The sequence below is a fragment of the Robertmurraya sp. FSL R5-0851 genome, from assembly GCF_038002965.1.
In the GTDB taxonomy this organism is placed as follows: Bacteria; Bacillota; Bacilli; order Bacillales; family Cytobacillaceae; genus Robertmurraya_A; species Robertmurraya_A beringensis.
In genome coordinates this window covers 589,026-646,696 of the sequence record NZ_JBBOOE010000001.1, presented here as the reverse complement: position 1 = coordinate 646,696, position 57,671 = coordinate 589,026, and the positions used below count along the sequence as shown (strand labels likewise).

Annotated in this window: 54 protein-coding genes, 2 pseudogenes, 2 riboswitches and 1 other annotated feature (2 of these 59 cut by a window edge); of the genes and pseudogenes, 24 read left to right on the top strand and 32 right to left on the bottom strand. The window is 38.2% G+C overall.

The genetic code is table 11. From position 1 onward, the window contains the following. From htpG to MKX65_RS03325, 5 genes are all read right to left on the bottom strand, one after another. Positions 1-851: the 5' end (the start) of a molecular chaperone HtpG gene (gene htpG / locus MKX65_RS03345; protein WP_340902318.1), read on the bottom strand. Its footprint begins 1,027 nt before the window's first position; 851 of the gene's 1,878 nt are visible here — the first part of the coding sequence; the start codon lies at positions 849-851; its stop codon lies off the left edge, out of view. Positions 852-1,080: 229 nt separating this feature from the next. Next, entirely contained in the window at positions 1,081-1,767 is a 687-nt protein-coding gene (locus MKX65_RS03340) for a hypothetical protein (protein ID WP_340902316.1), read from the bottom strand. Further along, a complete protein-coding gene (locus MKX65_RS03335; RefSeq protein WP_340902314.1) occupies positions 1,764-2,510 on the bottom strand; it encodes a hypothetical protein in 747 nt (248 codons plus the stop codon). Before MKX65_RS03335 ends, MKX65_RS03340 begins: the two co-directional genes overlap by 4 nt. After that, complete coding sequence (locus MKX65_RS03330; RefSeq protein WP_340902312.1) at positions 2,491-3,387, bottom strand: ABC transporter ATP-binding protein; 897 nt, start codon at positions 3,385-3,387, stop codon at positions 2,491-2,493. Before MKX65_RS03330 ends, MKX65_RS03335 begins: the two co-directional genes overlap by 20 nt. Beyond that, the gene (locus tag MKX65_RS03325; protein WP_340902311.1) at positions 3,387-3,755 is read right to left on the bottom strand and encodes a GntR family transcriptional regulator; all 369 of its coding nucleotides are present in this window, start codon (positions 3,753-3,755) and stop codon (positions 3,387-3,389) included. Before MKX65_RS03325 ends, MKX65_RS03330 begins: the two co-directional genes overlap by 1 nt. Before the next feature lie 199 nt (positions 3,756-3,954). Between MKX65_RS03325 and MKX65_RS03320 the strand changes: the two genes are divergently transcribed. Further along, entirely contained in the window at positions 3,955-4,443 is a 489-nt protein-coding gene (locus MKX65_RS03320; RefSeq protein WP_160547269.1) for a hypothetical protein, read from the top strand. Between the two features lie 41 nt (positions 4,444-4,484). Here the strand turns inward: MKX65_RS03320 and MKX65_RS03315 are convergent, their stop codons facing one another. Both MKX65_RS03315 and MKX65_RS03310 read right to left on the bottom strand, forming a co-directional pair. After that, on the bottom strand, positions 4,485-4,712 hold the full coding sequence (locus MKX65_RS03315; RefSeq protein ID WP_377058935.1) for a DUF2922 domain-containing protein: 228 nt from the start codon (positions 4,710-4,712) through the stop codon (positions 4,485-4,487). Between the two features lie 28 nt (positions 4,713-4,740). Next, positions 4,741-4,962 (bottom strand): DUF1659 domain-containing protein, encoded by a 222-nt coding sequence (locus tag MKX65_RS03310; RefSeq protein ID WP_160547271.1) that lies wholly within the window; start codon positions 4,960-4,962, stop codon positions 4,741-4,743. Between the two features lie 333 nt (positions 4,963-5,295). Between MKX65_RS03310 and MKX65_RS03305 the strand changes: the two genes are divergently transcribed. The 5 genes from MKX65_RS03305 to MKX65_RS03285 all read left to right on the top strand — a co-directional run bounded on the left by MKX65_RS03305 (position 5,296) and on the right by MKX65_RS03285 (position 10,481). Further along, positions 5,296-7,368 carry a penicillin-binding transpeptidase domain-containing protein gene (locus tag MKX65_RS03305; protein WP_160547272.1) on the top strand — a complete coding sequence of 691 codons (2,073 nt, stop codon included), beginning with the start codon at positions 5,296-5,298 and terminating at the stop codon, positions 7,366-7,368. 183 nt (positions 7,369-7,551) lie between these two features. Continuing rightward, positions 7,552-7,920 carry a VOC family protein gene (locus MKX65_RS03300; RefSeq protein WP_340902309.1) on the top strand — a complete coding sequence of 123 codons (369 nt, stop codon included), beginning with the start codon at positions 7,552-7,554 and terminating at the stop codon, positions 7,918-7,920. 86 nt (positions 7,921-8,006) lie between these two features. Beyond that, positions 8,007-8,249 (top strand) — a binding site (T-box leader). 50 nt (positions 8,250-8,299) lie between these two features. Continuing rightward, positions 8,300-9,634, top strand: coding sequence for a branched-chain amino acid transport system II carrier protein (brnQ, locus tag MKX65_RS03295; RefSeq protein ID WP_340902308.1), 1,335 nt, complete (start codon positions 8,300-8,302; stop codon positions 9,632-9,634). A gap of 125 nt (positions 9,635-9,759) precedes the next feature. Beyond that, the gene (locus MKX65_RS03290) at positions 9,760-10,206 is read left to right on the top strand and encodes a hypothetical protein (protein WP_160547274.1); all 447 of its coding nucleotides are present in this window, start codon (positions 9,760-9,762) and stop codon (positions 10,204-10,206) included. Next, on the top strand, positions 10,194-10,481 hold the full coding sequence (locus MKX65_RS03285; RefSeq protein WP_160547275.1) for a YxcD family protein: 288 nt from the start codon (positions 10,194-10,196) through the stop codon (positions 10,479-10,481). Before MKX65_RS03290 ends, MKX65_RS03285 begins: the two co-directional genes overlap by 13 nt. Before the next feature lie 34 nt (positions 10,482-10,515). Here MKX65_RS03285 and MKX65_RS03280 read toward each other — a convergent pair whose 3' ends face one another. From MKX65_RS03280 to MKX65_RS03260, 6 genes are all read right to left on the bottom strand, one after another. Next, positions 10,516-11,961 (bottom strand): PAS domain S-box protein, encoded by a 1,446-nt coding sequence (locus tag MKX65_RS03280; RefSeq protein ID WP_340902307.1) that lies wholly within the window; start codon positions 11,959-11,961, stop codon positions 10,516-10,518. Positions 11,962-12,113: 152 nt separating this feature from the next. Continuing rightward, a complete protein-coding gene (gene sda, locus MKX65_RS27015; RefSeq protein ID WP_445677902.1) occupies positions 12,114-12,236 on the bottom strand; it encodes a sporulation histidine kinase inhibitor Sda in 123 nt (40 codons plus the stop codon). 556 nt (positions 12,237-12,792) lie between these two features. Continuing rightward, positions 12,793-13,269, bottom strand: a complete 477-nt coding sequence (locus MKX65_RS03275; protein ID WP_340902306.1) for a flavodoxin domain-containing protein — start codon at positions 13,267-13,269, stop codon at positions 12,793-12,795. After that, positions 13,250-14,296, bottom strand: coding sequence for a ribonucleotide-diphosphate reductase subunit beta (locus MKX65_RS03270; protein ID WP_340902304.1), 1,047 nt, complete (start codon positions 14,294-14,296; stop codon positions 13,250-13,252). The genes MKX65_RS03275 and MKX65_RS03270 overlap by 20 nt, the downstream gene beginning before the upstream one ends. Before the next feature lie 20 nt (positions 14,297-14,316). Then, on the bottom strand, positions 14,317-16,602 hold the full coding sequence (locus MKX65_RS03265; RefSeq protein ID WP_340906150.1) for a ribonucleoside-diphosphate reductase subunit alpha: 2,286 nt from the start codon (positions 16,600-16,602) through the stop codon (positions 14,317-14,319). A gap of 139 nt (positions 16,603-16,741) precedes the next feature. Next, positions 16,742-16,939, bottom strand: a riboswitch (cobalamin riboswitch). 534 nt (positions 16,940-17,473) lie between these two features. Next, positions 17,474-19,015: a DHA2 family efflux MFS transporter permease subunit gene (locus MKX65_RS03260; RefSeq protein ID WP_340902302.1), complete on the bottom strand. Its 1,542-nt coding sequence runs from the start codon at positions 19,013-19,015 to the stop codon at positions 17,474-17,476. Positions 19,016-19,180: 165 nt separating this feature from the next. Here MKX65_RS03260 and MKX65_RS03255 point away from each other — a divergent pair, with 165 nt between their 5' ends. Then, entirely contained in the window at positions 19,181-20,059 is an 879-nt protein-coding gene (locus MKX65_RS03255; protein ID WP_340902301.1) for a TetR/AcrR family transcriptional regulator, read from the top strand. A 40-nt stretch (positions 20,060-20,099) separates the two neighbouring features. Here the strand turns inward: MKX65_RS03255 and MKX65_RS03250 are convergent, their stop codons facing one another. The 3 genes from MKX65_RS03250 to MKX65_RS03240 all read right to left on the bottom strand — a co-directional run bounded on the left by MKX65_RS03250 (position 20,100) and on the right by MKX65_RS03240 (position 23,666). Beyond that, entirely contained in the window at positions 20,100-20,969 is an 870-nt protein-coding gene (locus tag MKX65_RS03250) for an amidase (RefSeq protein ID WP_340902299.1), read from the bottom strand. Positions 20,970-21,012: 43 nt separating this feature from the next. After that, a riboswitch (cyclic di-GMP riboswitch) is annotated at positions 21,013-21,101 on the bottom strand. Positions 21,102-21,337: 236 nt separating this feature from the next. Next, positions 21,338-22,108 carry a YhfC family glutamic-type intramembrane protease gene (locus tag MKX65_RS03245; protein ID WP_160547283.1) on the bottom strand — a complete coding sequence of 257 codons (771 nt, stop codon included), beginning with the start codon at positions 22,106-22,108 and terminating at the stop codon, positions 21,338-21,340. Positions 22,109-22,229: 121 nt separating this feature from the next. Further along, a complete protein-coding gene (locus MKX65_RS03240) occupies positions 22,230-23,666 on the bottom strand; it encodes a DEAD/DEAH box helicase (protein WP_160547284.1) in 1,437 nt (478 codons plus the stop codon). Positions 23,667-24,148: 482 nt separating this feature from the next. Between MKX65_RS03240 and MKX65_RS03235 the strand changes: the two genes are divergently transcribed. The 4 genes from MKX65_RS03235 (at position 24,149) to MKX65_RS03220 (ending at position 28,637) form a co-directional block, all read left to right on the top strand. Beyond that, positions 24,149-24,841, top strand: a complete 693-nt coding sequence (locus tag MKX65_RS03235) for a response regulator transcription factor (protein ID WP_340902296.1) — start codon at positions 24,149-24,151, stop codon at positions 24,839-24,841. Further along, complete coding sequence (locus MKX65_RS03230) at positions 24,838-25,842, top strand: sensor histidine kinase (protein WP_340902295.1); 1,005 nt, start codon at positions 24,838-24,840, stop codon at positions 25,840-25,842. The genes MKX65_RS03235 and MKX65_RS03230 overlap by 4 nt, the downstream gene beginning before the upstream one ends. Before the next feature lie 100 nt (positions 25,843-25,942). After that, complete coding sequence (locus MKX65_RS03225; protein WP_340902294.1) at positions 25,943-26,704, top strand: ABC transporter ATP-binding protein; 762 nt, start codon at positions 25,943-25,945, stop codon at positions 26,702-26,704. Further along, positions 26,694-28,637: an ABC transporter permease gene (locus MKX65_RS03220; protein WP_340902293.1), complete on the top strand. Its 1,944-nt coding sequence runs from the start codon at positions 26,694-26,696 to the stop codon at positions 28,635-28,637. The genes MKX65_RS03225 and MKX65_RS03220 overlap by 11 nt, the downstream gene beginning before the upstream one ends. A gap of 105 nt (positions 28,638-28,742) precedes the next feature. On the opposite strand, the gene MKX65_RS03215 is transcribed toward MKX65_RS03220, so the two are convergent. Beyond that, positions 28,743-28,913 (bottom strand): Fe3+ hydroxamate ABC transporter substrate-binding protein, encoded by a 171-nt coding sequence (locus tag MKX65_RS03215; protein WP_377058970.1) that lies wholly within the window; start codon positions 28,911-28,913, stop codon positions 28,743-28,745. A 138-nt stretch (positions 28,914-29,051) separates the two neighbouring features. Here MKX65_RS03215 and MKX65_RS03210 point away from each other — a divergent pair, with 138 nt between their 5' ends. After that, positions 29,052-29,303: a hypothetical protein gene (locus tag MKX65_RS03210; RefSeq protein ID WP_340902290.1), complete on the top strand. Its 252-nt coding sequence runs from the start codon at positions 29,052-29,054 to the stop codon at positions 29,301-29,303. 134 nt (positions 29,304-29,437) lie between these two features. Here the strand turns inward: MKX65_RS03210 and MKX65_RS03205 are convergent, their stop codons facing one another. Next, positions 29,438-30,448 carry a phosphotransferase gene (locus tag MKX65_RS03205; RefSeq protein WP_340902288.1) on the bottom strand — a complete coding sequence of 337 codons (1,011 nt, stop codon included), beginning with the start codon at positions 30,446-30,448 and terminating at the stop codon, positions 29,438-29,440. A 208-nt stretch (positions 30,449-30,656) separates the two neighbouring features. On the opposite strand from MKX65_RS03205, the gene MKX65_RS03200 reads away from it, so the two are divergent. Beyond that, on the top strand, positions 30,657-31,637 hold the full coding sequence (locus tag MKX65_RS03200; protein WP_340902287.1) for an aldo/keto reductase: 981 nt from the start codon (positions 30,657-30,659) through the stop codon (positions 31,635-31,637). Positions 31,638-32,319: 682 nt separating this feature from the next. Here the strand turns inward: MKX65_RS03200 and MKX65_RS03195 are convergent. Continuing rightward, on the bottom strand, positions 32,320-33,324 hold the full coding sequence (locus tag MKX65_RS03195) for a DUF3231 family protein (protein ID WP_340902286.1): 1,005 nt from the start codon (positions 33,322-33,324) through the stop codon (positions 32,320-32,322). Between the two features lie 220 nt (positions 33,325-33,544). Here MKX65_RS03195 and MKX65_RS03190 point away from each other — a divergent pair, with 220 nt between their 5' ends. Next, positions 33,545-33,829: a hypothetical protein gene (locus MKX65_RS03190; RefSeq protein WP_340902283.1), complete on the top strand. Its 285-nt coding sequence runs from the start codon at positions 33,545-33,547 to the stop codon at positions 33,827-33,829. Positions 33,830-33,895: 66 nt separating this feature from the next. Here MKX65_RS03190 and MKX65_RS03185 read toward each other — a convergent pair whose 3' ends face one another. Next, complete coding sequence (locus MKX65_RS03185; RefSeq protein ID WP_340902282.1) at positions 33,896-34,453, bottom strand: DUF4256 domain-containing protein; 558 nt, start codon at positions 34,451-34,453, stop codon at positions 33,896-33,898. A gap of 168 nt (positions 34,454-34,621) precedes the next feature. Beyond that, positions 34,622-35,581, bottom strand: a complete 960-nt coding sequence (locus MKX65_RS03180; RefSeq protein ID WP_340906148.1) for a tRNA dihydrouridine synthase — start codon at positions 35,579-35,581, stop codon at positions 34,622-34,624. A gap of 804 nt (positions 35,582-36,385) precedes the next feature. Between MKX65_RS03180 and MKX65_RS03175 the strand changes: the two genes are divergently transcribed. The 3 genes from MKX65_RS03175 to MKX65_RS03165 all read left to right on the top strand — a co-directional run bounded on the left by MKX65_RS03175 (position 36,386) and on the right by MKX65_RS03165 (position 38,732). After that, on the top strand, positions 36,386-37,312 hold the full coding sequence (locus MKX65_RS03175) for an SGNH/GDSL hydrolase family protein (RefSeq protein ID WP_340902280.1): 927 nt from the start codon (positions 36,386-36,388) through the stop codon (positions 37,310-37,312). A 13-nt stretch (positions 37,313-37,325) separates the two neighbouring features. Then, entirely contained in the window at positions 37,326-37,937 is a 612-nt protein-coding gene (locus MKX65_RS03170; protein WP_340902279.1) for a YpmS family protein, read from the top strand. Positions 37,938-38,453: 516 nt separating this feature from the next. Continuing rightward, positions 38,454-38,732 carry a glycine zipper family protein gene (locus MKX65_RS03165; RefSeq protein ID WP_340902278.1) on the top strand — a complete coding sequence of 93 codons (279 nt, stop codon included), beginning with the start codon at positions 38,454-38,456 and terminating at the stop codon, positions 38,730-38,732. 907 nt (positions 38,733-39,639) lie between these two features. Here MKX65_RS03165 and MKX65_RS03160 read toward each other — a convergent pair. From MKX65_RS03160 to MKX65_RS03145, 4 genes are all read right to left on the bottom strand, one after another. Further along, on the bottom strand, positions 39,640-40,404 hold the full coding sequence (locus tag MKX65_RS03160) for a DeoR/GlpR family DNA-binding transcription regulator (protein ID WP_340902277.1): 765 nt from the start codon (positions 40,402-40,404) through the stop codon (positions 39,640-39,642). Positions 40,405-40,548: 144 nt separating this feature from the next. Then, positions 40,549-41,802: an L-rhamnose isomerase gene (rhaA, locus tag MKX65_RS03155; RefSeq protein ID WP_160547296.1), complete on the bottom strand. Its 1,254-nt coding sequence runs from the start codon at positions 41,800-41,802 to the stop codon at positions 40,549-40,551. A gap of 18 nt (positions 41,803-41,820) precedes the next feature. Next, positions 41,821-43,107 carry a rhamnulokinase gene (locus MKX65_RS03150; RefSeq protein WP_340902269.1) on the bottom strand — a complete coding sequence of 429 codons (1,287 nt, stop codon included), beginning with the start codon at positions 43,105-43,107 and terminating at the stop codon, positions 41,821-41,823. Between the two features lie 769 nt (positions 43,108-43,876). Then, complete coding sequence (locus tag MKX65_RS03145) at positions 43,877-45,010, bottom strand: IS110 family transposase (RefSeq protein ID WP_160549954.1); 1,134 nt, start codon at positions 45,008-45,010, stop codon at positions 43,877-43,879. Positions 45,011-45,386: 376 nt separating this feature from the next. Here MKX65_RS03145 and MKX65_RS03140 point away from each other — a divergent pair, with 376 nt between their 5' ends. Beyond that, on the top strand, positions 45,387-46,001 hold the full coding sequence (locus MKX65_RS03140) for a hypothetical protein (RefSeq protein ID WP_340902268.1): 615 nt from the start codon (positions 45,387-45,389) through the stop codon (positions 45,999-46,001). On the opposite strand, the gene MKX65_RS03135 is transcribed toward MKX65_RS03140, so the two are convergent. Next, a complete protein-coding gene (locus MKX65_RS03135; protein ID WP_340906146.1) occupies positions 45,931-46,176 on the bottom strand; it encodes a Ger(x)C family spore germination C-terminal domain-containing protein in 246 nt (81 codons plus the stop codon). The genes MKX65_RS03140 and MKX65_RS03135 overlap by 71 nt on opposite strands. A 4-nt stretch (positions 46,177-46,180) precedes the next feature. On the opposite strand from MKX65_RS03135, the gene MKX65_RS03130 reads away from it, so the two are divergent. Next, entirely contained in the window at positions 46,181-46,381 is a 201-nt protein-coding gene (locus MKX65_RS03130) for a hypothetical protein (protein ID WP_340906378.1), read from the top strand. A 513-nt stretch (positions 46,382-46,894) separates the two neighbouring features. Here the strand turns inward: MKX65_RS03130 and MKX65_RS03125 are convergent. The 3 genes from MKX65_RS03125 to MKX65_RS03115 all read right to left on the bottom strand — a co-directional run bounded on the left by MKX65_RS03125 (position 46,895) and on the right by MKX65_RS03115 (position 48,652). Continuing rightward, a complete protein-coding gene (locus tag MKX65_RS03125; protein WP_340902267.1) occupies positions 46,895-47,443 on the bottom strand; it encodes a cupin domain-containing protein in 549 nt (182 codons plus the stop codon). 204 nt (positions 47,444-47,647) lie between these two features. Continuing rightward, complete coding sequence (locus MKX65_RS03120) at positions 47,648-47,752, bottom strand: topoisomerase C-terminal repeat-containing protein (protein WP_340906145.1); 105 nt, start codon at positions 47,750-47,752, stop codon at positions 47,648-47,650. A 324-nt stretch (positions 47,753-48,076) separates the two neighbouring features. Then, positions 48,077-48,652, bottom strand: a complete 576-nt coding sequence (locus tag MKX65_RS03115; RefSeq protein WP_340902266.1) for a recombinase family protein — start codon at positions 48,650-48,652, stop codon at positions 48,077-48,079. A gap of 377 nt (positions 48,653-49,029) precedes the next feature. On the opposite strand from MKX65_RS03115, the gene MKX65_RS03110 reads away from it, so the two are divergent. Further along, positions 49,030-49,461: a hypothetical protein gene (locus MKX65_RS03110; RefSeq protein ID WP_083686585.1), complete on the top strand. Its 432-nt coding sequence runs from the start codon at positions 49,030-49,032 to the stop codon at positions 49,459-49,461. A gap of 174 nt (positions 49,462-49,635) precedes the next feature. Here the strand turns inward: MKX65_RS03110 and MKX65_RS03105 are convergent, their stop codons facing one another. Genes MKX65_RS03105 through MKX65_RS03095 form a run of 3 tightly spaced genes read right to left on the bottom strand, consistent with a single transcriptional unit; the run spans position 49,636 to position 52,463 of the window. After that, on the bottom strand, positions 49,636-50,448 hold the full coding sequence (locus tag MKX65_RS03105) for an AAA family ATPase (RefSeq protein ID WP_076513869.1): 813 nt from the start codon (positions 50,446-50,448) through the stop codon (positions 49,636-49,638). Next, positions 50,441-51,889, bottom strand: a complete 1,449-nt coding sequence (locus tag MKX65_RS03100; protein ID WP_076513870.1) for a Mu transposase C-terminal domain-containing protein — start codon at positions 51,887-51,889, stop codon at positions 50,441-50,443. The genes MKX65_RS03105 and MKX65_RS03100 overlap by 8 nt, the downstream gene beginning before the upstream one ends. Positions 51,890-51,908: 19 nt before the next feature. Continuing rightward, positions 51,909-52,463: a recombinase family protein gene (locus MKX65_RS03095; RefSeq protein ID WP_076513872.1), complete on the bottom strand. Its 555-nt coding sequence runs from the start codon at positions 52,461-52,463 to the stop codon at positions 51,909-51,911. Positions 52,464-52,873: 410 nt separating this feature from the next. Between MKX65_RS03095 and MKX65_RS27010 the strand changes: the two genes are divergently transcribed. The 4 genes and pseudogenes from MKX65_RS27010 to MKX65_RS03085 form a co-directional block, all read left to right on the top strand. Then, positions 52,874-53,515: an ABC transporter permease gene (locus tag MKX65_RS27010; RefSeq protein ID WP_445677901.1), complete on the top strand. Its 642-nt coding sequence runs from the start codon at positions 52,874-52,876 to the stop codon at positions 53,513-53,515. A gap of 122 nt (positions 53,516-53,637) precedes the next feature. Beyond that, a complete protein-coding gene (locus tag MKX65_RS03090; protein ID WP_160549960.1) occupies positions 53,638-54,753 on the top strand; it encodes an IS4 family transposase in 1,116 nt (371 codons plus the stop codon). Positions 54,754-54,895: 142 nt separating this feature from the next. Continuing rightward, positions 54,896-55,492: pseudogene (locus MKX65_RS27005) on the top strand (ABC transporter permease); the annotation flags it as partial. A gap of 304 nt (positions 55,493-55,796) precedes the next feature. After that, a pseudogene (locus MKX65_RS03085) lies at positions 55,797-57,671 on the top strand (Tn3 family transposase); it runs 934 nt beyond the window's last position.

Here is a 57,671-nt window from a genome sequence, read left to right as displayed (position 1 = left end):
TATAACACCGCTTGATAACGAACCGCACCATCCACGCTGATATGAATATGCTTTAAAGGCTTATCAAAGCCGTAATGTTTTTCCGCGTAAAAGTTTTCGTAGTCCTCTGTTGTTAATTCGTTTTTGTTCTTTCTCCAGATTGGCACCATGCTATTAATGGTTTGCTCTTCTGTAACCTCTTCGTATTCCGACTCACTGCCTTCTTTTAAACGACTGCTCGTAGTATCCATTTTAATAGGGTAACGAATGAAGTCGGAGTATTTTTTTACAATGGATTTGAGACGATATTCTTCTAAGAACTCATCGTAGTTATCGTCTTCTGTATTTGGCTTAATGGTAAGGATGATTTCCGTTCCCACTTCACTTTTTTCATACGGCTCGATCGTATAACCATCGGCACCTTCTGATTCCCACTTATAAGCCGTGTCGCTTCCTAGTGATTTGGTGATAACCGTAACCACGTCTGCCACCATGAATGCAGAATAAAATCCAACACCAAACTGCCCAATAATGTCGTGACCATCCTTTAGCTCATTTTCAGACTTAAAGGCAAGTGAGCCACTTTTAGCGATGACCCCTAGATTGTTTTCCAGCTCTTCCTTGGTCATACCAATACCTGTGTCGGTAATCGTTAACTTCCTGCTCTCTTTGTTAGCAGCAATCTTTATAAAATAGTTGTCTTTATCAAAAGTGATGTTATCGTCGGTTAAGGCACGATAATAAATTTTATCAATCGCATCACTTGCGTTTGATAACAATTCACGTAGAAAAATTTCTCTGTGTGTGTAAATGGAGTGAATCATCATGTCTAACAATCTCTTTGACTCTGCCTGGAATTGCTTCTTTTCCATTCTAAAATCCCCTCTCATCAATCAATATACGTAATTCCTTTAGCACTCTACCACTCCGAGTGCTAATCACTATTTAAATATCACAAAAAAGCCCCACCTGTCAACAGATTCGAAAGACCTCCCGGTGACAGACACCCTTCGTGGACAAAATGCCCCTTTTTGTCCACGAAGGGTGTCTGTCACCGTTCGTGGACACTTGGACCGTATTTGTACGCCTGGGGTGGACAGTTCAGTTGACGTAGAGGGCTTCGCCTTCTATTTTCAGCCCTTCAGGTGCTTTTATATACAGTACATCCATTCCAATGTTGCCGTAAGATCCGCCGGAGAACCATTCAACCTTCTCTGAGGAGAATTGTTGAAATGGAAATCCACTTGATATCTCGGCTAAATTTACTGCTACATGAGAGGGATTCATAATTTCAAGTTTATTCCCTTGCATCTCCATTTGAATGGCACCTTTTTTGTCAGTAAGATCCATTCCGTTCACAATGGTTTTTCCAGAATAATGAGTAACCTGAATTTCTTTTCCCATATCCGGGCTTTTCTCTATAAACACTTGAACATAATAATCATTAAGGGTTGTAATACCCAGCTCGTCACCGGTTATTGGAAAGTTCCACTTCTCTACAACATCTAATCCATTCTCTTCTTCAAAGGATCCTCGGAACGCCTCATTCATCACCTTATCCTGAAGCTCCATACTCTTTTCCACTTCCTCTTCTGACATCATTTCAAAAGAGGAACTATTCGTAGGTAGAAGCCAAGAAGCACCAGCAAACAGAATCAGCAAACCTACGTAACCAAGAAGTAGAAATCTTGTAGTTTTCATTCCGATCCGAGCCTTTTTCTTCGATTTGGACAGTTGAGAAACGACTGCAGCTATCACCAAGATTAGTAGAATAATGGCTACCATCATACCCCCACCTCCAAACGATTTCCTAACATATATGCGAGTAGAAAAAAGAAAAAGGTAGTGATGACACTTTTAACAGCGAAAAGGAAAAACGAAGCCTCAAGAACATAGAAACTCCCTATATCGACGATTAATGTAGCTTCTCCTCCTAAGTACGCTTGGATCGTAATGACAACAATAAGAAGCACAGGAAGTAAAAATGCGACTATCTTATTCATCTGAGCAAGCATTCCAATAAAATAACCAACGCTCGCAAACAATAAAATATAGAGAAAAAATCCTCCTAAACCCTTACATGCCTCTACCAAAGACAACTGATCTACCGCAATCGATGGTGTTCTCAAAAACTGTGAAACCACTAATCTTAATGCATACGTGGTTAGAAGCCCCATGATGGCAGCAATCACACTCGCTGTCGCTAGAAACAGTACATTCGCAAGATTGCTCACCTGTCGAGTCGTAATAAAATTGAAGTCATCATATCTATGCTGCTTGGTGGTCAGCGAGATTCCGTTTGAAAAAGCCCAAACCAACGTAAAAATAGCCACCAAACTACCACTGTAGGTTTTTACATCGTAACTAAAGGTACCGGCACTCCCTCCCATAGAGCCCGTTCCGCTTATCGAAAATAACATCCCAAGCACTTGGATAAACATAAGAGAGGTAAAAACGCCCAAATACGCTTGCAGTTTGTAGCGATACTGTTTGAAAACAACGTCTCGGATATTACTCTCTGTCAAATACATGATCAATCCCTCCCTTAGACTTGCTTGTAATATACATCCATAAATCACTAACGGAAACAGGTGACAGCTCAAGTTCTAGTAACTTTGCTTGCCGCTCTACTTCTACCCCGCGTTTCACAACAGCATAGCTCTGATCAATCCCAACTGCTTGTTGGAAAATAGCGGTTTCATTTATCAACAACTCTTCCACTACGGAAGTTCTTCCGGTCACACCAACCGCGAATTCTTTCAAATTTTCCACACTTTCATGAAGATGAACGGCCCCTTCTTTTATCAGCAAGATCTCTTCGAATAGTTCCTCCATCTCATTTAACAGATGACTGGATATGACGATCATTCGTGGATGGGCTAAATAATCTTTTAAAATGGCACGGTAAAAATCCTTACGAACGGCCGCATCCATCCCTGTCGTTGGTTCATCAAATAAGGTTAGTGGTGCTCTAGTGGATAGCCCCATAATCGTGTTGAATGTACTTCGCATCCCTTTTGAGAGACTGGCGTGGTAGGAATGTAGGGAGATAGAAAAATAATCTAAAAGTCGGTGGGCTAAATCACGATTCCAGTTCGGATAAAAGCTTTCTGCTGCCTTTAGAATGTCTTCTAATGTAAGAGCAGGATTAAAGGTGACTTCATCACTCATAAAAATGGTGTTAGCAGAAACTTTTAGGCTATTAAAGGGTTCTTCCGAAAAAATGTGGATCTCCCCAGATGTTTTTTCCAGAAAGCCTGCCATCAGTTTTAATAAAGTGGACTTACCCGCTCCGTTTCGACCAATCAACCCTATGATCTTTTCACCCTCAAGAGAAAAAGAAACACTTCTTAAAGCTTGATGCCTTCCATATGTTTTTGACAGGTTCTTGCATGCAACGATATTCATTACTCTTCCCCCTCCTTTTGAATCATCTCTATTAGTTCTTCCTTACTTATGCCTAATTGCCGAGCTTCCCTAACCGTTTCTTCAATAAGCTCCTTCAGTTTGGTGTTGGTTCGTTTTGTGAGGATGATCTTCTTTGCATCTGCAGCCACAAACATGCCAAGCCCTCTCCTTTTGTACAAAATGTCTTCATCCGCTAATAAATTTAACCCTTTTGCTGCCGTAGCAGGATTGATGTTGAACATTTCCGCCAGCTGATATTGAGAGTAAATCTTTTCGTCAGGCCGAATGGAGTCCCTTAATATCTCCCCTTCTAAATACTCAGCAATTTGTACATAGATTGGCTTCATACTATTTGAGTTTAAGATCATGTTCCTCACCTCCTATATCCATATGGTACGCTAGTGCATTACTGATATAATGTACTATATATGAAAAATATGGAAAAATCAAGCGTATTTAGTTGTACACTAACTTTTTGCGACTTTATTCATTTTTTATTTTTCCCGTCCATATAATGTAATGAATGAATTCGAACAACTAGAAAAATGACAGCTTGGAGGAGACCGCATGAACGAGTTTCTCGAAACAATGCAGCGAAAGCTTGGGGAATTAAATGATCAATCTTGGACGGTGGAAAGCCTGCTCAATAAAATTGCGACTGGTACACCTATTCGTATGTCAGAAGAACTGGTCAACCGCCTGCTACATCTTCAACCATTAGAAGGAACCTCCAATTTACAATGTTCGTTTGAAGGGGAACATCTGGTCTTAACAGGAAATACCAAGGTCATGCTCGTACCTGTTCCTTTCCGACTAGAATTGAAACCTATCATGGCAAAAGGAAGACGGATACAATTTGAGGTAGTCGACTTAAAGCCGAGTCTAAAGGAGTCCATGAAAAAGAAGCTCTTAAAAGATGCGGACGGGGTAACATACGAAGATAACAAACTCACCATTAACTTTAATGACATTGAAGTCGTTCGAGACATACCGTTCGGAAAATTAGCTGGTGTAAGAATCAAGGAAAAAGTCCTTTGGTGCAAAATCGTTATGTAGCAAAAAGAGAGTCGGTCCATTTCAACCGACTCTCTCTTATACTAAGCTAATTCATAAGGTGTTACATTTCTCTCAATAACTCTAACTCCTTTAGGGGAAACCAGCTGTCCCTTCGCACTATAAAATGCATTTGAAGCAACAATTTGATCCATCGCCACCTTCACGGCAGCTGTATCAACAGGTTCCTTGGGAGACTCCAAACTAATCGTCGAAGTTTCACCTGTTTCTGTTATGAATTGTAATTCTAATGTTTTGGCCAATTTTTTCACCTCCTATTGTTTAATAACTGAGCCCTACTTACGCGTTTACCAACTCAAAATTGTCAGCTCGTTCAATGTTCACAACTGGTAGTGAACAAAGACTTGCTAATGCTTGACCTGCTTGAAAAAGTTGATCCGCTGTAGCCTCCTTACGCACATTACTAAATATCTTCGTTTTAATGATAACTTCTCCTTTCGAGTTCAACCCATTCTCAAACAATACTTTAAGCTTCGTATCCATGATTATCGCCTGTGCCATCTCTATCACCTCCTCTCACCTTCTATATAGAAAGAAAAGAGGCATTTGGACAGGTTGTTTATAATTTTTTTTATTTATCCTCATGTTTGTTCTCGTTAAAGTTCATTTCTGTGGATAATGTGTATAACTTTGCTTATAAAATGTGGATAATGTGGATTATTTAAGTTGTATACAGTTTACTAACAGCATTTTCACAATAGTAATCCACAACATGTGAATAACCTGTAAATAAATCAAAAAATTGAAACTTTATTGTTATTAAGAACGTCATAGATTATGATAAAAATAGAAATATATACCAGTAGAATCGTTCCCTTCTAAGGAGTGTAGTTCATGATGAAAAAAGCCAGCAAAAAGAGACATGTTCCCTTACGAGTAAATCTCCTATTTTTTATTGTTTTTGTCTTATTCGTCATCCTCATTGTGCGCTTAGGTACCGTACAAATGGTCCAGGGCGTAGCCTATAAGGAAGAACTCGAAAGAACAAACGAAATCATTGTTAGCCAACCCGTTCCACGCGGAAAAATGTACGACCGAAACGGAAAAATAGTAGTGGATAACATTGCTCAAAACGCGATTACATACACCAACTGGGGAGCCAGTCAGGAGGAAATGTTAAAAACCGCAGAAAATCTCTCCGAACTCATCAAGATGGATACAAAGAAAGTGAGAGATCGGGACAAAAAAGATTATTGGATCATAAAAAATCCTTTATTGGTGAAAGAGAAAATATCCACATCCGAAGAAGAGGCCATGAGAGATTCAACAGACAGTGAAAAAGAATTTAACAAAAAGTATTATGACACGTTGCTAGAACGGATTACTCCCGAAGATCTCGCCTCTCTAAAAGAGAAGGATATGCAGATAATTTCTATTTACCGTGAATTTGCAAGTGGCTACGAATATACCCCTCATCTCGTAAAAAATGTTGGTGTAACCGATAAAGAATTCTCTATGGTTAGTGAGAATCTTAACTTTTTACCTGGTGTAGACACGGTGACGGACTGGGAACGAACGTATGCATTCGAAAATACATTAAAAACAATCTTAGGAAAAACCACTACTAGTGAAGAAGGGATACCAGCAGAACAGCTAGATTACTATCTCTCACGCGGCTATAGTAGAAATGATCGTGTTGGAAAAAGCTATCTGGAATATCAATATGAAGATGTTCTGCGCGGAAATAAATCCAAAATAAAATACTTAAAAGACAAAGCAGGAAATAATGTAGGAACGGTCCCCGTATCCGATGGAACGCGCGGCAAGGACCTCATCCTGACCATTGATATGGACTTACAGCTAGCCGTTGAAAAAATACTAGAAGAAGAGCTTCTTGCTACCAAACGGGGATTTGGCGGAACAAAGTTTCTAGACCGTGCCTTTGTTGTTTTAATGGATCCAAATACCGGTGAGATTTTAACAATGGCTGGAAAGCTTTTAGCGAGAAGCGAAGAAACAGGTAACCTTGAAATCCAGGACTTCGCGCTTGGCAACATTACTACCTCCTATAATGTAGGTTCCTCCGTGAAGGGAGCAACCGTGCTTACAGGATACCAAACGGGTGCTATTTCTCCAAATACTTCCCTATATGACGGACCCATTGCCATTAAAGGAACTCCCGTGAAAAAATCATGGAGAAATATGGGGACGATTAATGATCTGTATGCATTAGAGCAATCCTCTAACGTGTATATGTTCCGTACTGCCATAAAAATCGGAGGAGGACAGTATGTACCAAATGCTCCTTTAAGCTTAGCACCAGACACTTTTTCAAAAATTAGAGATTCCTTTGCTCAATTTGGATTAGGTGCAAAAACAGGAATTGACTTACCAAATGAAATGACCGGATTTAAAGGACCTTCAACGAAGCCAGGTTTTGCCCTTGACTTAGTTATTGGACAATATGATACGTACACAACGATGCAGCTTGCTCAATATGCCGCAACGATTGCTAATGGAGGCTACCGCATTCAGCCGCATATTGTAAAGGAAATCCGTGAGCCTGGTACGTCTATTGATAAGCTTGGCCCCGTTTACCAAGAAATACAACCAAATATATTAAATCGGGTCAGCATGAAGGACGAATGGGTCGAACGAGTTCAAACCGGATTCCGCCGAGTGATGACCTCAGGAACAGGAGCAAAAGCCTTTGGTTCTGCCCCTTATAGCCCTGCAGGAAAAACAGGTACCGCACAATCCTTCTATGACGGACCAGACCGTGATCAATTCCCTAAAAACGCACCACCGGAAGTGATGAATGTGAGCTTAATCAGTTACGCGCCTTCAAGTAACCCCGAAGTAGCCATGGCCGTCATTGTTCCATGGGTGTACACTGGAGACACAGGTCCCTCCCCGAACTTAACCATCGGGCGTAGAGTACTAGATACGTATTTTCAGATGAAATAGGCCGAACTCCCGCATGGAGGCGGGAGTTTTTTCGTTGATTTTGTGCTGTGTGGGAGGAAGTTTTGCCAGGTCCCAACTACACCCAATAAGCCCCCCTTATTCCCCATCATAAATTTTCCATATTTTACTTATCTCCTCATTCTTCCTACACTTAAACTATCAAACACGGAAAGGACCGATTGTATGAACTTTTCATTTATTAAAATTGATCATATTCAACTTGCTGCACCGGCTGATAGTGAGGATCAAACGAGGCATTTTTTTAGTACGATTCTTGGTTTAACAGAAATCGAAAAACCGGCGGCGCTAAAAAAACGCGGAGGGGTTTGGTTTCAACTCGGTGCTCAACAAGAGCTTCATATCGGTATCGAAGAACCCTTTTCTCCAGCTAAAAAAGCTCACCCGGCGTTCGTAGTTAAAAACCTGAACTCTTTAAAAGATCACCTACAAGATCATCATGTTCCGTACAAAGAGGACACCCTTATTCCCGATGTGGATCGGATTTATATCGATGACCCCTTCGGAAATCGAATTGAAATCATCGGAGAATAATAATTATATTCATCCAATTATTAAAAATATAAATGTTCAAAATATATTGACATAACATTTTTCATTTGTTAAATTAATAACCATATTACAAATTGATGACGAGAAGAGTAGGATTCAACCCCTTGTACTAAAGAGAGTCGACGCGTGGTGAAAGTCGATGTTCAAGCTGGATCTGAAAATCATCTCCGAGATGCAAAGCTGAACACTAGTAAGCTTTGACGGGTTCCGCCGTTACAAGGATCACGTATGTTGGTACGTTGACTAAGAGCCGACTGCTTTTTTGCAGCGGAATTAGGGTGGTAACGCGAGCTATCAGACTCGTCCCTTTCATTAGGGACGGGTCTTTTTATTTTTCTAAAATAGAAAAGGGGAAAAGAAAATGAAGAAATTTGACACTTTGGTTATTGGATTAATGTTATTCTCTATGTTTTTTGGAGCTGGAAATTTGATCTTCCCTCCGGTATTAGGAGCACAAGCGGGCACCTCTTATTGGCTAGCGATTGGCGGGTTTATTTTAACAGGTGTTGGATTGCCTTTTGCTGTGCTTCTTGCTGTTTCACTAGTTAAAGATGGAGCTGCAGAAATCGGCAATCGCGTCCATCCATGGTTCAGCACGATTTTTATGGTGATTGTGTACCTTTCCATCGGACCATTTTTAGCGATTCCAAGAAATGCAAATGTTGCTTATGAGATGGGAATCAAACCATTCTTAGGAAGCTCCTCCAACTCAGCTTTCGTATTATTAGCATTTTCTTCGGTCTTTTTTGCGCTTGTATTTGTAGTGAGTTTAAACCCTTCAAAGATGGAACAATATATGGGGCGCTGGATCACTCCAGTCTTACTCGTGGCAATGGTCACTTTATGCACAATCGGTTTATTTAAGATGGATGGCCATTTGCAAACACCCGCTGAGCCGTATCAAGCGAATGCCTTTTCCACAGGCTTCATCGAAGGATACAACACGATGGATGCTCTTGCCGCTCTTGCGTTTGGAATCGTTATTTTATCTGCGATTAAACAAAGAGGAATTACAGATAAGAAACAATTAACCAAGTATACCTTGAAGGCAGCACTTGTCGCTGGCGTTCTTCTTTCACTCGTTTATGTAAGCCTAGGACTTATCGGTGGAAAAATGGCTGCTTCTGGTTCATATGCAAGCGGTACTGATTTGTTAACTGCCGCATCCACCCTACTACTTGGTTCAAGTGGCAAGGCACTTCTAGGATTTATCTTTACGTTAGCTTGCTTTACAACTGTCGTCGGTCTTACGGTTGCATGTGGTCAGTACTTCTCGAAGCTTCTACCTAAAGTAAGCTATCGAACAGTGGCCCTGATTGTTACACTCATTGGGTTTACCCTTTCCAATATGGGACTTGCACAAATTTTAAAAGTTTCTGTTCCGTTCCTTGTGACAGCTTATCCGCTAACAATCGTTTTAACCTTGCTCACTTTCTTTAGTCGTTATTACAAAAATATTCGTAAAGTATATGGCAGCGCAATGTTATTTACCGGTATTTTTGCTGTAAATAGTGGCCTTGCTACAGCTGGAGTGAACCTAGGATTTTTACAATCGGTGGCAAAGGCACTCCCATTTGCCTCTGTTGGTCTTGAATGGATCATTCCTGCTTTCGTTGGAACAGCTATCGGATGGCTCCTTGGAATCTTTGAAAAAAAGCCCGTTCCATCCCAACTAGTAGAAACGAAAGCATCCTAAGCCCTCAAAAATAGAATGGAACCTCTTTCCATTCTATTTTTTTTATAAAAAACGAAACCCTTTCATCCTTACTTCGTATACAATAGAGAAGTAGAAATATACATTACAGGGGGAAAACAAAAGGAATGAAAAAGTTACTATCAGCTTTGCTAATGGCAGCACTTATTTTTTCACCAGTTGGAAACATTGTGTTCCAAGATCACACCACGACAGTGGAAGCAAAATCGTATAAATCAGGAAAGAAAAGCTTCAACAATAATTCAAATACAACGACCAATAACAACAATTCATTCTTCCAAAATAAAAAATCGGATTCGACCACAACTAATAAATCTACCACTACAGCAAATAAAGGATTCTTCTCCGGCGGTCTGATGAAGGGACTTATGATCGGTGGACTTGCTGGTCTATTATTTGGTAGTCTATTTGCAAACATGGGAATCTTAGGTTCCATTCTTGGATTCATGGTCAATGTGTTTGCTATTATCATCTTAATTAGTGTCATTCGCATGGTTTTTACCGCTCTTAAAAAGAAAAAGAAGCAAGAGAATACGAACCCATGGAGAAGCTAATTATTCCCGAACAAGATATTATTAATGCAATTTGTGTTTATATCGCTAAGAAAAAGCAAATCAAACCTGAAGCAGTCGAAGTAGAGCTTATGTATGATGATGATTACGGCTTTTCTGCTGAAGTGTTCGTGGATGATCGAAAACAAGTGCTTATCACTGCGAATTTAATTGAAGCGTTACGCCTTTGGATCGATGAATATTTAGGAAGAGATCCATATGCTCCAATCAAGCTACATTTAGACGACAATGAAGGAATCATTGCTTATATTGGATAAAAATAACAACCTCATCCACACTCGGATGAGGTTATTATATGTTACTAAAGCTTGGTAAAACGATTTCAATCGTTGTTCCTATATTTACTTCACTTGAGATATGTACGGTGCCGCTATGGCCCTCAATAATATTCTTACTTACCATAAACCCTAAACCCGTTCCCGTTTCTTTTGTCGTATAAAAGGGCTGTCCGATCTTGGATAAAATTTCCTTTGGTATTCCACATCCGGTATCTTTGAACCGAATGGTGATACCAGAAGTCCGCATGCAATTTTCCATCTCAATATGTAATGACCCTCCGTTAGGCATGGCATCAAAAGAATTTTTCATAAAATTAATGAACACTTGCTTAATTTGGTTCTCATCACAATGAATCATTGGTAGAAGACTTTCGTGCTTTAAATCCACCTGAACACTTTTCATATTGGCTTCTGCATCTAATAGTGAAATACATTGCTTTAAGGTTAAGCGTAAATCGGTCTCTTTAAAATTGTTTTTTTGTGGCTTTGCTAGTGATAAGAGTTCACTTAAGATCAGTTCAATTCGAGCGATTTCTGACTCAACGATTTCATAATACAGCTGTTTTTCATTGGAGTTTTGCAGAAGCTTTAAAAACCCTTTAATTGCTGTAATAGGATTTCGAATTTCATGTGCAATCGCAGCTGACAACTGTCCAGCAATTGAAAGCTTTTCCGACTGAATCATTAGTTCTTCCGCTTGTTTTCGGACTGTTATATCACGAAAACTAACAACGAGCCCGTTCTTGCCCCCCTGATAGTCCTTAATCGGAAAGCTTGTAATCATAACATCCATTGTCATTCCATTTTTCTTCTTAACCGTTGTTTCGTACCCTTCCACACATTCTCCACGAAGGACCTTTTCCTTTAATGGCTCTTCTTCTTCATCTGCAAAAAATCTAACATCGCGCATTCTAATACCGATTAATTCCTGAAGATTCCAACCAAACTCTTCCTCAAACTTAGTATTAGCTTTTGTTAGAACCCCTTTTTCATCGAAGATTAAAATAGGGTCTAAATGATTATCAATAAAAGATTCTAGCTGGGAATGATTCGTCTCCACTTGTGGATCCATCTGTTTACTAGATGTGATATCAACCACTTGGCCAATAATATAATCCGCTTGTGACGTACTAACTTTATGGGCATTGATGGATCCCCAAACCACATGACCTTTCTTATGTACAAACCGCTTTTCTACTTGAAAAGAATCTACCTCTCCAGCTACTAACATTCGATAATTTGAATCTATTGTTACATAATCTTCTTCATATAATAAACATCTTAGCCCTAATTGAACGATTACTTCATTTGAATATCCTGTAAAATGACAAAAGGACGAGTTTGTTTGCACGATCTTACCATTTATCCCTAACAGCACCATTCCTAATGGGGCATGGGTAAATGCCTCAAACAATAGTTCTTTATCCATTGCGTGTAATTCCAAGTAAGTTTCTGTCAATTCCCTATCCCCTATGAACGAAAATTAGCGGATTCCCTTAAAGGTTTGCTCCTGCAAATTTATAGAATCGCCCTTACTTCTCATTAATTTAACCTGCCATACCTGCTCGTAAAGGTAACTTGTCTATCTAATAGTATCTGGCTAAAGGTCAATCACTGCTCAATTGAATAGTTTTCTACTAATTGTCTTAATTTTCTTTTGTCTACCTCTTCCTCTAATAACTGTATAAGTTCATGATCTAAAGCCAACTTCAATGCTGCAGCATAAGCATCCATCAACTATTTGTCTGATATTTTCAAAACTTACTATACCCCTTTTTCCATAAACTTGCTGCAATCCGAAAGAATTTAATAGTTATGATCATGACTTCATGAAGCGTAAATACTATTAGATTGTTTCTTCTCCCTTACGTAAGTCGTTTATACTAAAGGTAGAACAAGAATGAAGGTCGTCCCTTCCCCAGGTTTACTCGAAACCTCTATAATTCCACCATGATTTTCTACTGGTCTTTACCGGTTTCTATTTCATCTCCTGCTAGTAAAAAACTAACAAGCTCATTCATTTGCTTATCCGTCATCTGCTTTACCCTCACTCTTTATTTTAACAAAGAATGGTATTTTTAAACAAATCTTTCATTTTTACTCATTGAAATTTACATATAATTCTAGTTTAATATATTCATTTTTGTCTATAATTAAACACAAAAAAGAAGGATCTGCCTTGCGCATGCAGTCCCTCTACAAAAATAGAGACCCTCCTTTATACCCAAATTATATATATGGTAAACATTGAATATAAAAAAAGGTAGTAGGCAAGAGCCCACTACCTTTTTCACACCGTACTATAGGTCCGACTTTGAATTTTTTCTATCATTAACTCAGCCAGTTTTTCACATTTTTCATAATCCTTAAACTGTGGCTGTAATTCTACTTTTAGTGTGGCTACTAAGGAAGTATGAACATAGAGCATATCCCTAAATTCATCCACCGCTCCACAAAAGGAAGGGTAAAAGGAATCCCCCGTCCCAACCACTCCTGTGGCGAGCTCTCGAACATGTTGACGTTCTATTTCTTGGTACACAGGCTTCATTTCTACTGGAATTTCTCCATTGCCCCATGTGTAAGTTCCGATGACCAACCCATCATAGTCATCCATGTTCGCACGGAGAAAATCTTCTACTTGAAATAAATCCGTAGACATTGATCGTGATTGAAGGCAGCTTGCTACCATACGAACAAGTTCTTCTGTATTCCCCGTGACGGATGAATAGACAATCGCTACTTTTCCCTTAAAGTTCGTCAAAGCCATTGGACTGTGTCACCTTTGTATAGGTACGGGATTTCTGCTCAAAAAAGTCTGACTTGGTTTCATTAATCATTTCGTCACTAAACACTTGAATCCATGGCATTGAATTTTCACGGTCACCATAAAGATGATCCAGACCCAATTGACGAAGCCTTTTATTGGCCAGATACTCCACATATTGTCCGAACTCTTCCAGATCAATTCCGTTCATCTCTGCTAATATTTCTCCCGCCCATTCCTTCTCCAGCTCCACCGCTTCTTTGATGCGATTCTTTGCATATTGAATATTTGCTGGGTTATTGAGCTCTGGATTTTCCGTTAACATAATTCGTACAAACTGAGAAATAAAATACGCATGCTGCATCTCATCTCTTTGGATATAGCTAATCATCGTACTCGTCTTTAACATCTTTTGCTGACGAGCAAGATTATAGAAAAAGGCAAAGCCCGCATAGAAGTAGATTCCTTCTAAAATGATGGAGTTGATGGCTAGCTCGTATAAATTCTGTGCATTTGGATGGGAACGGAATTGTTCATAAGCATCCAAAATAAGTTGGTTTCTCTTTTGCACGATCGGGTCATCCTTCGCTTGATTAAAACGCGCATTTTGTTCACTGACTGGAACCAATGAACTTAATATATAGGAGTACGATTCATTATGAACAGCCTCCTGCTGAGCAATGACCGCAAAGATGGCCTTAAAGCTAGAATCGCTCACATAATCGAGCACTTGACTCATCGTTGGTGTTTGAAGGCTATCAAGGGAGGCAAGCTGCGTGTTCACTCGTAAAAAGATATCCTTTTCATGTGAAGATAATGAATCCCATTGTTTAATATCATCTTGCATATTGATTTCTTGTGCCTTCCAAAAATTAGACAGCAAGGTTTGATACAAATCATACATTTGTGGATAGGCGATATCATTCCAGTTTAAGAGACCGGAAGATTGTCCGTTAATAATACCTGTTGAACGATTTGGAAAAGTTGGATTCAACAGTTTGATTTTATTTAATGGGGCATTGATTGACATGGTCCCTTCTCCTTTCAAGCTTAGCTATGGCAAGCTTCACATTCTTCAATCTCTGACTGTGAGGTACTTCTCACATAATACGTGGTTTTTAACCCTTGCTTCCATGCTTCTATGTGTAAATGGAGCAAGTCTTTTGCTTTAATATCATGTCTCACATATAAATTAAAACTGATGGACTGATCAATATGGCGTTGACGTGCAGCGTTTTGGCGGATGCTCCACACTTGGTCTAACTCATGCCTTGCTCTACGGTAGTACGCGTATGTGCGATGGTTTAAGTCAGGTGCGGTTACCTTGAACTTAAAGTTCTTCTTTTCCTCTGCATATTCTACTGCGTACAATGGATCAATTCCATCGGTGGAACCACCAATTTTTGCCGTAGAAGAATTCGGGGCAATCGCCATCAGCCAGCCATTACGAATTCCGTTTGTTTTTACTTGTTCCTTTAATTCACTCCAACGCTCGGACGTGTAATTTCTCCGCTCGAAGTACTTTCCTGTAGCCCATTCAGACGTCTCAAATTGACTGAATGCTCCTTTTTCCTTCGCAAGCTCCATAGAAGCTTGGATGGTATAATAGGCAATATTTTCGTATAGTTCATCAGCAAACTGGACCGCTTCCTCTGATTCCCAGTGGATCGATTGTAAGGCTAATAGGTGATGCCATCCAAACGTACCTAGGCCGACCGCTCGATATTTTTGATTCGTTAATTCGGCTTGTCCGACTGGAATGGTATTTAGATCAATCACATTGTCTAGCATCCGCACTTGAATTCTGATTAATCGTTCAAGCTCATTGGCACCATAAGACTTTGCGAGATTGATCGAGGAAAGATTACATACAACAAATTCTCCCGGCTTTCTTACGATTACTAGATTGCCATCTTCGTCCTTGTATTCTTTTACAATCGTTGTACTCGACATGTTTTGGGCAATTTCGGTACATAAATTACTGCAGTAGATAGACGTTCTTCCTTCTGTACGCTTATTTGGATTTTGACGATTGACCTCATCTCGATAGAACATGTATGGTGTACCTGTTTCTAACTGTGCGACCATGATTCGGGCCATAATATCCATTGCACGGTAGGTTTTTCTTGGTAAAAGAGGCTGATTCACCGCTTCTTCGTATTTTTCCGTAAAATACTTTCTATCATTTTCATCATAAAAGTCTTCAAGTCCAAGAGGTGTTCCATTTTCGTCCTTCCAGCCCATCAGCTGCTTTACTTGGTGTGGACAGAATGTATGCCATTCCCCGATGCTTCTGCCATTTTCATCTTTTTCTAAAAGTTTTTCCATAAATAAATCTGGAATGGTAACTCCAGTGAAAATATCGTGAGCCTTTCTTCGTTCATCACCGTTATTGGTTTTTAGCTCAAGGAAGCCATTCATCACGTCTTTATGGAATATATCTAAATAAATGGCGACTGCTCCTTGTCTTTGCCCCAATTGATCGACACTTACAGCCGTATCATTAATCAATCGAATCCAAGGTACAACACCAGAGGACATCCCTTTGAACCCTTTGATATCGGAACCTAACGCACGAACCTTTCCGTAATAAATTCCGATGCCACCGCCTTCTTTACTTAAGCGAGCGATATCCCAATTGTTCAAATAAATCCCGTCAAGCGAGTCATCCACTGTGTCAATAAAACAAGAGGACAGCTGACCGAAGTTCTTCCCAGCATTGGATAAGGTTGGTGTTGCGACAGTCATATATAAATGGCTTAATGCCCAATAAGCTTCTTTTACTAACTCTAGTCTTTGGCCTTTCGATTCGTTCATCATGATAGTCATGGCAATCACCATGAATCTCTCTTGCGGCAATTCATATACCTTTCGATCATGATCTCTTGCAAGGTAACGATCGGCAAAGAGGAACAGACCAATATAGTTGAAAAGCTGATCTCGTTCCGGATTGATTCCCGCTGCTAATTGTTTAATTTCTTCCTCTGTATACATTTGCAGCAGTTTTGGAGAGTAAATTCCTTTCTCCGTTAACGTTGCTAGCAAATCGTAAAAGTCCCCATATGTATATGTGGAATCGTAGTTTCGGTTTTGTGAAGCTTGTTTGTATAGTTCCGTTAAATAGATTCGTGCGGCAACAAAAGTCCAATCCGGCTGGTCCATCGCGATTTTATTTAAAGAATAAAATAAAGCTTGTTGGCTCACTTCTTTTTTTGCTGCCTCTAATTCATTGATCATTTTTGTTATCTCTGTCGCGTCTAACTGATAAGTTGAAGAACACTCTTCAATCGCTCTTAACACCGACTTATAATCTTCATGTACATCTACTACTGTCATGCTCGTCCCTCCTGAAAATAAAAAATCCGCTAAGGTGGGTCCTTGAGCGGATGAAACGATTTCAGCAAAAGACAAACAGGCAAACACGATTTTGTCTTCTGTCGCCATCGTCTCATCTTCCCAAGTCCCCGAAGAAGTTGAAACATCTTAAGTAAGATAGGTCTCCTGACTTATGCTTCACTCTACTTTGAACCCTTCCCATTTAGGCACCTACTTCTCGTAAGCAAACTACACAGTGGTTTGTTCATTTTGTCAGCATTTACAGTTGCGGGGGCAGTTCTGGTCTTTCACCAGATTCCCTATTAAGCCGTGCGGCATCTTATCTTAAGGCAACAACACTATATATAGTTGGAATTTAATTTTATATACCCATATCTAGATAATACAAATTTAATACTAAAGGTAGTTTAGTAGATTAGCAAGTAGAAAATGTTTGTTTTGGTAAAATATTGTTGTTGACTTCGGGAGGACATGGGGCCTGTAGCTACTCACTATCGGCTGTGGATCAGGTTAAGCAACCGATCTGATAAATAGACGGAGGTATTCCGCTTAATTAGTAATTTTTTCTAAAAAAGACCTAAATAGACGGAGAGATTCCGCCTATTGTCTCAGAAAAATTGAAAATAGGGGTTTTTTCTTTGGATAAGCGGAAAACCTCCACTTATTTACCCCAAAACGAACTCCGTTCTACATTTAACGTAAAAATCTCCGGTTATTTTACTTTTGCTGGTTACTTGATTAAGGATAAGACAAATTTCAATATCTTCATGAACACCGTACTTCAAAACAGACGGTGAAGGTATCCCAATCAAAAGCACAACTAAAAAAGAAGAACTCCTTTTCATTTTCAAGGAGTTCTTCTTTTTTATATTTAATTCTCAGCTAACTTCGCCGGTACCACCTTTGGCGCCTCTTTTCCTTCTAGAGGATCCTCTGCTTGAGTGGCACGCTTGATAAAGAAAGCGAGAATGAAGGCAACAATTGAAATCCCTGTAGCCACTAGGAATGCATCGTTTATTCCTTCGAGCATCGCCTTCATCATGATCTGCTCTTTCATTTGAGCGATCATTTCAGCAGTTGGCTGTGCGACTCCTGCTCCTTGACCGGCTGCCGTCTTCATCGCTTCGTCAGCTAGTTCTTGAGCGTGTGTTTCTGTACGATTGGACATAACTGTAACGAGTAATGCGGTTCCGATTGCCCCAGCCACTTGGTTTAACGTATTGTTCATTGCTGTACCATGTGGATAGAAACGCGTCGGAAGTTGATTTAATCCGTTTGTTGAAACAGGCATCATAACAAATGACATCCCGATCATCCGGACCGTGTAAAGGATAACTAAGTGGGTATAGCTTAAATCTACCGTTAACTGACTAAACTCATACGTAGTGATCACCGTGATTCCTAAACCAATAAGCGCCAATACTCGCCCACCAAATTTATCAAACAATCTCCCCGTAATAGGAGACATAATCGCCATGGCGATGGCACCTGGTAGGAGCATTAGCCCTGCGTCCAGTGGAGAAATTCCACGAATCGTTTGAACATAAATGGGAATAAGGATCATTCCTGAGAACAATGCCATGTTGGTTACCATGGAAATAGTAGATGACAAGGCAAACATTGGGTATTTAAACACTCCAAAGTTTAACAACGGAGTGTCTTGCTTCATTTGTTTTAAAATAAATGTTACTAGCGAAATGAAACCGACGGCAATCGCCAGGTACACATGCGGACTGTCCCAGCCCTTGCTTCCTGCTGAGCTGAAGCCGTAAAGGATTCCACCAAATCCAATACTTGATAAAAGTAAGGAGAAAAAGTCTAAACGAAGATTACTCTTTTCTTTCTTATCTTTTAAAAGGAAGAATCCGATTAATACCACTACTACTGAAATAGGGGTAATAAAGTGGAAAAGCATTCTCCAATCATAGTGCTCAATAATCCACCCTGATAAGGTAGGTCCAATCGCTGGCGCAAACATGATAATTAAACCAAATACCCCCATCGCTGTTCCTCTTTTTTCAATTGGGAAGCTAACAAGCATGACGTTCATAAGCAATGGCATCATAATGGCCGATCCGGATGCCTGAAGCATACGTCCTGCTAAAAGAATCGGAAATTCGTGAGCCACACCAGCAACTAGTGTACCGATCGTGAATAAACTCATAGCGACTAAAAATAAATTACGAACAGAATATTTCTGTATTAAGAAGGCCGTAGCCGGAATTAATATCCCGTTAACGAGCATAAAGCCTGTAGTTAACCATTGAACCGTGGCAGCTTCTACCTCTAAATCCTTCATGATGGATGGCAAAGCAATATTTAATAAGGTGTTATTTAAAAACGTGATGAAAGCCCCAATTAACAGAACTCCAATAATTCCGTATGGCGGCCGTTTATCTTGTTTTTCAGCCATGTATGTTCCCCCTATACTATAAGTCCAATAAAATGTACTTCAGTTATATACTTAACATATATTATACCCTCAGTACAAAAAATGCAATGGAAAAACACAGCTAAATAATGGGTTTGTAACCTTCAGAAAAATAAGTTACTATATTTTTATACAGTGAGTCCAAATATGAATTCAGGTGATACGATGAAAGATCGGAAGCAACATGTTATCGATACAGCACATCAGCTTTTTGTAGAAAAGGGATTTCAAGCAACCTCCATTCAAGACATTTTGGATTATAGTAGTATTTCTAAAGGAACCTTTTATAATTACTTTTCTTCCAAGAACGAACTACTTATGGCCATTTTCCGAGTGATACAAAAAAAGTTTGAGCACGAAAGAAACGAACTCTTAATTGGAAAAGACCCGTCAGATATTGAAGTGTTCATTAAGCAAATGGAGCTGCAAGTGAAGACGAATCGAGCGAGTAAACTGATTCCTTTATACGAAGAAGTACTATTTTTAAATGATTCTGAGTTAAAAAAGTTTATTAGTGATTTTCAGTTACGAATGTTACGTTGGGTATACGAACGCTTTGATGAAATTTTTGGAGAGAGCAAGAAGCCTTATCTTCTGGATGCTGCCATTATGTTTACAGCTATTTTCCACCATAACCTTAAGTACGAGAGAATGGCGAATAGCTTAAAGAGTAATCCTGAGCGAGTAGTCAGATATAGTGTCAATCGACTTGTGGCGTTAATGAAGAATGTCGGGGAAACCGGTGAGCAACTTCTTTCACCAGAACTGTTGGATGATTGGTCTCCAACTTGTCATAAAAAAGATAAATCTTATCAAGAAAAGCTAACTCTAGAAATCATGAGTCTGAAAAAAGAGAGCATGAATATGCCCGACTCTGTGAAATATATTGAGCTACTTGATTTTATTCTAGAAGAACTTTTGCAACCTAATAATAAGAGGCAATTTGTAGTAGAAAGTGCTTTAGCAAGCCTAGAGGGTCACTTTGGAAAAGCAAAACTACAACAGTTACGTTCATATCTTAATTAAAGAAAACTAGCAGGTTTCTATCCCTGCTAGCTTTCTTTCGTTATGGTTTCATGGTTTTCCAGCTTCCCACATGGTGGATAGCCAACCCCTTATATCCAGGGCTTGTTCCGTAATGTGAGGCAACGGAAGCCAGCTGTTCGTTCATGTAGGCTTCCCCTTCTTCAAAAAAGGAAATCATATCGCCTTCGTCTGTTGCCCCTGTTTCTACACCGATGACTAATGCCTTATGGTGTTTGCCAGCAAAGGCTACTTCATTTTTTACAATTTCAATGATGGCAGGAGCACTGTCACGGTAGGCCATAATTGTTACACTATTCGTTTTTGTAATAACCCACTCTGCTAGATTTCCTTTGCCATACGTATTGTTATAAGACACTTCATCAAACCAGAATGGCAGGTCGGCTTCAAGTGGCAGTTTTAAACCTGCAGCAGAGGTATTCGCTTTTGTGATTAACTCTTGAAAGCTTTTGACAGTTGCCGCTCTATTCGTATTCCAACCGCTATATAAGTAAGGCTCTACATCTAAATGAATGCCTGTAAATTTTTGCGAAGCGGTTGATCCTGCTTGATAGGTTTTCAACCAATTCATTAACGCATCTTGATTTCGATATCCTTTTGGAGCTACCCAGCTTGGTGCTCCGTCTAGAGCATATACTTTTATTCCTTTTACGGATGCCTTCGTAATAAAGCTACGATATACATTCATAGGGATATCACGGTCAATTTGTACATACACTTTGTTGATTTGCTTTTGTTCAAGAAAGCTTAAGGTTCCTGTTTCATTGCTCACAATGTCCCACGGATTCCAAAGCCATGTGGAGCGATCTACCGTAGAAGCACTCATGTTTGATCCAAAGCCTCCCATTGAAAAAAGCAACACCATAATCATAGATACAACAAGCTTTTTCATTTTACGTTCCCCCATTCTGCAAGCCGAGGCTCACAAAATGAGACCTGGCAACCTGACGACCATTCGCATGATAAGCGATTAGGCTCACGGCTTTGCGTCCTTCCCTTTCGGTAAAGTTTGCCTTTTACAGTTTTTCTTTTAGGCTCTTTTCTAAAACATTGTTGCTATATACATACTTTTTAGGAATTTAACTATAAGGTATAAGAATATTTTCATCCTTAGAAAAGAGCTACTCTCCAAATAGTCAAAAAAACCCAGCGTTATACGGGGAAAAATCCGGCATTTGGGATTTTTCCAAAACAACCAATTTACGAAAACAGCCTTCTTTTATTATACTTTATCAAAACCGACTTTTGCCTCAGGTATTTTTACCCGATCAGCAATTTTCTTAATCTTTTTATAATGAAGAAAGATAGAACTCCGATGAAGGCAATGTATAACTCAATGATCCATAAACTCTTGATGTATCCAGTTTGGAAGAATACTAAAGGAAAATCAATCGCCGCATGAGCAATTATAGCAAGCAGTACGTATTGAAACTTCTTTTTAATGACCGCTAGTAAAACAAGTAAAGTGAAAGCGATTTGCATATAGAGAGCAAAGAAACGCTCTGGTATTGCCCATAAGTAGTGAGAGATTCCTTGATTTAATAACGTCTCTTTAATGGTTGCTGCCTGATCACTTGGAAGACTGGCTCCTATAGATGAATCAAATGTACCTGCATTGATCATCGTTGCAAAAAGAAGAAATGGTACCACCGTTGAAAGGGCAATAACTACGGCTTCAATGCCACCCCAGCCTACCCCGAAAGACAGGCCACCCCTGTAATCCTGATATTTTTTTAACAGCCAGATAAATAAGATATACCGTCCCAATTCCTCGAAAATCCCTGCAGCTAAACCGCCATATAATCCAAATAACCATGGATGGTCCGCATAGTTTGGAAAACTGGTTATGACGAGAACATGAAGAAGTTTCTCTAATACTTGAGTGATAATAACAAACCCAATGCTCCCTATTATTAACGGCTTCAGAGAAATGCCTACCTGTTTTTTTGTCATCAGAATGGCACTCACAAATAGAAGAATGGAAAATATGATAACTGCGACCATGCTCAAGATCACTGCATTGCTAATCATAGTAAATCCCCCTTGTTTTTATTATCATTATTGATAATGATAATATTAAATCATGAGTAAGATTCTGTCAATTGGTTTCGTTCTTTTTTTGTCAATTAAAAAAGCACCCCTTAGGAAGTGCTTATTTTCTGGCTATATGAACCTTTAATTGTTTCCCTTTTACCGTGGTATGTTTCATTTCGGACAACACCTGTGGCCCTTTGCCATTTAGGATTTCTACATAAGAAACTGTGTCAAGAATCGTGATAATTCCGATATCCTGTGCAGAAACACCCTCAATTTTACAAATGGTTCCGACAAAATCCACGGCGCGCAGCTTCTTTTTCTTTCCGCCATTAAAATAGAGCTTGGTGATATCCTTATTGAGTTCTTCACTCTTTAGTTGCTTTATTTCTGGCTCTGAACCAATCTTCTCTTCAAAGGCAGATCGTAATCTCTCCACCTGCCCCGAAGCAGGTTTCTCCTTTTGTGGAATGTGAAAACCAATAAGCTGCTCAATTTCTTCTAGCAGTCGTCTTTCTCTTTCTGTAACAAAGGTAGTAGCTTTGCCTTTCATCCCCGCCCGACCGGTTCTTCCTGTACGATGCACATAGCTTTCTTTTTCGTATGGAATATCAAAGTTTACCACGAGTGAAATATTTTCAATATCAATTCCACGGGCTGCCACATCGGTTGCGATCAGGTAGCGAAACTCTCCCCGTTTAAATTCACTCATCACTTCAAGACGATCTTCCTGAATCATTCCACCATGAATTTTATCGCAATCATATCCAAGCTCTGTTAAATGATCGACCACCATATCCACACGGTCCTTTGTCCGGCAAAAAATGATACAGCTATCCGGGTTTTCGATAATCGTTACGTTTTGCAATAATTGCAGCTTTTCCTGTTCCTCCACCCAATATAAGGAATGCTCAATTAATCCAGTTGAAGTGCTTAAAGCTTCCATTTCCACCTCAATAGGTGCTTGCAAATAGTTTTGGGCTAGTTTTTTTACGGTATCTGGAAGAGTGGCTGAAAAGAGCATGGTGATTCTTTTGTCCGGAACCGCCTGTATAATGGCCTCTACTTGCTCGATAAAGCCCATATTTAGCATTTCGTCCGCCTCGTCAATGACAAGGAATCGAACTTGATCGAGTAGAAGGGTGCCTTTTTGAATATGATCGAGCAAGCGACCTGGTGTCCCTACAACGACATGAGTCTTTTGCTTAAGCTTCGTTTTTTGATACATAAAGGATTGCTTTCCGTATATTTCTACTGCATTGATTCGTTTTAAACGGCCGATATTTATAAAATCTTCTTTGATCTGTACAGCTAACTCTCTAGTTGGGGTAAGCACTAGAGCTTGCGGTTTATTTTCTGCCCAATCAATCATTTCACAAATCGGAATGGCAAAGGATGCTGTTTTTCCACTTCCTGTGCGTGACTTAACGATCACATCCTGCTCCTCAATGACAAGTGGAATAACCTTTTTTTGGACTTCAGTTGGTTGTTGATATTGTAGGCTCGCTAAAGTACTCAATATTTCTTCACTTAAGGTGAAATCTGTAAAATCCATAAAACAGCCTCTTTTCAAAATTTCTTTACAATACTAATTTTACCGAACGTATTCTTTTTATTAAGCAATATGTAAAGTACATTTCATTTGACCACATATTCATTAAAATGTACATGTTTCTTTAGGAACAGAGGGAAAACATATTCACAATGCTTAAATCTTTTGTTTTCAGCAGCTAAATCTTTTACGGGGGGCACTCATCGTGCTAAAGGAAAAACAATCTTTGATTTGCATAATAAGCGAATGCTAGGTTTGAGTAAATTCCCTCCTCTTTCCCCCCATGGAAGGCTGGACTTACTATTTACTCAAAGGAAAATCCAATTTAGGGTGTCTGACACCCTTCGTGGACAAATATAGCAGTTTTGTCCGTGTGGGGTGGACACTTAAGAGGGTCACTATATTATTTGTTATTTTTTTACATGCAAATAATTTTCTTTTGTTTGTGGTTTCGTTACAATGATGAAGAAAGTTGGTGAACATATATGTTTAAGATTCTTCTAATTGAAGATGATTCTAGTCTTTTTCATGAAATCAAAGATCGCCTGACACAGTGGTCTTATGAGGTTCACGGGATCGAAGACTTCGCCCTTGTTCTCGAGGAGTTTACAAAGGTCAAGCCTGATCTAGTCATCATTGATATACAGCTTCCTAAATACGATGGTTTTCACTGGTGCCGCCTGATCAGAGCCCATTCTAATGTGCCGATCATCTTCCTCTCTTCACGTGACCACCCAACCGATATGGTCATGAGCATGCAGCTAGGGGCAGACGATTTTGTTCAGAAGCCCTTCCATTTTGACGTGTTAATTGCGAAAATCCAAGCGATTCTACGCCGAGTCTACAACTATAGCAATCATACAGTCATTTTGAAAACCTGGTGTGGTGCGACAGTGGATTACGAGAAAAATACAGTAACAAACAACAACGGATCAATCGAGCTGACCAAAAATGAAATGTACATTTTAAAAATATTAATCGAAAAAAAGAACAGCATTGTGAGCCGCGAAAACATCATTAAAAGCCTTTGGGACGATGAACGGTTTGTTAGTGATAATACACTAACGGTAAACGTCAATCGATTACGAAAAAAACTGGATGAGTTACAGCTTGGCCACTATATAGAAACCAAGGTAGGTCAAGGGTATATCGCCATCGAAGAGGGCACTTTACCATGATCCAAAAATTCGTAACCGAACGACGTAGTTGGATAATCTTTTATGTCTTCATCCATCTCTTAATGGTCTTTGTCGCTTTTCTCGATTCTGCGATTCCGCTCAAACCCATTTTATACATTGTGTTTTTATCCATTCTCCTCTTCTCGATCTTCCTTTTCATCAGATATCAAAAGGAGACTCGTTTTTTCAAAGGAATTGATGAGTGGGAGAATAACTTAGATTTGTCTCAAATTCCTCAAGCAGAAAGCCCCTTTGAGGAAATGATAGAAAAAAGTGTCTATAAACAAACGGAATTGCTAAGAAATCAGTTCAATCACCATCAACTCTCATTAGAGGATGAGAAGGACCAGCTGTTAGCCTGGATTCATGAAGTAAAGACTCCTTTAACAGCCATGCATCTCATTATTGACCGCATTCCTGATGAAAAAACAAAGGCCAGTCTCACGCATGAATGGCTACGAGTTCACCTATTACTCGACCAACAACTTCATCAAAAACGGCTTTACTTTATTGAGAATGACCTTTTTATTGAAAAATTAGATCTTCACACTCTGGTGATTCCAGAAATCAAGACCTTACAATCTTGGTGTATCCAAAAAGGCATTGGCATAGATATTAATCTACAAGAACGAGAGATCCTTACAGATGCGAAATGGTTCGCTTTTATCCTACGTCAACTGTTAACCAATGCCGTTAAATACAGCAACCAGTCAGATATTTACATAAGAAGTTTAAAGAAAGACGATCATATGGTCATAGAAATACAAGATTGCGGGCGCGGGATTGATCCACGGGACATGACACGGATTTTTGAAAAAGGGTTCACGTCTACTTCCACCCATCAAGATCATTCGGCCACGGGCATGGGATTATATTTAGCGAAAAAAGCGGCTGATTCCCTTCTAATACAAATATCAGTTCAATCGACTCCAGGTGAGGGGTCAACTTTTATGCTCACTTTACCTAATCGTAATGAATTCGTAAAAATAACAGGCATGTGACAAAGATGTCACATGCCTGTTTCAAATGTTAGCTGAATCGAAGGATGGGAGCTCCCCACCTCATTTATAATCAAGTCATTGAAGGAAGGAGAGAATAAGATTGAATATTCTAGAAGCCAAACAAATACACAAAAGCTACGGAAATAAATTTAATAAGCAAGAGGTCCTAAAAGGCATCAATATGTTCATTGAACAAGGAGAATTTGTCAGTATCATGGGAGCCTCTGGATCTGGTAAAACCACTCTATTAAATGTGCTTTCCTCGATTGACCATGTGAGCCAAGGTTCTATTTTTGTGGAAGGAAAAGAGATTACACAGATGCGTGATAAAGAACTCGCCCTTTTTCGCCAAAAGAACTTAGGCTTTATTTTTCAAGATTACAATTTATTAGATACACTGACAGTCAAAGAAAACATTTTGCTTCCTTTATCCATTACAAAAACACCCAAAAAGGAAGCCGACCAAAAGTTTACGGAAGTGGCCAATGAGCTTGGAATCACTGAGCTTCAACATAAGTATCCGAATGAAATATCCGGCGGGCAGAAACAACGAACATCCGCTGCCCGTGCATTCATTCATGATCCGAGCCTCATCTTTGCTGACGAGCCAACGGGTGCACTTGATTCAAAGGCTGCGTCCGATTTATTAAATAAGCTTAGCCAATTAAACCAAAAGCGAAAATCCACCATCGTGATGGTCACGCATGATCCAGTAGCTGCGAGCTACTGTTCAAGAGTCATCTTCCTGCGAGACGGACAAATCTATACCCAGCTAAACCGAGGTTCAGAAACAAGGCAAGCCTTTTTCCAAGATATTATGAAAACACAAGGAGTGTTAGGAGGGGTGCAAGATGACCATTAATCAACTCATCCTTCGCTCCTTTAAAAAGAATGTAAAAAACTATTATCTGTATGTATTTGCCTTGATTTTTAGCGTCTCTCTTTATTTTGCGTTTGTTACCCTGCAATATGACCCTGCGATGGACGCCGCCAAAGGGAGTATTAAAGGAGGAGCTTCCATTCGTGCTGCGTCCGTCCTTCTTGTTGGAATTGTTACCGTCTTTCTCGTGTATGCCAATATGATTTTTATTAAAAGACGCAGTAAAGAAATCGGACTCTTTCATTTGATTGGCATGACGAAACGGAAGATATTCCGCATTCTTGGCGTAGAAAATGCCCTTCTCTACTTTTTATCGCTAGGCATTGGTATTTTCGTTGGATTTTCATTTTCTAAATTAATCATGATGATCCTGCTAAAAATTACGGGAGTAAATGCTGTTACGACCTTACATTTTTCAAGCCAGTCATTTATTCAAACCGTCATTGTGTTTACACTCATTTTCTTATTCATTCTTGGGATGAATGCACTTTTTATTCGAAAACAGACGATTTTATCCTTATTTCGAGTAACTTCTTCTGCCGAGCAAAAGGTACAAAAGCTATCTGTATGGGAGATGTTCATGGGCATTGCGGGGATTTCACTCATTGCCTTTGGTTATTTTGTTTCCACCAAACTGTTTAGCGGTGACATTACAGAGATGAATGAACTCTTTATTGCCATGGTGATTATTTTAGTATCCGTTATTCTTGGAACCTATTTCTTTTACAAAGGATCTGTTAGCTTTATTTTTAACCTGATTCGAAAAAAGAAGGACGGATACTTAAATATTAAGGAAGTTCTCTCCTTATCTTCTATTATGTTTCGCATGAAGTCGAATTCGTTCCTGTTAACCATTGTCACTACGGTATCTGCACTTGCCATCGGATTGTTATCGTTAAGTTATATCTCCTATTATTCGGCAGAAAAATCAGCTGAAGATAATGTAATAAAAGATTTTGCCTTCACTAGTCAAGAAGATGCACAAATATTTAAGAATGCATTGAAGAGTAAAGATCTTCCTTTTGAGGAGACGGTTATTGATGTGGTGATGGTTCATGCGAATCTGAAATCAATCATACATTCCGGCGAAGTAATGGATGTGGACTTAAGTAAGATGGCGTTGCCTGTGGTTAGTGAAAAATCGGTTCCTGGGATGGATGTGTCGCCAACTGAAACGGTGTTTACAGGATACAGTGATATGCTATCCAAATTCATGTCTCTTGAAGACTCTGGAAAAATTGAATTTCACAGCAAATCCGGATCTATTCCGCTTGATTATATTGGATTAAGAGATGAGTATATTGTTTCCTGGTATTTTACAAACGGTGGTCAGCCGGTTGCCATCGTGGATGATTCCTTGTTTTCTACCCTTCAACAAGACTTCGATCCTGAGGTTCAGCGAGAATCTTCTGTCTTTATCGGGATTGACATGAAGAAAGAAGAGACGATCCAACAAGCCAATGAGCTTTATCTGGACCTAGGACTTGATGAAAATTACATGAATGATTCTCAGCTACAAATGAGCACAGACCAGAAACTACTCATGGGGCTCTTGATGTTTATCGTTGGTTTCCTTGGTCTCACCTTCCTTATTACATCCGGGTGTATTCTTTACTTCAAGCAAATGGACGAAAGTGAAGATGAGAAATCAAATTATACCATCTTACGTAAGCTCGGTTTTACTCAAGGAGACTTAACAAAAGGCATCGGTCTGAAACAGGTCTTCAATTTTGGTATTCCTTTAATCATCGGTCTGTCTCATAGCTATTTTGCGGTCCAATCCGGCTGGTTCTTTTTCGGGGCAGAGCTTTGGACCCCTATGTTACTAGTTATGATTCTTTATACAGGCCTATACTCCATTTTTGGATTTCTGTCCGTGCTTAATTATAAAAAAGTGATCAGAAACGCCCTTTAACTTTATATATAAAAAAGGATAGATGAGCATAATTAAATTGGCTCTATCTATCCTTTTTTTGTACGATGGCTAACCGAACCCTTTTCTTTAAGTATGAGTAAAGGATTATTTTAATTTTTGATTAAAACACTCCTCACAAATAAATGTACCTTCATTTCTTAAATATGCCTTAACTTCAGTGAAGCCTTTTCGCTTTGGATATCGCATCTTAACAAAAACAACCTCATCTCCTTTTATTTCTTTCTCGCAAAAAGTACATCTTGGTTTATCCCACAACACGAATATTCCCCTCCTCAAAAAATCCCTTTCCTTCTACCTATACGAATATCCCGTTGTAAAGGTTTCCTATTGGGATACATAGTACCGTAAAAACTGAAAATAATACCAATGAGGTGATTTAGAAGGAGATGACATATGGAAAATGTAGCTAATGTTGTTCATATAGGAGAATTAATAGCTGTCTCTAAAGTTTTTCAACTCAACCCTTTTCGAATGGTAACATTAATAGAAAAGGGGGCTATGGAAGTGTTCGAAACGAAGGAAGCCTTTGTAGCAAAATACGGAATCAAGGAAACTTATGACGAATTAGAAAATTGGTGTGAGTTAAACAATGGGAAGATTTTTACCAAACCTATAGTAGAAAGTGAGTACAATAGCAGTCACTGACGATGTCTTTCAAACGTATTAAGGGTCGATTGAAAAAAGGTGCTACCTATGTAAAGGCAACACCCTTTCTGTCCTTCTACTTTAAAACCATGACTATATCCAATATTGGGAGATACTCCAATGCCCCCGTTCGTTTACAATCTTTGTCTAGCCGACCTGAACTTTTCATGATGCTTGAAAATCCATGAAACCCTTCGTGCCGCCTTACGAATATACTTTTTTACCGTATCGATCGAGTCCACCCCGTCCCAAAACCGGCCGAGGAAATGGATAAACACATCTAGACTTCGAAGCTGGATTAAAAGAGGAATAACATGAATTTCTTCTTCTGTCAGCTGAATTCTACTGCCATATCCAGTGAGGAAGGCAGTAATCTTTTTGAAAATGATGGTTTCATCCTCTTCATCATCAATAAAATCGGAAAGAGCAACTGCCACTTCCATGACTCGTAAATCATGGGTAACAAATTCAAAATCAAGAATGGCGGAAATCTTTCCATCTTCTCCAGAAAGAATGTTAGAAGCATTTAAATCTCCATGGACGAACTGATGCGGAAGTCTTTTTAAAAATGGGACTTGGGCTTGAAATGAAACTAGTTGTTTGTAAATAATGAATAATTCTTGAGCGACTTCCACAAAGTCCACAGGTGGATTTAGGGAAAAGTCTTTCATCTGATCCAAAGAACATCTTGGGTGTGTATGATCCAGATCATAATATGGTCTATATACGGGCCCTTGATTTACAGTGACCTCAGCAAGTTGTACAGTAAGTTGCCCAGCCGCCTTACCAAATGAATAGATTTGCTCGGAGTCCTCTAGAGCAGGATTTGTCCCATCGATAAATGGAAACATTGCTGCAAGAGATCCGGACTGAGTTTTAACAATGGTTTGGCCATCATTTGTTCTTAACAGGACTGGGAGGGATAAGGACATAGGCCGTTCGGTTAATGCTAGTAATACCGCATGTTCGAAGTTTACTTTGTCTTCATCTTGGTGGGTTTCATAAATTCTCAATACATATTTCTCATTGTTTGCCAGAATAAATAGAGTGGTGTTGTTTTTCCCACTTGGGCCGGGAACACTCTCCCAGTTATCAAATGGAAAGTACAAAGGAACGGTTTCTTCCATATAGGATATTTTTTTCATTTTAATCCAAAATCCTTTTTAAAAAGAATCTATCACGTACAGGAAAAAGAAGATAGTATTTTTGGATAGAATTTATGATAAGCGGACTTGATAGAAATAGGCAAAAACTTAGTAGGAATAGGATAAGAGATTTAAAGGATGAATGGCATAATTATTTCTAAAAAGGTCACGGTACATGTGGCAATAATTGAAGAGAGGGAATAATCAAATGGAGTATGTGAAACTTGGTAATACAGGCATTGATGTATCTCGATTTTGTCTTGGATGTATGGGTTTTGGGGACGCAAATAAATGGGTTCACCAATGGGTATTAAACGAACAGGACTCTCGCCCCGTAATAAAAAAAGCGCTTGAATTAGGGATTAACTTTTTTGATACTGCCAATGTATACTCACTTGGCACCAGTGAGGAATATCTTGGGCGAGCTCTGAAAGATTATGCAAATCGTGATGAAGTCGTCATAGCCACAAAAGTACACGGGCAAATGCACAAAGGTCCAAATGGTTCTGGACTTTCTCGAAAAGCTATTATGAGTGAAATTGATCATAGCCTGAAGCGTTTGGAAACCGATTATGTTGACCTTTATATCATCCATCGTTGGGACTACCAAACTCCCATTGAAGAAACAATGGAAGCCTTACATGACGTAGTGAAGTCTGGAAAAGCAAGATACATTGGTGCTTCTGCGATGTTTGCTTGGCAATTCCAAAAAGCTTTACACGTGGCTGAAAAAAATGGGTGGACGAAATTTGTCTCTATGCAGAACCATCTCAACCTCATTTACCGCGAAGAGGAAAGAGAAATGCTCCCTCTTTGTAAGGAGGAGAAAATTGGCGTGACTCCATATAGCCCACTAGCATCAGGGAGATTAACGCGCGACTGGTCAGTAACTACACATCGTTCAGAAACCGATCAAGTCCAAAAGTCTAAATACGATGCAACTTCAGAAGCTGACCGATTAGTGGTTGAACGAGTAGCTTCTATAGCCGAGAAACACGGAGTGCCTCGAACACATATTGCACTTGCTTGGCTATTACAAAAAGAAACCATAACATCTCCAATCATCGGGGCAACGAAAATATCACATCTTGAGGATGCTGTAGGAGCTTTATCGGTTAAGCTTTCACCTGAAGAGATTGCATTCCTTGAAGAGCCCTATGTACCTCATCGAATCGTAGGTCATAGTTAGTTTCGAATAGTTAGAACCAACCCAATTCTACCCATGGTAGGTTGGGTTTTTAACGTATTGCAGGAGTTTTTCGGACTAGACTTGATGGAATTTGTGCTTGGGTGTCCGAATCCAGTGATTATTCGGACTGGACTTGTTGGGTTTTAGGACTTGGGTGTCCGAATCCAATGGGGATTCAGACACGTCTTGTTAGGTTTTAGGACTTGAGTGTCCGAATCCAATGGGGATTCAGACACGTCTTGATGGGTTTTTGTACTTGGGTGTCCGAATCCTGTGGGCATTCAGACACGTCTTGATGGGGTTTAGTACTTGGATGTCCGAATCCAATGAGGATTCAGACACGTCTTGATGGGGTTTAGTACTTGGATGTCCGAATCTAATGGGGATTCAGACACGTCTTGATGGGTTTTTGTACTTGGGTGTCCGAATCCTGTGGGGATTCAGACTGGACTGGTGAGATTTCGCACTTAGGTGTCCGAATCCAATAGGGATTCAGACAAGTCTTGATGGGTTTTTGTACTTGGGTGTCCGAATCCTGTGGGCATTCAGACACGTCTTGATGGGTTTTTGTACTTGGGTGTCCGAATCCTGTGGGCATTCAGACTGGACTGGTGAGATTTTGCACTTAGGTGTCCGAATCCACCATCTACAAGCTTGAACAAACTCCCCAATTCCCCTTCGCCTAAACATTTCTGTTCCTTAATGCTTCTCTATCAACATTTTGTGGTGGTTGTTCTAACCATCTGTTTTCAATCATCAATTTAACACCATCACCTGCGTATTGAAGGATTTCACTCATTAATCTTGTATAGTGTCCACCTATATCCTTTCGAAGACTTGTCCCAATCCCTGTCCCATAACCAGCAACACTAAGCGCAGATAAACTATTAATGTGAAACATCATTAGCTTATCTGAGAATGGAGGTTCAATTGATTGAGATATGGTTGAATCCCACGAACTAGGCATTGCGACTCCATCGTCTACAAGAATTTCTCTAAATACCGTTTCATGTTTAGCTGCTATTTCTGCTCCTCTTTCCATATACTTTCTCACTTCTGAAGACTTAGCTGTTTGGGAAAACCCCGCTACGAATGTTCTGCCAATAGAGTTTGTTTCTGTATTTTTAGAGATATGAGCTAACTCAATGACAGTTAACGGTCTATGTTTCCCGACGATACTAGATAGAAAGGATTCACTTTGAAGGTTCTCAGCTTTTTCCATTGGTGGTAGAGTAGGTGAACGAATAAATGCCCCCTTCTTCAAAAGGATTTCACATGAATCATTATAAAGTTGCATAAACATTTGGGAGGTTTGTGAAAAGAATTCCCTTACATCGTTTCTTGCCAATACTTCGAGCAAAGCTGAAGATGCAGCGGTTCCTGCGGCAGCCATGTATTTAATGTAACGTAGAGCAAAGAGGGCAGAATATAAACGATCCGCTTCCAGATTAACATCCTCTTGCGAAAATCCAATCGGAATCCCATGCTTTTCCTTTTCAAAGATTTCCTTGACCCCACTTACAACATTACGACAATTTGATAAGGCAGATTGAATAATTTCGTTACTCTCTTTATCTTCATTCACATTTGCAAAATGCTGGATAACACAATGCGACATGGAGTTCTGCATATAAGCACTCCACAAGGCCGCTACTTCAGATGAAATTAGTTTTGCGCTATGTTCCATTTTTAATTGTAACTCCTTTTTTATTTTTACTATGTCCAAAAAGAGTAACAAACTTTTGTTTCATTTATTAATTTCTCTAAAGAGTTATCAAATTCACACTTTAAAATCATTATAATATAGTATCAATTATAAATAGAATGTGATAAAATTAATAAGCAAGAACATGACATTCTTTCCTAAAGGATTTTAAATAACATTTATAGTATGGGAGGGTTTTATAGTGAAAGAAGAAGTTGGAAAAATGGCGTTAAGAGAGGTAACGAGAGAAGAGTTTCTAGAATTGGCTCAAAATGGCGCTCGTGAATTATTTGATCTTGAACATTATAAAGTGTTTGATGGATCAAAAGGCGATGAACAAAGTCACTTTGTTTACGATATGAGAACTCACCGTTGTTTTTTAATAGATATAAATACTTGTTATGAGTTAGTAACAGCTTTCTATTGTGGTGGAAATAAGTCGACGATCTATCAAAATATAAACGAGATTGCATCATCAGTAAAATAACAGAACTTGGATGAAAATATGGGAACCCGTCAAACGGAGTTCCCTTTCTTGTTTAACAAACCACCCTTAAACCCTTAACGAAGCACGGAACCCTCTAGCAGCATAGTAAGAGTCCGCACCATTATGGTACACGAAAACATGACCAAAGCGACGATCGCAAAAAAGGGCACCACCGAGTGCTCTAATATCAGAGGGGGTTTGTACCCAGCTTGATGTTTTCAAATCAAAATTCCCAAGCTTCTGCAACTCTCGATATTGTTCTTCCGTCAATAGTTCAATCCCCATAGCAGTGGCCATATCGATGACGTTATTTTCCGGTTTATGATTTTTCCTTGACTCCAGCGCTTCAAGATCGTAACAAACGCTTCTTCGACCTTTAGGACTTTCCGCTGAACAATCATAAAATATGTATTCGTCGTTCTCCTGATCATAACCAACCACATCTGGTTCCCCACCGGTTCTTTCCATTTCGTTGAGCGACCACAGTTTCTCCGTTCTAGCTTCTAGCTTTTCTTGGATCTTGGCCCATTCAAGACCTTCATGACGATTCAAGTTTTTCTCAAAACGTGTTTTCAAACCTTTCAATAAGTCTTCCTGTTGTTCTAGTGACAACTCCTTTGTCATACTAGTCCCCCCTTATTGTTTTTTACTTACATAGTTTAAGTATATATAAACATTCGTATGATGATAAAGGGTTTTCAGAAACCATTTTCGTTCAGTCATGCTGGAAAATCCCTTCCTGTTGTGAAAAGGAAAAAGGCGACCTCCTTCTTGAAGAATCGCCCCAATTTTTTAAGAAAAATCAAAGTTATCAAGCAATGCACGCACTTCATCTGTTGATTTTGTGTTCATCAATTGATTTCTTAATTCACCCGCTCCACGGAATCCTTTGACATAAATTTTGAAGAAGCGGTGAAGTCCTGTAATGGAACGTGGCACTAATTCCGCATATTGATCTTGAAGATCAAGCTGCAGTCTTAATAGATCAAGGTATTCTTTACTACTATGCTCTCTTGGCTCTTTTTCAAAAGCAAAAGGATTTTTAAAAATACCTCGCCCGATCATAACGCCATCAATACCATATTGTTCAGCAAGCTGCAGCCCAACTTTACGGTCAGGAATGTCTCCGTTGATCGTTAGTAGCGTATTGGGGGCGATACGGTCACGTAATTTTTTGATTTCCGGAATGAGCTCCCAATGCGCATCTACTTGGCTCATTTCCTTCCTTGTACGCAAATGAATAGAAAGGTTCGCAATATCCTGTTTGAAAATATGGGTAAGCCACTCCTCCCACTCCTCAACCTTCTTATCGCCAAGTCGTGTTTTCACACTGACAGGCAGTCCGCCCGCTTTGGCTGCTTGTATAAGTTCTGCCGCCACGTCTGGACGGAGAATAAGGCCACTACCTTTCCCTCTCGATGCCACATTCGGTACAGGGCAGCCCATATTTATATCGATGCCTTTAAATCCTAGCTCTGCCATGCCAATACTCATTTGACGGAAATATTCGGGATTATCCCCCCAAATATGTGCCACCATTGGCTGTTCATCTTCTGTAAAAGTCAAACGGCCGCGCACACTTTTCATGCCCTCTGGATGACAATAGCTATCCGAATTTGTAAACTCTGTGAAAAATACATCCGGTCGACCGGCTGCACTTACAACGTGACGAAAAACAACATCTGTCACATCTTCCATTGGTGCAAGTACAAAAAATGGCCGTGGTAAATCACGCCAAAAATTATCTATCATTTCAAACTCAAATCCTCTCTCAAACTCATGGTCCATAATTAATAAAGCCAAGCTTCTTTTACACTTATATCATGCCTAATATCTTATTATCAAACAAAAGTATATTTGATCATTTATAATTGTGAAAAACGGTAGTATTTTCTTTTTATAAAAACGGTTCCGAATGGTATCGGACTAAAAAAGATAGTAAAATAAACGGAGATTTTTCCGTTAGATGCAGAATGGAGCTCGTTTCGGGGGAAATAAGTGGAGATTTTCCGCTTATGCAAAGCAAAATCTCCACTTTTCGAAATTTCAAAGCCAATAGGCGGAATCTCTCCTTCTATTTTAGTTTTTTTTAATAATTATTACTAACTAAGCAGAATTTCTCCGTCTATTTATCAGTTTGAGTGCTTACCCTTATCCCCCCACCCAATAAGTGCGGATCCTCTTGAATCTACTTGAACCCTCAATACGCCAAGCAACAACCAAATGATCACTTGGTTAATAAGGTCACCAGAATTTCTGGTTGACCTTTTTCCATTTGTCATACTATCGACATAAGATGTATTAATTAGAAATGGTGATATTTCCTATACAGCTTACTTATATTAGACACCGTGTTTAAAAAAGTGGAACTAAGGATATTAGTTGAATATTGTGGGGGAGTTTTCAATAAGAATTTACCAATATTTAATACCTTAAGAAAGTGACAAAAATATATAAATCTATTATTTTACTAGTCAATGAATGGTAAAATGACTTGTTGGCTTGATAAGATGTAGGAGACACCGATATTACTATAAAACGGGTGGTGAGGATTACTTGAAGAAAAAGAAGGTATGGATCAGTACTTCTAGTGTTATTTTTGCTTGTTTCCTTCTTTATTTTTTTCTACCGTCTTTTAGTCAACAGAAAGAAGAACCTGTGAGTGTTGCATCAAATGTGACTAACGAATCCGTTAGCCTTTCTGTTGATACTAAAGCCGAGGAAGAAGAAGCAACCGTCATTAATGATAAACCAGTAGCAGAGGCCATTAAAGAAAAAGTCAGAGAAATGATCGAGGGTACAATAAATTTCTTTAGTCATGATAAAAAAATCGTTTCTATTGGAGATTCACTCACTCAGGGAGTCGGGGATGAAACAGAGAGTGGCGGTTATGTTGGTATTTTAAACCACACATTCGAAGATCAAAACATGAATATTACCATCGAAAACTTTGGAAAAAGAGGGAATCGAACGGATCAATTGTTAAAAAGGTTGGAAAATGAAGAGATTGTATCCGCTATAAAAGATGCTGATATCGTTTTAATCACCATCGGTGCAAATGATATTATGAAAGTAGTTAGAAGTAATTATACAAACCTTAATATAGAGCCCTTTCAAGAAGAAAAGGTTAGCTATGTTGAGAGATTAACTGCTATTTTCCATAAAATAAGTGAACTAAATCCAGATACTCAAATTTATTTGATTGGATTTTATAATCCATTCGAGCGTTACTTTGGTGATATTGAACAGCTAGACATGATTATGAATGATTGGAATCAAGCCGGTGAATTAGTTACAGAAGAGTTTGAGAATGTGTACTATATCCCTACAGAAGACTTATTCTCTAATTCTACTACCAACCTGTTAGCTGATGATAATTTCCACCCGAATACGAGTGGGTATAAATTAATGGCCAAGCGCGTTCTCGAGTATCTAAATGAATATTATGAAGAAACTGAGTTACCACATGAGGATATCGAATAGAAGGTGAAATGGGATGGAAATACAACTAAAAACAAAACCGTCATGGAAACAATTATTTTTAGGTATAGTTGGAGCGAATGTATGCTTTGTTTTATTTTTCTTCATTTTTCTACTATGGCCCGTATCTGATACAGAAATATCTAAAGAAGAATTACTTGAAGAGGAACCCGGGGCCGAATTTACGATTTCTTCGAGTAAGCAAAATTTGGATGAACTAGTGAATCAATATGTAGATAATTATATGAAAGATAAAGATGATAAATATACAGTTAAATTTGATGAAAATGTCCAATTATTAGGTTCAATCGAAGCCTTTCAGACCGACATCCCCATATCTATCACATTAGAACCCTCGGTACAAGAAAACGGCGACCTTGTGTTGTATGCTTCTGATATGTCACTTGGATTATTGGGACTGCCAGAAAAAAAGATTCTTGAATATGTGAAGAAAGAATTAGATACACCTGAATGGGTTAACATTGACCCTAAAAATCAACTGATCTATATTGGCGTAACACAAATGGAAGTGAAAAGTAACTTTAAAGTAAAGGTACAAAGTTTTGATTTAAAAAATGACCATATTACGTTCAAAATTAAAGTACCGAATAAAACATTAGGTTTATAGATTAACAAACGTTCCCGAACGAAAAAGCGGATTAAGTATTGCTATATAAGACATTGAGCCTTATCTATGAACTGATCCCATTTCATCCAACTTCATTATGTTTTTTTGAGACCTCTTGGTAAAATGAGGTCTTTTTTCTTTCACTGAATTGTCCACAAAATAAAAATGAAACCATTTTCCTTTCATACCGTATTCCATTACTGAGGTGATATATATGAAAGAACAAATATGCTTATATTGTAAAGGAACTAATTTCGTTGAAGCAACCGACTATATAAACCTTCGTCCATTGAACTCAAAGTTAAAAATAGGATCAGAAAAAATTTACACAGTATGCCTGAATTGTGGAGAAGTATTTTCTATTAAAATTAAAAATCCATCAAACTTATTAAAGTAAAAATTCAATTAATAAAACTAGAAATCCACCCCTAAACATGGAGAGTAAAACTCTTTCGGCTGGGTAGTATATGGTTAGGATGGTGTGCCTACATAATTAATCAATAAGGAAGTGAGTAGATGAATCAGAGTAACGAGCGCAATAACTTCGGTGATGAAAATGTAGAAGAAGTGGACAACAATCAAAATCCCAGTGACTCAAGTGAAACAACAGGAACACTGAATGGAGCCGTTGCCGGTGCGATGATCGGCGCTCCATTTGGCCTAGTTGGTGCTGTGATAGGCGGTGTTTCAGGCGGTGCGATTGGTAACCAGATGGTTGAGGGAACGGAAGCAGATGACCAGTCAGATTTTGAAAGTCGTGATGGGAACAATCTTAATGACTCATTAAAGGAGTAGCCCTTTTGATAGAATTGGTTAATCCGAATTCTTGGGGAGATTTGGACAGGACTTGAACGAAAGCTCTCTTTGGAGTTCGAATCCAAAGGTTATTCGGACAGACCTAACAAGAAATTACCTTTGGGAGTCTAAATCCTAAGGGAATTCGGACAGGACTTGACTCGAATTCGCTCCTAGCTGTCCGAATCCTAAGGGAATTCGGACAAACCTAACAAGAAAACTGTCTTTGGTTGTCCAAATCCTAAGGGAATTCGGACAGGACTTGAACGAAAGTGCTCTTTGGAGTTCGAATCCAGAGGTTATTCAGACAGACCTAACAAGAAACTGTCTTTGGTTGTCCAAATCCTGAGGGAATTCCGACAGAACTTGACTCGAAATCGCTCCTAGGTGTCCGAATCCAATGGGAATTCGGACAAACCTAACAAGAAATTACCTTTGGGAGTCTAAATCCAGTGGGAATTTGGACCGACACGCTAGTATGAAATTGTGTTTCCCTTCAAAACAAACTTGAATATCCCTTGTTTAAAAGAAAAACAGCGTAAGACCATTCTCACGCTGTTTTTTTGTGTAATTATATACCTGCTAACTCAACACTACAGGAGCAGCAATTTCTTAAACATGTCAATCACTTCAATCACCTCATCAGCACATTGCTCATCTTTATTTCCTCCTTCAATAATTTGTTCACTTCTTTACATAGGAGTTTTTAACAATACGAAAAGGTTTTCATGATACCTTTCCGTTTGATCTCTTAAATAATTATCTTACTCCCCTGTTCTAATATAACCAACACAAATGCAGATATGCATTTGTGTTTATATTTGATCTTTAACATTTTAGACACAAAGGCATTTTGTTTGATTCTGTTAATAATTAAAAAACAGACCTAACTTGGTCTGTTTCCATCTTAAATATCCACAAATAGTAATTTAACTTCCTTTTCCTCAAGCCTTTCTCTTGTCCGATCATCCATGTTTGAATCCGTAATAATGCAATGCACGGCTGATAAGGAGTTTATCTGTGAGAACGCTCTTTTTCCAAACTTGCTTGAATCCGCCATTAAGATTACTTTATCGGCAATCTGGATCATATCCTTTTTTAATAACGCTTGCAATTCATTCGTATCACTAAGTCCACCATCTGGATGAATCGCCTTACATGAAAAGAACATTTTATTCACATGGTACATCTTCAAGGAACGTTCTGCTAGAGGGCCTACATACGAAAGAGAAATCGACATCAGGTTTCCACCCGTTGAGATGACTCGGATTTGTTCCTTTTTACTAAGCTCTAAGGCTACTTTGATCGAGTTTGTTAATACCGTTAACGGCATGTCTGGAAGCTCTTTCGCCATATACCAAGCGGTTGTGCTCGCATCAAGAACGATCTGGTCCCCCGGTTCCACCATTTTCACCGCTTCTAATGCGATGGCACGCTTCTCAGCCGCCCTTGTAATTTCTCTTTCCACATAAGAAACTTCATTGTCTTCCTTTTCAATACTCACGGCACCGCCATGACTTCTTTCGAGCAAGCCATCTTTTTCTAATTTTTCAAGATCTCTCCGAATGGTTTCTTCCGTCACTGAAAAAATTTTGCTCAGTTCGGACACTCGAATACTTAAACGTTCATTGACTAGATCAACAATTTTCCTCTGCCTTTCAGCTACTAGCACTGACGTACACCCTTCCCCTATTGAACGTTGATTTATATTTGTTTATTTTTATTTTTATGTTAATTTCATGTTAAATTATAGCATATTCTTTGAAAAACAAAAAGATAGTAGACCCTATAAAGGAAGATCTACTTATCTTTTTTGTTATCTTTTTGATAATACTTCTTTTTCGTAGGCTTTTACTTCTTCTAACCAAGCCTCTTTTACAGGCACACCCATTTGTTCACAATAGTAATCCCAAATCGCTCCGAACGGATAGGTTTTGAATTCTTCCATTAATGCTAGTCTTTCGGTAAAATTGCCTTCTTCTTGAAGTTGTTTTAATTTTTCGTTTGGCACAAGCATCGCGTATAACAATGCCTTCACCATGTTTCTTGTACCGATTGTCCAAGCCGCTACACGGTTGATACTGGCATCAAAGAAATCAAGACCGATGATGACTCGATTCAGTGCATCGTTACGTACCACTTCAAGGGCTATTTCTTTTAGTTCATCATCTAAAATTACCACATGGTCACTATCCCAGCGTACCGGTCTTGATACATGAAGAGCTACCTTATCACTATATAAAAGCATTGAAGAAATTTTGTTTGATACCGTTTCTGTTGGATGATAGTGTCCTGTATCTAGTAAGCAGATTTTATCGTTCTTTAATGCATAGCCTAAATAGAATTCGTGAGAACCAACCACATACGATTCAGAACCAATTCCAAATACTTTGCTTTCTACCGCATCCAGATTGTATGACTCATCAACAGGAACAGCGAAAATTTTATCTAAAGAATCTTTTAAACGTTGTCTTGGAGTCAGTCGATCACTTGGGATATCCTTATAGCCATCTGGAATCCAAATGTTTGTTAATGCTGGTGTTCCGAGTTCTTTTCCGAAATACTCTCCGATTTTTCTACTTCCAATACAGTGATTAATCCAAAACTCACGAATCTCTTCATCTGGATGTGAAAGCGTTAATCCATCTGATGCTTTTGGATGGGAGAAAAGGGTTGGATTATAATCTAGCCCTAATCCTTGTTCCTTCGCCCAAGCTACCCAATTTTCAAAATGCTTCGGCTCTAGCTGATCACGTTCCACTACTTCCCCGTTGGTTTCTGCGTAGATCGCATGAAGATTCACACGGTGCTTACCTGGAATAAGAGAAAGTGCTTTTTCTAAGTCGCTACGCAATTGCTCAGGTGTCGTTGCCTTTCCAGGGTAGTTTCCAGTTACATCAATTCCACCAGAAAGTTCGCTAGGATTCACTTCAAAACCTGCTACATCATCGCCTTGCCAGCAGTGGATAGAAATAGGTACTGATTTTAGTTTTTGTAATACGTCTTCTACATCGATTCCCCATTTTGAGTATGCTTGCTTTGCTAATTCAAAGTTTTCCTTAATCGTCATGATATTCTTCCTCTCCGATTATGAGTTGGCTACTGATTTAATAGGTTCGTATTTTTTTACTTCAAAAGATTGTTTGATGACAGAACGTGCTTCCTCTAGATCCGTAATTTCACCTAATGCCATCAATTGAGCTACGATATTCCCAATAGCTGTGGCTTCAATCGGACCAGCGAGCACTTCTTTGTTTGTCACATCCGCCACAAGCTGATTCAGCATTTCATTTTGACAGCCACCACCGATAACATTGATCTTGTCAAATGACTTCTCAAAGATGCTTTCAATTTCTCCGATGGTTTCTTTATAGCTAGCGGCTAAACTATCATACACACATTTCGCCACTTCCCCAGGTGTACTTGGAACACTTTGTCCCGTCTCGATGCAATAATTCATGATTTCTTGGATCATGTTGTCCGGCTTTAAGAATCGATCATCGTTGACGTTAACGATTGCACGGAAGTCTCCCGCCTCTTCCGCTAGTTCTACCAGTCTAGCGAACGAGTACTCGTGATTGTAATTTCGCTTAACCTCTTGAATCATCCAAAGCCCCATAATATTTTTCAAGAAACGGAAGCGATAAACCGCCGATCCGGTATCATGTGTGGCAGGGAGAATCACGTTCATATCAAAGCCAAGCTCCGTTACTAGCTCTTCCTTCAAGTTCCCTAGAATCGTCTTTGGCATCTGTATTTCATGGAACATGTCCTTATTTATGCCTAATATATCTAGCAGCTCGTAATCCCATTTTTTCGTAAATGCATTGACTAGCTGTGTGGATGTTGCGTTTGTATATTCGTTCGATTTTTTCCCTGTTAGTAAAAAGTTCAAATAATCCGGAATCATTAAAAAGGATTTTGCTTTTGCTAAGATGTCAGGATGATTTTTTTTCAAGGAATATAACTGATAAATCGTGTTGAACTTTTGAAATTGGATGCCTGTTTCTAGGTAAAGGCGTTCCTTGGAGATGAGCTCGAATACCTCTTCCATCATGCCATCGGTTCGTGGATCACGGTAGGATACGGCCTCCGTTAGCGGCTGGTCATTTTCATCTAGTAAGACAAAATCTACCGCCCATGTGTCAATCCCGATGCTATCTGGTTGGATACCAAGTTCACGGCACTTTTTTAATCCTGTTTTGATTTCATCAAACAGTCGATCAAGCTCCCAGCAAAAATGATTGCCTTTTTGTACGATTTGATTCTCAAATCGATATAATTCGCTTAACTGTAATTGTCCATTTTCTCTATGGCCTAACATTAATCTTCCACTTGAAGCACCAATATCAACAGCAATACTGTACTTGTTCATCCTCAACGCTCCTTTAGGTGTAATCGCTTACGATACTACTATCATACTAGATTCAGAGAAATATCCTATAACGGGATTTATTTAATTTATTGACCTTATTTGCAAAAAGAAAAGCGGAGGCATCTTGGTCAGGGGGGTCTGGGAAAAGACGAATCGCGCAGGAAGTCCTGCCTTCTGGAGCGAGTTGGCTTATGACCTCGAGGGTCAAGGAGGCGGAGCTGGACAACGAAAAGCGAAAGGGCCCGTTTAGCGACGTATGGACTCCTCGAAAAAGTTTTATGACGCGAGCGTTTCTGTTTTTATAGCTCTCGCGTCATAAAACTCTTCTTAACACAGATGCTTCTATTTTTCTCGGCTTTCATGTCATAAACCTCTTCTTATGACACAGATGCTTCTATTTTTCTCGGCTTTCATGTCATAAACCTCTTCTTATGACGCGTAAGCTTCTATTTTTCCCGGCTTTCACGTCATAAGCTCATGCTTTCCCTTTGTGGAAATGTTGGACAGAGAAAAGCAGGGGCGACATGTCATAATGCTCTCTCTCCTGATGGTAGGCCTCCTTCAGGAGAGAGTTTATTAAAAGTCCTGCTAGAGCTAGAGTTTTTTAAGGGCTATATTTATTTTCTTTTTCTGTGAAAATAAATATGGGTTTAAACAAGATCAGTTGTGTTAATGATATTATTAATGCAATTTTTGCAATAGGAAAGCAGAGGTACCTAAATTTATGGTATCTCGAATATCTTTTTTAACTTTTGTCTATACTGCTAATTTATGTTGACTCATGGTAGGGTTCTTTGTTCTTTAGCATGTGATAGATGATTGTAAGCATTCGATGTCCAATGGCAACGAGTGCTTTTTTCTTTCCTCTTCTTGCAGCTAGTGACCAATATTTAGCGGATAACCTGGTGTTTTTACTTCGTGATGCTGCCCACGCAGCTTCGCAAAGTGCTGACTTAATATGAGGGTTTCCTTTCACCGTCCGTGTGCTTTTTCTTTTCCCTGCACTTTCATGATTTCCTGGTGATAGTCCTGCCCAGGAAGCAATATGTTTGGAAGTAGGAAATTGTTCCATATTTACTCCGATTTCTGCAATTATTGTAGCTGCTGTATCTTTTTTAATACCTGTCATCGTGACAATGATATCCACTTCTTCTTTGTAGTCTTTTAAGATTTCATCTATCCTTTTTTCAATATCTGATATTAACTCTTCTAGATAGACAATGTGCATCCAAGATTGTTTGATAAGAAATAATTGGTGGTCATTTATCGTACCAAACAAGGAGTCCGTAATTGACTGTTTTTTATGAGCCATTCGACCATGAATTCTTTGTTCAACGTCTTTTTGATCTAAGTAACCATTAGACATTAGTTGTTCTAAAAGTTTCCTGCCGGAAACTCCAAATACATCTGAAATTACTGTACTTAATTTGATATTTGAAGTCTCAAGTACCTTTTGGATTCGATTCTTTTCAGATGTCATATGACCAATCCATTTCTTGCGGAGACGAGTTAGATCCCTTAGATTTCTTATGTCCTCTGGAGGAACAAAGCTCTTCTCTATTAATCCATGTCTTAATAATTTGGCAATCCATTCTGCATCTGACACATCTGTCTTTCTACCGGGAACGTTTTTGATTCTTTGTGCGTTTGCCAAGGTAATATCAAAAAAATCTTCTAAGATGTTATAAACAGGTTTCCAGTAAACGCCAGTGCTTTCCATCGCAATATGAGTTACCTGTTTTTCTTCTAACCACTTTAGAAGCCGAAACAAGTCTTTAGTCATAGTAGGAAATGTTTCAGTTTCTTTTACCAGGTCTGCCTCTGATTCACCCATTAGGACACAGGCTACAATAGTCTCTGAGTGAACATCCAAGCCAGCACACCGTTTGTACAATGTTTCCATTTGTTCAACCTTCCAGAATTATATTCCACAAACAGTGGAATGAATTTGAAATTAAGCATTTTTCTGTTCGTAGTCATCTCTCATAGGAGAGAGCTAACAATGGGTTGTGCACCAAATTCATTCCAACAGTTTTTTGTACAGGGTAAGACCACCAATAAGAGCCACGTCATATACTCACTGTTTGTGGTATCTACATTATGGAGTGGGGAACCAATTTTCATTCCTGGGTTAAGAGCGAAAGATCATGATTGTTTTTTGAAGTTAATTCTGTAGAACTTCTTAAAAACTATCTATTAAAAACGAAAGAATTATAGTACTATTACATCAGTAATATTATCCTAGTTTTGATGAATATTTTAGATAAAGGAATGGATTTATGATGGATACTTTGAAGAGTATTGGTCATTTTTTAAATTCTGCCAAAATATTAGTGTGGGTATTATTTGGATTAATCTCCTTAATTGGAAGTATTGATAAACTATTTCCAAATGTTTTTCCTGAAGGTATAAAAGCTTTAAAAAGTTTTAAACAATCCACCACCGACAATCGTTTTCTTTTATTACTTATTTCATTTTTAGAGTTCCTAATTTATTCTATTTGGAAAATATCAAGTGCTCTGTTTAAAATTACAATTGCTACGATTCAATTAATAATTGTGTTTTTAAAGAAGACTCTAACTCCCATAATTATTAATGCGAATAAAAAACTAGAAACGGCAACTGAAAAAATCGATAAAGTTTCCCAAAAAATGGAAGAAACAACTACAAAAATGGAAGAGGATAGTACAGATAGTCCTAAGAGGGGTTCCGTCAGGAAAATGCGGATTTACAACGTTAAACTATTTTTTTGGAAACAAAAACCTTGCTTCCCCAACGCTAAGCAGAAGAAGCAAGGTGAGTTAATAATTTCACTTGCCAGAATCACGAGGTGGATTCACCATGTTCATGTAATTTATATCTTCCAGGGTAAACAATATTCACCTCAACCTTAACATGGCGCAGGGAATCTTGGTTTAAAACGAGTTGCCGTTTTCCTGTGGCAATGCTCTTCCATTGATGTGGATGTTTGCGATACAAAGATTCGCCCAAATTGTAAATATCTATACCCTCTTTAAAAGCAGTTTGATACGTTTTGCGGATTTGCTCCTCTATTTTTTCCCGAGCCATTTGTGTGAGTTCCTTCAAAGTTAGTATCCCCTTTCCATCCGTATGGGGGATTGATGCTTCTATTGCGGGGAGATCCATTATTAGAGGTATACTTACCATTGATTCCATTGTAGACAACAAAGTAGTAGGTACAGTTAATTTTCGTGGTATACCTATTCCGATTAATGGGTATTGGGACGAAAGCGCTAATGGTTATAGAAGGTGAGATACAGAACACCTTCAATCCCCCGAAAGAAGGGGGTGGTAATGATGGAGAATGTGATAGTTCTTCTCTCTTCGATAGTTAACCTTACCTATCGCAATAATAAATTTGACGACAGTATTGTTAGTAAAGAAGAGTAGAGAAAAAGAACCCTCATCCAACAGCCAAGAAGAATGAGAGTTCTGAATCACAGCAATGGGTTAGGGGATATACTCCCCTTTCCCATCCATCATTATTATATTCATATAATAACTTATATAAACAAAATGGACAAGATTGGAGGTATCTTTCATGTTAAACATATCTTTTTTCATTTCCATTCTTACAGTGATCATTTCGATAATTACCCTATTTATTATTAGAAAAATAAAAAAGGAAAGTTAAACGGTAGCGATTAGTCGCTATCTTTTTTTGTACTTTCACCTAAAAAAACTACAAAACTATGCTGAGCTATTCTTTGCCAGATCTCGAGATAGGGTCCCTTGACCCACTTTGTCCATCATTAGAGTCGACAGCTTAGTGTTCGTGTTCAGCTTCCATCGCATCTGCTTTTGTTTTATGGACGGTTCCGAATGGATGATTTGGTGGTGCATAGATTGAATAAAGTTTTAATGGGATATTTCCTGTATTTGTTAGGTTGTGCCAATACCCTGCTGGAACAAAAATGGCTGAGTCGTCAGTAATTTGTCTTACAAAGTCTAACTGATTTCTGTTTTTCCCCATTTGAACAATTCCATCGCCTTGTTCAACACGTAGGAATTGGTCCACATCAGGATGTATTTCTAAACCGATATCTTCCCCAGGTTGCAAACTCATTAATGTTAGCTGTAGGTAAGTTCCTGTCCAAATCGCAGTGCGAAAATTATTGTTTTGCTTTGTAGCTTCATTGATATTGATTACAAATGGCTGCTTACCTTGATCAGTGAACTGGCGTACTTCCCTTTCCATATGTGGGTAATGGTATCCCCAATAGTAGTAAGGCATAGGAACATGCGTGTAATATGGGTGGTGGTGATGATGATGGTGATAATAATGATATGGGTATCCATATGTTACATAATTCATTTTACTCAATCCCTCCTCAAATTGCTAAAATATCCTATGCAAGAGAGATAATGAGTGGAACCCAAATTTTTAGGTGCTGATTCATCTTTCAGTTGGGGCAACGAACCTAGTCCCTGTGTCCCGGTTATTTCTTGGTGAACAGGGTGATGAGGAAAAACACTATGAAACTTACAAGTAACGCAACGCCTCCACCGATGTAGAAAATTAATGTGACACCTTCAGGTAGTGGAATTTGAAACTAACCTTATCATTATTGACAGTTAAAATTGCTTCAAATCCCTTTCCTGCCTTGCTTTTAAAACCTTTGATTTTACTTGTTTTCCTTTAAAAAGGTCAGTCTGTTTGATGATAATGCAGCAAGTGGGATTGGTTTATAAACTATAAACCGATCGAAGTAAGATGGTATATACTTTGTGAAGCAATAGAGGGAAATTTACTTTCCAGTCCATCCATGACAGCAAAATGGGAAAGTTATCTAAAGAAAATTCTAATGTTTTACCACCTGCTGCTGCCTTTTCAGTCTCAAGTATGCTCTTGGGACAGCAATTGTTTTAATTAGACCATGACTTTATAAAAACAACCTTCGTTTGTGATTCACAATCCCCGGAAATTTTTAATATAAGTAATGAATGCTTATTTTTTTCCTTCCGATAGCTTTCTATATAAAGAAGCTCTAGATACATTTGTAATTTCACAAATTTGATTTACAGTCATATTTCCTTCTTTATATAGCTTTACTGCATAATTCATTCCTGCGTGATTTTTATGATATTTCTTTAACCGTCCTTTAAACTTCCCTTCTTTCTTTGCGAGCTCAATTCCTTCACGCTGACGCATACGAATAAGGTCTCGCTCTAATTGGTTAACACCAGCCATTACCGTAATTAAGAATTGGCTATATGGATTATCTTCTGATAAATCTAGCCATGTATCCTTAAATGATTTTAAGCTTGCCTTATTATTTCGTATTAAATCAATCAATTCAAATAAATCTTGCGTACTTCGAGTGATCCGAGTTAAATCTGTAACATAAATAATGTCACCTTCCTGTAAATCCTCTAACATTTTTTGAAGTTGTTCACGATCTTTTGTGGCTCCTGAAATTTTTTCTTCATAAATAATATCCATTCCAATTTCGTTCAATTGCCGAAATTGCCTTGAAGGATTTTGGCTAGTCGAACTGACGCGTACATAACCGATTTTCTGCAAAATTTCACCTCGTTTTTGAGATAAGTCTTATGAGACACTCTTAACTATGATTGTCACTTTTGGAGTTATTTTGCACTCATTTTAAGTGCTATTTTGCACTATATATAAATATAAAAAGGTCCGATTTCCCAGCATTAAAATTGGGAAATCGGACCTTTTTGTTACTTCACAAACGCGCCCTTTTCTTGAATAAACAAAAAGCTCCTATTAGCTGGTATTTTGGAAGATTATTTACGTTTTCTTATTGAAGAAGCAACCCTATATAGTGAAAGAAGTATCCTTTCACCTGTTCCTATTTCTATCTGAATAACTTGGAATTATTTTCATAGTGAGTAGAAATTAAATGTTGCTTTATAATGAAAAATGGAAAGGTGTGAGTGCATATTAAAATCTTTATTGTTGTTCTTATTATAATACTTTTAGTTGTAGGTACTATCTATATGTTTAACAAAAAGGAAAATATAATCAAGGATGAAGCACCATTAGCAGCTGGAATGAATTTTGACCTTGAAGAGATACAACCCTTTTTAAATAGATTATCATCTTCGGTATTGGATTCAGGTTTTACTGCTGAGGAAATCACTACTATTGAAGCTCAAATAGAAAAAATGAATAAGGATAACGAAATAAAAGAGATTGGTACCTTTGATGTTATTTATAAAGGAGATAAATCTGAGATACGTATTGAAGCTGAAATTCATATTGAGGATGACTCCAGAGAAGTTGTTTTACTTATGTATACTAGTCCAGAATTAATTGAAATCATAGATGAAGAAATGATGAAGCACGCAGAGGAGATAGGTGCGTAAGCAAAAAGAGATGTTGTAATGAACATCTCTTTCTTTCACTTCCTGCGTCGTTACATTAAGTTGAAACCTTCACAATCTTCCCTAAACTTTTAACATATATATCCAATTTTCTTTAAGGATGTTGCTCAATTAAATGGCCCGATTGCGGAACAACCGGAAGCTGGCTTTTTATATTTACTTGACCCCGATTACCAAGCTATCCCGTGCGGCTTCAACAACTTCTGTTGTTATTGTTTCAAGCTTATTAATTTCAAGTATTCTTTCAATCTGAGTGAACAGTCTCTGTATGAGCCTGAAGTTCCCGCCGGTAATTTTTATTATACTGGTTATTGCTTCATAATCGGAAAAGTCTTCAAGTTTTATTGAAAGTCCTAACTCTCCCCATTTATATTCCAAGATATGATGGGTTTCATCTTTACTAAGTTTATCAAATTCATGAGCGAATCCAATTCTAGAGTAAAGTTGGGGGTACCGAGCTAGTCGTTTTTCAATGCCGGGCATCCCAATTAGTATCATTGCTATATCATTCCTATCATAAATATCCCTAAGTTGTTCTAAATTTTGCATTTTTAAACGGTCAATTTCATCAACAATAATCAAGTCAATGTCTTCATAATCATTAGTGGAATACTTTTCTTCTTCTCCCAAAGTGATTACTTTGTACATAGTTCTTGCCATATTCATTCTACCCTGAATAAGATTAATCTGTTCAGTCATTTTGGTCGCTCGCACTGCTGGGGCTGTATAAAAGATTGTTTTGGCTTCAAGTATTTCTTCATTTGCGTCTACGCCAATTTCTTTTGCGGTTTTATAAGCTATTTGTTTTTCGATGGAATCCCAATTTGAATAATACCTTGAGGACAATGTTTTTCCAACACCGGGTAATCCATAACAAATGCCTATGTACTTGTATTTTATACAAGCGTCACAGAACTCGGCAAACCTTTTATATTCTTTTGTTTCAATAAACTTTTGTGTTTTATTCATTGAAATACCTCTTAAGTTTTGACTTTTTGGAATTAGATTTATTAGGCTTTTCCTCCAAATCCTTTTGCTTAGACAAGGCAATTTCTTCTGCAACAGTTTTTCCAGAATCAAGTTGTTTCTTTAGATTCTTCCTTATTTTACTTCGTGCTGAAACAATATCCTTTAAATCTACTGTATAATCGGAGATTTCAGGAGCAATAGCCGTACATAAGTATTTATCTTGATAGAACACTCGAATCTCTGCAATATCCCTTGGATCGTAACGAATAATGACTGATTCACCAACGTATGCAGCAAGGTTTGTATCAATATATCTTAGTCCCTGGAAGTGAATCCCATCAGAATGCACCTTCCTTGGTTTTGCTACGTTTAACAATAATAAATCAAGACTTTCTAAACTTTCGGGCATATTGGGGAGGAATCCGGAATTATTCCATGCATGTATAGGCTCTTTTTTTGTTGTGCCATGAATCCTATGGTGATAGTTACTTATAATGAAATTTTGTAATCTTTCATCTAGTTCTTTAATGGTAAGAAGTGAAGTGCTAGTCTGATTTCCCAAATAACCGGGTAAATCTTGTAGAAATAATTGATTAATGGTTAAAAAAAATCTCTCTATTTTCCCACGCCCTCTTGGAACACCGACTGCAGAAAAGACTAGATTAATTTTTAAATCAATTGCTACTTGTTCCATATGGTTGGATGTAAAATCGCTTCCATGATCTGTATAAAATTTCTCTGGGATACCGCATATTTGCCAATCAGGATTACTTTTTCTCCATATTGCTTGGTGTAATACCAAAGATGTATGTATAGCAGAGGGGTTTTCAAAAGATAAGTAATACCCAGCGACTGCTCGGCTATAATCATCTAAAATGATTGTTAGCCAAGGTCTTTCTGGTTTTCCTTTTTCATTTAAAACTATAATGTCTAAAGGGGTATGGTCAGCTTGCCAAATTTCGTTGGGGTAGTTTGCTTCTCTTCGATGAATTAAATCATATTGATTGTTGTATGCTTTTTGACCGTCATGCGCTAACTTCTTTAAGCTTGGCGAAAGGGACTGTGATATCTTATATACTTGATAATAACTTGGTTCTTGCCAGCCTTTTTTCTGACATTGCTCACAGATCATTCGATGAATTGACGTTAATGAATTCCTTTTGTTCTTCAATATCAATTGTTCAACTAACACGACAATTTCTGGCTCCAAATGTATTTTGCCATCGTCGCTTCTTGTTTTTCGAATTAAACCTTTTAAGCCCAATTGTTTATAGTCCCGAATCCAGTATTGTAGCGTTCTTTTTGCAATGCCGGTTTCCTCTGTAATGACAGTTAATGTTTTTTCATTGATAAGATAGGGTGAGATAATTTTATACTTTTCTACTGCTGCTTGCCGTTGTTCTTCCGAATAAGCTGTTAATGGAAGCTGTTCATTTTGCATAGGCATCAACCTTTCCGATTTATTGTCGTTCCAAATAGCGATAAATCGTTGTGCGAGACACACCCCACTTTTCCGCAACATCTTTAATCGGGGTGCCACTTTCAATTAAAGCCTTCATCATTTCAATATCTTTAGCTCCATACTTTTCAGGGCGTCCACCTAGACGCCCGCGTGCTTTGGCAGCTGCTCGTCCCGCAGCAGAGCGCTCTTCGATCAAATTACGTTCAAATTCTGCAAATGCTGCGAACAAATGAAACATTAATTGCCCCGTAGCATTGCTTTTGTCCATTGTTATGTTTTCTTGCAGACTATGAAAGCCAATCTCCCGTTCATTTAAGCTGTTCACAATTTGAATCAAATCTTGCATGTTGCGTCCTAGTCGATCCAATCGCCAAACGACAATTGTATCCCCTTTACGTGCATACTTAAGAACTTCTTCTAAACCGGGGCGTTGTCTTTTTGTTCCACTCATTTTATCGTGAAAAATTTTTGTACAACCATGTTGCGTTAAAGCATCTGATTGTAAATCCAAATTTTGTAATCCTGTTGACACACGTGCATATCCAATTAACACCAAAATCACTCTTTCTTCATTTTTCCTTTGATTTCATTGTAACATAAGATACTAAATATAAGGTTAATGAACATAGATTGATGGACGGAGTTTTGTTACATTACAAACAGTAAAAAACGCCCCTTATGAATTAAAAAGGAGCGTGTTCAGAAAAGGACGAGTTTTGTAACATGTATCTAGCTTGTAAAATATTAACATGTTATCATTTTGATTAAAGGGCGCTTTTTAATTTTGTTCTGCAATCTGGGCCTTAAAGGAATAACATTTCTAAATTAAAATGGATATTTATGTTAATTTTTGTGTAAGTTGTGAAACAATGTACTCAAACTTACCGGTGCAATTGTACAACAAGAAAAATTAGCTAATTGAATTATACATATAGTGCCATTAGGATATTATTCAATGAAAGTATGGGTGTATTAATGGATATAAAAACATTATGGGGGTTAAGGGTTCAGGAATTTTATAGAAAGATGTTCAGATACTATTCAATAATTGGTGCGAATGTTGTTTATTTTTTTCTGATTATTAGTAGTATCTTTATTTATTATTTTAATTTATTTCTTCAGTGGATACCTCCTCAAATATCTGTTGAAGTAATCTTATCACTATTTGTAACCTTCATTTTAATGCAGACAAAAGTTCGTACATTTATTAAAAGGGCAGATATAGTCTTTTTGTTGCCATTAGAATGGAAATTAAAGTCGTATTTTATTAAATCACTTGTATATAGTTTTGTTATTGATTTTATTAAATCGCTTAGTTTGATTACCATTTTATTATCCCTATTTTTACACAAAACTAATATAAGTCTTCCAGTCTTCTTTTTAATAGTGGGGATTGTTTCTTATAACATTTTAATGAAGTGGACTGAACAATGGTTAAAGAACCATGTACAATTTGTGTTACATAGGTTAAATAGGTTTTTTTCAATATATTTAATGTGTTACTTTTTGTTTAAAAATGACTGGGTTTTTGAGCTTGTTTTAATGAGTATAAATTTCGTCTATTTAATTTATTTTATAGGAAAAAAAACACTAGTGTTGCACTAATTTAATTTCAATATTAAAAAGACTCAAAATCTTCACTAATTTTATTTTGTGCAAAGAAAAAGTCCTTTATAATGGATAAGTCAGGTGGTAACCCGTCCAAATCCACTAAAAAGGACACACGCATGGACAAGATTACACGAAAAACTTCATTTGGGCAATGGTTTTCAGCCATGAATCTTCAATTAATTGAAGATCAGGTGAAAATCAAGAAATTAGACTATTATACAAAAAAGTTAAGGACAGAGTCCTTCCTGAAACTGCTGCTCTTTGCGCAGCTAGTTGAAGTCGAGAGCCTGCACGCTCTTGGTGATTGTCTTTTTGACGAACAGCTTCAAAAGGGAATTGAACTAGATTCGATCAGTATTTCTCAGTTATCTCGACGGTTAAACAGCTTAAATCCAGATCTGTTTCAACTTCTTTTCCTCGATTTAGTGGGGCGGATTCACGCCAAAACCCACTATACAAAACTGGTTATGCCTTTGAAAATCATTGATTCGAGTACATTGCCACTTAATTTGACGAATCATCGGTGGGCAAAATTTCGGAAAACTAAAGCAGGCGTAAAGTTACATCTTCGTCTTGTCTTCATGGAAAAGGGATCTTCCTATCCGGAAAAAGCCGTCATCACCAAAGCCAGTGAACATGACCGAGGTCAGTTGGAGGTTCTGGTCGATGACAAAGAATGCATGTATGTGTTTGACAGAGGATATCTGGACTACGAGCGCTTTGACCGTATGACGGATGATGGATACTTTTTTCTCTCTAGACTACGCAAAAACGCTGTGATCCGAGAAGTCAGTGATTTTCCATTACCTGATGATTCATCTGTTTTGTCTGATCAAATGGTGTTGCTCGGAAGCACACAAAACCGTACAGAGAATTACTTCCGTCTTCTAAAAGTGGCTGATTCAAAAGGGAATCTGCTTCACCTCATCACAAACCGTTTTGATTTGAGCGCAGAAGAAATTTCAGAGATGTACAAGGCCCGCTGGGCCATTGAACTTTTTTTCAAATGGATCAAGCAGCACTTAAACATCAAAAAGTTCTACGGCCAAAGCGAGTGGGCGATACAGAATCAGGTGTTCATCGCGTTAATCGTCTATTGTCTCAATGTTCTCGCGCAGATCGAGACGGACAGCAAGAGGAAAATTCTGCAGATTAGCCGATATTTAAAGGCAGCATTGTGGAAGCCGGCTACGATCTGGATTCGAAAAATAGAAGGAAAGGCTGTTCCTTAATCAGCCAAACTGTCGGTGTCACCTCAGTCTAATTGTAAAATAATTTCCAAATGGATAGAGCCACCTTTGTATGGGTATTTCCTTTTTTGGCTCCAAATAAGGAAAATAATTAAACTGAAAATTTAAATATTATTCATGCAACACTAGTGGAAAAAAAAGAAATCTGAATTGGCAGTGGCTAATAGTTGAAGAAGAAAGTGCCTTATTAAGAAACTTTAAATTTATTAATATTTTCATGGATGTTCCTAATCTTAAACGTTCTTTTCGGAATAGACGTTTGCTCACTATGATTCTGAAAAGGTGTATCCCATATAGTCAAAGTAGCACATTCGTATATTTATACTCACACTTGTTTGTAAGATATAATGATTACTTTTACCTTTATTTAAGACTAACTTTAATTGGCATATTTGTTAATTATGCTATACCAACAAGTGGTTGGATTTTTAATCTCCTAATTTTATTTATGACTGGATATCAAGTAATTCCTTTACAACATGAAATTAAACAAAGTGTATTACTTTACCCTATTTCTAAAACCCAGATAAATGATTCTTTCTTAAAGTTTGTCTTGGTTGTATTATATGCACAATTATTTATTCTATATTTCGCTATGTTCATTTATACTTCTACTGCTAAAATATACTATCTTGTAATTGGAAGTTTATTTGTTTATGTATTCGTGTATTTCTTTGTATCAAAGAGAGTCAATGTCTCAGGAAGTGCCTTAAAAGAATAGCGTGGTGTTCAACTAACAAGGGCTTTAGCAAAATAACTGAGGAACTATTTTGCAACTTTGAAGTTCTTCAATTTTCCGTAATCGGGTGCGTTTGTAAAGTAACAAAAAAGGTCTGATTTCCCAATTTTAATGCTGGGAAATCGGACCTTTTTATATATATATATAGTGCAAAATAGCACTTAAAATGAGTGCGAAATAACTCCAAAAGTGACACAGTCTACTATACTTGTACCAATAGAGTACACTCTATTGATATATAATTGAACTAATTAACTGAATAATTATGGAAATGGGATGATACTGAATGAAAATTGCGAGAGGTAGAGAATTGCTTACACTGGAACAGAGGCAGGATTTTATGCAAATCCCTGAAGATGAATGGATATTGGGGACCTACTTCACTTTTTCCAAACGGGATTTAGAAATAGTTAATAAGCGAAGGAGAGAAGAAAACCGTTTAGGGTTTGCTGTTCAATTAGCTGTTCTTCGGTATCCCGGTTGGCCATACACTCATATCAAAAGCATCCCGGAATCAGTCATACATTATATATCGAAACAAATCGGTGCCACTCCATCTTCGATTAGTCTTTATCCTCAAAGAGAAAATACACTTTGGGATCATTTGAAAGAACTTCGAAGTGAATACGACTTTGTAACTTTTACTCTAAGAGAATATCGAATAGCATTTAAGCATCTTCATCAATTAGCTTTTGAAAATGGCGATGCCATACATCTACTACATGAATGTATAGATTTTCTAAGAAAAAACAAAATCATACTGCCTGCTATTACTACACTTGAAAGAATGGTGTGGGAGGCAAGGGCAATGGCTGAAAAGAAACTGTTTAATACTGTTAGTCAATCTCTTACAAATGAACAAAAAGGAAATCTTGAAGAGATCATTACTTCGCAGCATCCATCCGAATCCAATAAAACGATATTGGGTTGGTTAAAGGAACCACCGGGTCATCCTTCACCCGAAACATTTCTAAAAGTAATAGAACGACTCGAATACATACGAGGAATGGAATTAGAAACGGTACAAATTAGTCATTTGCATCGCAATCGCCTGTTACAACTATCTCGCTTAGGCTCAAGAGGAAATTCAGAAACAAAACGGTAAAAAGCTGAATGAGAAAGTTATACACTTTACGAACATCGGACAAGCTTTAATCAAAGCAAAAAAGGAAAAATTAGACGTTTTTGAGGTTTTAGAATCCGTTATCGAATGGAATTCTTTTGTCTCTTCGGTCGAAGAAGCTCAGGAGCTTGCACGCCCTGCCGACTATGATTATTTAGACTTACTGCAAAAACGATTTTATTCACTTAGAAAATATACGCCAACGCTATTAAGGGTATTGGAATTTCATTCTACAAAAGCAAATGAGCCACTTTTACAAGCTGTTGAGATTATCCGTGGAATGAACGAATCCGGAAAGCGAAAAGTGCCTGATGACTCACCTGTGGATTTTATTTCAAAACGTTGGAAAAAGCATTTATACGAGGATGATGGTACAACAATCAATCGTCATTACTATGAAATGGCTGTTTTAACAGAACTTCGGGAGCATGTTAGGGCAGGAGATGTTTCCATTGTTGGCAGCAGACAATATAGAGACTTTGAAGAATATTTGTTTTCAGAAGATACATGGAATCAAACGAAGGAGAATACAAGATTATCAGTTAGTTTATCATTCGAGGATTATATGACGGAGAGAACCAGCAGCCTTAACAAAAGGTTAAAGTGGTTAGCTACCAATTCCAACAAGTTAGACGGGGTTTCTCTTGAAAAAGGAAAGCTGTCAATTGCACGCTTAGAAAAAGATGTTCCAGAAGAAGCAAAAAAATTTAGTGCAAGCCTGTATCAGATGCTACCAAGAATAAAATTAACCGATTTACTGATGGATATTGCTTATATAACAGGATTTCATGAGCAATTTATTCATGCTTCCAATAATCGAAAACCGGATAAAGAAGAAACAATTATTATTATGGCTGCTCTTTTAGGAATGGGAATGAATATTGGTTTAAGCAAAATGGCTGAAGCAACACCCGGACTTACATATAAGCAATTGGCCAATGTATCACAATGGCGCATGTATGAAGATGCAATGAATAAAGCCCAAGCCGTATTAGTAAATTTTCATCACAAATTGCAATTGTCCTCCTATTGGGGAGA

Coding starts and splice junctions, on each gene's coding strand:
- MKX65_RS03125 (WP_340902267.1), bottom strand. CDS start 47,443: ATGAATTATGTAACATATGGATACCCATATCATTATTATCACCATCAT.
- MKX65_RS03220 (WP_340902293.1), top strand. CDS start 26,694: ATGACCATTAATCAACTCATCCTTCGCTCCTTTAAAAAGAATGTAAAA.
- sda (WP_445677902.1), bottom strand. CDS start 12,236: ATGGATGCTTATGCTGCAGCATTGAAGTTGGCTTTAGATCATGAACTT.
- MKX65_RS03330 (WP_340902312.1), bottom strand. CDS start 3,387: ATGAATATCGTTGCATGCAAGAACCTGTCAAAAACATATGGAAGGCAT.
- MKX65_RS03260 (WP_340902302.1), bottom strand. CDS start 19,015: ATGGCTGAAAAACAAGATAAACGGCCGCCATACGGAATTATTGGAGTT.
- MKX65_RS03180 (WP_340906148.1), bottom strand. CDS start 35,581: ATGATAGATAATTTTTGGCGTGATTTACCACGGCCATTTTTTGTACTT.
- MKX65_RS03140 (WP_340902268.1), top strand. CDS start 45,387: ATGATGGATACTTTGAAGAGTATTGGTCATTTTTTAAATTCTGCCAAA.
- MKX65_RS03300 (WP_340902309.1), top strand. CDS start 7,552: ATGAACTTTTCATTTATTAAAATTGATCATATTCAACTTGCTGCACCG.
- MKX65_RS03145 (WP_160549954.1), bottom strand. CDS start 45,010: ATGGAAACATTGTACAAACGGTGTGCTGGCTTGGATGTTCACTCAGAG.
- MKX65_RS03340 (WP_340902316.1), bottom strand. CDS start 1,767: ATGATGGTAGCCATTATTCTACTAATCTTGGTGATAGCTGCAGTCGTT.
- MKX65_RS03235 (WP_340902296.1), top strand. CDS start 24,149: ATGTTTAAGATTCTTCTAATTGAAGATGATTCTAGTCTTTTTCATGAA.
- MKX65_RS03090 (WP_160549960.1), top strand. CDS start 53,638: ATGGACAAGATTACACGAAAAACTTCATTTGGGCAATGGTTTTCAGCC.
- MKX65_RS03240 (WP_160547284.1), bottom strand. CDS start 23,666: ATGGATTTTACAGATTTCACCTTAAGTGAAGAAATATTGAGTACTTTA.
- MKX65_RS03265 (WP_340906150.1), bottom strand. CDS start 16,602: ATGACAGTAGTAGATGTACATGAAGATTATAAGTCGGTGTTAAGAGCG.
- MKX65_RS27010 (WP_445677901.1), top strand. CDS start 52,874: ATGGGTGTATTAATGGATATAAAAACATTATGGGGGTTAAGGGTTCAG.
- MKX65_RS03170 (WP_340902279.1), top strand. CDS start 37,326: ATGGAAATACAACTAAAAACAAAACCGTCATGGAAACAATTATTTTTA.
- MKX65_RS03275 (WP_340902306.1), bottom strand. CDS start 13,269: ATGGCTTTGACGAACTTTAAGGGAAAAGTAGCGATTGTCTATTCATCC.
- MKX65_RS03165 (WP_340902278.1), top strand. CDS start 38,454: ATGAATCAGAGTAACGAGCGCAATAACTTCGGTGATGAAAATGTAGAA.
- MKX65_RS03305 (WP_160547272.1), top strand. CDS start 5,296: ATGATGAAAAAAGCCAGCAAAAAGAGACATGTTCCCTTACGAGTAAAT.
- MKX65_RS03105 (WP_076513869.1), bottom strand. CDS start 50,448: ATGAATAAAACACAAAAGTTTATTGAAACAAAAGAATATAAAAGGTTT.
- MKX65_RS03100 (WP_076513870.1), bottom strand. CDS start 51,889: ATGCAAAATGAACAGCTTCCATTAACAGCTTATTCGGAAGAACAACGG.
- brnQ (WP_340902308.1), top strand. CDS start 8,300: ATGAAGAAATTTGACACTTTGGTTATTGGATTAATGTTATTCTCTATG.
- MKX65_RS03270 (WP_340902304.1), bottom strand. CDS start 14,296: ATGTCAATCAATGCCCCATTAAATAAAATCAAACTGTTGAATCCAACT.
- MKX65_RS03230 (WP_340902295.1), top strand. CDS start 24,838: ATGATCCAAAAATTCGTAACCGAACGACGTAGTTGGATAATCTTTTAT.
- MKX65_RS03285 (WP_160547275.1), top strand. CDS start 10,194: ATGGAGAAGCTAATTATTCCCGAACAAGATATTATTAATGCAATTTGT.
- MKX65_RS03185 (WP_340902282.1), bottom strand. CDS start 34,453: ATGACAAAGGAGTTGTCACTAGAACAACAGGAAGACTTATTGAAAGGT.
- MKX65_RS03195 (WP_340902286.1), bottom strand. CDS start 33,324: ATGGAACATAGCGCAAAACTAATTTCATCTGAAGTAGCGGCCTTGTGG.
- MKX65_RS03245 (WP_160547283.1), bottom strand. CDS start 22,108: ATGATTAGCAATGCAGTGATCTTGAGCATGGTCGCAGTTATCATATTT.
- rhaA (WP_160547296.1), bottom strand. CDS start 41,802: ATGACGATTAAGGAAAACTTTGAATTAGCAAAGCAAGCATACTCAAAA.
- MKX65_RS03320 (WP_160547269.1), top strand. CDS start 3,955: ATGAACGAGTTTCTCGAAACAATGCAGCGAAAGCTTGGGGAATTAAAT.
- MKX65_RS03205 (WP_340902288.1), bottom strand. CDS start 30,448: ATGAAAAAAATATCCTATATGGAAGAAACCGTTCCTTTGTACTTTCCA.
- MKX65_RS03325 (WP_340902311.1), bottom strand. CDS start 3,755: ATGATCTTAAACTCAAATAGTATGAAGCCAATCTATGTACAAATTGCT.
- MKX65_RS03290 (WP_160547274.1), top strand. CDS start 9,760: ATGAAAAAGTTACTATCAGCTTTGCTAATGGCAGCACTTATTTTTTCA.
- MKX65_RS03135 (WP_340906146.1), bottom strand. CDS start 46,176: ATGGCTCGGGAAAAAATAGAGGAGCAAATCCGCAAAACGTATCAAACT.
- MKX65_RS03250 (WP_340902299.1), bottom strand. CDS start 20,969: ATGAAAAAGCTTGTTGTATCTATGATTATGGTGTTGCTTTTTTCAATG.
- MKX65_RS03200 (WP_340902287.1), top strand. CDS start 30,657: ATGGAGTATGTGAAACTTGGTAATACAGGCATTGATGTATCTCGATTT.
- MKX65_RS03335 (WP_340902314.1), bottom strand. CDS start 2,510: ATGTATTTGACAGAGAGTAATATCCGAGACGTTGTTTTCAAACAGTAT.
- MKX65_RS03150 (WP_340902269.1), bottom strand. CDS start 43,107: ATGAACAAGTACAGTATTGCTGTTGATATTGGTGCTTCAAGTGGAAGA.
- MKX65_RS03255 (WP_340902301.1), top strand. CDS start 19,181: ATGAATTCAGGTGATACGATGAAAGATCGGAAGCAACATGTTATCGAT.
- MKX65_RS03310 (WP_160547271.1), bottom strand. CDS start 4,962: ATGGCACAGGCGATAATCATGGATACGAAGCTTAAAGTATTGTTTGAG.
- MKX65_RS03210 (WP_340902290.1), top strand. CDS start 29,052: ATGGAAAATGTAGCTAATGTTGTTCATATAGGAGAATTAATAGCTGTC.